General features: G+C 38.6%; 44 protein-coding genes. 24 read left to right on the forward strand and 20 right to left on the reverse strand.

What is annotated here, in order from left to right; translation table 11 throughout:
• Positions 1 to 187 precede the first annotated feature (187 nt).
• Positions 188 to 2,944 carry a hybrid sensor histidine kinase/response regulator gene (locus QL984_RS01360; RefSeq protein WP_290171909.1) on the forward strand — a complete coding sequence of 919 codons (2,757 nt, stop codon included), beginning with the start codon at positions 188 to 190 and terminating at the stop codon, positions 2,942 to 2,944.
• Between the two features lie 74 nt (positions 2,945 to 3,018).
• On the opposite strand, the gene QL984_RS01365 is transcribed toward QL984_RS01360, so the two are convergent.
• The 4 genes from QL984_RS01365 to QL984_RS01380 form a co-directional block, all read right to left on the reverse strand.
• The gene (locus QL984_RS01365; protein WP_013465390.1) at positions 3,019 to 3,420 is read right to left on the reverse strand and encodes a DUF6691 family protein; all 402 of its coding nucleotides are present in this window, start codon (positions 3,418 to 3,420) and stop codon (positions 3,019 to 3,021) included.
• A gap of 3 nt (positions 3,421 to 3,423) precedes the next feature.
• Positions 3,424 to 3,837: a YeeE/YedE thiosulfate transporter family protein gene (locus QL984_RS01370; RefSeq protein WP_033103778.1), complete on the reverse strand. Its 414-nt coding sequence runs from the start codon at positions 3,835 to 3,837 to the stop codon at positions 3,424 to 3,426.
• Positions 3,838 to 3,840: 3 nt separating this feature from the next.
• Positions 3,841 to 5,100: an outer membrane protein transport protein gene (locus QL984_RS01375; RefSeq protein ID WP_290171911.1), complete on the reverse strand. Its 1,260-nt coding sequence runs from the start codon at positions 5,098 to 5,100 to the stop codon at positions 3,841 to 3,843.
• A 202-nt stretch (positions 5,101 to 5,302) separates the two neighbouring features.
• Positions 5,303 to 6,727, reverse strand: a complete 1,425-nt coding sequence (locus QL984_RS01380) for a sugar porter family MFS transporter (RefSeq protein ID WP_058155001.1) — start codon at positions 6,725 to 6,727, stop codon at positions 5,303 to 5,305.
• Between the two features lie 486 nt (positions 6,728 to 7,213).
• Here QL984_RS01380 and QL984_RS01385 point away from each other — a divergent pair, with 486 nt between their 5' ends.
• Positions 7,214 to 9,385, forward strand: coding sequence for an exonuclease domain-containing protein (locus tag QL984_RS01385; RefSeq protein ID WP_290171912.1), 2,172 nt, complete (start codon positions 7,214 to 7,216; stop codon positions 9,383 to 9,385).
• Positions 9,386 to 9,399: 14 nt separating this feature from the next.
• Here the strand turns inward: QL984_RS01385 and QL984_RS01390 are convergent, their stop codons facing one another.
• From QL984_RS01390 to dinG, 6 genes are read right to left on the reverse strand one after another with little or no spacing between them, the layout of a single operon-like run.
• Positions 9,400 to 9,555, reverse strand: coding sequence for a YbaM family protein (locus tag QL984_RS01390; RefSeq protein WP_090494320.1), 156 nt, complete (start codon positions 9,553 to 9,555; stop codon positions 9,400 to 9,402).
• The gene (locus QL984_RS01395; protein ID WP_090494317.1) at positions 9,548 to 9,820 is read right to left on the reverse strand and encodes a late competence development ComFB family protein; all 273 of its coding nucleotides are present in this window, start codon (positions 9,818 to 9,820) and stop codon (positions 9,548 to 9,550) included. The genes QL984_RS01390 and QL984_RS01395 overlap by 8 nt, the downstream gene beginning before the upstream one ends.
• A gap of 50 nt (positions 9,821 to 9,870) precedes the next feature.
• A complete protein-coding gene (locus QL984_RS01400; protein WP_090494315.1) occupies positions 9,871 to 10,758 on the reverse strand; it encodes a histone deacetylase in 888 nt (295 codons plus the stop codon).
• Positions 10,758 to 11,366, reverse strand: a complete 609-nt coding sequence (locus QL984_RS01405) for a primosomal replication protein (RefSeq protein ID WP_090494313.1) — start codon at positions 11,364 to 11,366, stop codon at positions 10,758 to 10,760. The genes QL984_RS01400 and QL984_RS01405 overlap by 1 nt, the downstream gene beginning before the upstream one ends.
• 1 nt (position 11,367) lies before the next feature.
• Positions 11,368 to 12,144, reverse strand: a complete 777-nt coding sequence (locus tag QL984_RS01410) for a TSUP family transporter (RefSeq protein ID WP_138764511.1) — start codon at positions 12,142 to 12,144, stop codon at positions 11,368 to 11,370.
• A complete protein-coding gene (gene dinG, locus QL984_RS01415; protein WP_290171914.1) occupies positions 12,144 to 14,219 on the reverse strand; it encodes an ATP-dependent DNA helicase DinG in 2,076 nt (691 codons plus the stop codon). Before dinG ends, QL984_RS01410 begins: the two co-directional genes overlap by 1 nt.
• Positions 14,220 to 14,279: 60 nt before the next feature.
• Here dinG and QL984_RS01420 point away from each other — a divergent pair, with 60 nt between their 5' ends.
• The 4 genes from QL984_RS01420 to QL984_RS01435 all read left to right on the forward strand — a co-directional run bounded on the left by QL984_RS01420 (position 14,280) and on the right by QL984_RS01435 (position 22,723).
• Positions 14,280 to 16,625, forward strand: a complete 2,346-nt coding sequence (locus tag QL984_RS01420) for a DNA polymerase II (RefSeq protein WP_290171915.1) — start codon at positions 14,280 to 14,282, stop codon at positions 16,623 to 16,625.
• A gap of 416 nt (positions 16,626 to 17,041) precedes the next feature.
• Positions 17,042 to 19,813: a TonB-dependent receptor gene (locus tag QL984_RS01425; protein WP_290171916.1), complete on the forward strand. Its 2,772-nt coding sequence runs from the start codon at positions 17,042 to 17,044 to the stop codon at positions 19,811 to 19,813.
• 66 nt (positions 19,814 to 19,879) lie between these two features.
• Positions 19,880 to 20,575, forward strand: a complete 696-nt coding sequence (locus QL984_RS01430) for a 2OG-Fe(II) oxygenase family protein (RefSeq protein ID WP_036953878.1) — start codon at positions 19,880 to 19,882, stop codon at positions 20,573 to 20,575.
• Between the two features lie 396 nt (positions 20,576 to 20,971).
• The gene (locus tag QL984_RS01435; protein ID WP_036953881.1) at positions 20,972 to 22,723 is read left to right on the forward strand and encodes a DEAD/DEAH box helicase; all 1,752 of its coding nucleotides are present in this window, start codon (positions 20,972 to 20,974) and stop codon (positions 22,721 to 22,723) included.
• Positions 22,724 to 22,759: 36 nt separating this feature from the next.
• Here the strand turns inward: QL984_RS01435 and QL984_RS01440 are convergent, their stop codons facing one another.
• On the reverse strand, positions 22,760 to 23,092 hold the full coding sequence (locus tag QL984_RS01440) for a ribonuclease E inhibitor RraB (protein ID WP_138686877.1): 333 nt from the start codon (positions 23,090 to 23,092) through the stop codon (positions 22,760 to 22,762).
• A 192-nt stretch (positions 23,093 to 23,284) separates the two neighbouring features.
• Between QL984_RS01440 and QL984_RS01445 the strand changes: the two genes are divergently transcribed.
• Genes QL984_RS01445 through QL984_RS01455 form a run of 3 tightly spaced genes read left to right on the forward strand, consistent with a single transcriptional unit; the run spans position 23,285 to position 29,613 of the window.
• Positions 23,285 to 25,018 carry an autotransporter assembly complex family protein gene (locus tag QL984_RS01445; protein WP_138765246.1) on the forward strand — a complete coding sequence of 578 codons (1,734 nt, stop codon included), beginning with the start codon at positions 23,285 to 23,287 and terminating at the stop codon, positions 25,016 to 25,018.
• Positions 25,018 to 28,704, forward strand: coding sequence for a translocation/assembly module TamB domain-containing protein (locus QL984_RS01450; RefSeq protein ID WP_290171917.1), 3,687 nt, complete (start codon positions 25,018 to 25,020; stop codon positions 28,702 to 28,704). The genes QL984_RS01445 and QL984_RS01450 overlap by 1 nt, the downstream gene beginning before the upstream one ends.
• Positions 28,705 to 28,728: 24 nt before the next feature.
• Positions 28,729 to 29,613: a peptidylprolyl isomerase gene (locus QL984_RS01455; RefSeq protein WP_128583220.1), complete on the forward strand. Its 885-nt coding sequence runs from the start codon at positions 28,729 to 28,731 to the stop codon at positions 29,611 to 29,613.
• Between the two features lie 43 nt (positions 29,614 to 29,656).
• On the opposite strand, the gene queF is transcribed toward QL984_RS01455, so the two are convergent.
• A complete protein-coding gene (queF, locus tag QL984_RS01460; RefSeq protein ID WP_128583219.1) occupies positions 29,657 to 30,502 on the reverse strand; it encodes an NADPH-dependent 7-cyano-7-deazaguanine reductase QueF in 846 nt (281 codons plus the stop codon).
• 59 nt (positions 30,503 to 30,561) lie between these two features.
• Here queF and syd point away from each other — a divergent pair, with 59 nt between their 5' ends.
• On the forward strand, positions 30,562 to 31,101 hold the full coding sequence (gene syd / locus QL984_RS01465) for a SecY-interacting protein (RefSeq protein WP_036953897.1): 540 nt from the start codon (positions 30,562 to 30,564) through the stop codon (positions 31,099 to 31,101).
• Positions 31,102 to 31,157: 56 nt separating this feature from the next.
• Here the strand turns inward: syd and QL984_RS01470 are convergent, their stop codons facing one another.
• The 3 genes from QL984_RS01470 to QL984_RS01480 all read right to left on the reverse strand — a co-directional run bounded on the left by QL984_RS01470 (position 31,158) and on the right by QL984_RS01480 (position 32,545).
• Positions 31,158 to 31,931, reverse strand: coding sequence for a Zn-ribbon-containing protein (locus QL984_RS01470; protein ID WP_064662909.1), 774 nt, complete (start codon positions 31,929 to 31,931; stop codon positions 31,158 to 31,160).
• Positions 31,932 to 31,944: 13 nt separating this feature from the next.
• Entirely contained in the window at positions 31,945 to 32,211 is a 267-nt protein-coding gene (locus QL984_RS01475; protein WP_024601586.1) for a hypothetical protein, read from the reverse strand.
• Between the two features lie 97 nt (positions 32,212 to 32,308).
• Positions 32,309 to 32,545, reverse strand: coding sequence for a DUF2789 domain-containing protein (locus QL984_RS01480; protein WP_013465367.1), 237 nt, complete (start codon positions 32,543 to 32,545; stop codon positions 32,309 to 32,311).
• A gap of 295 nt (positions 32,546 to 32,840) precedes the next feature.
• Here QL984_RS01480 and QL984_RS01485 point away from each other — a divergent pair, with 295 nt between their 5' ends.
• The gene (locus QL984_RS01485; RefSeq protein WP_013465366.1) at positions 32,841 to 33,497 is read left to right on the forward strand and encodes a GNAT family N-acetyltransferase; all 657 of its coding nucleotides are present in this window, start codon (positions 32,841 to 32,843) and stop codon (positions 33,495 to 33,497) included.
• A gap of 597 nt (positions 33,498 to 34,094) precedes the next feature.
• Here QL984_RS01485 and QL984_RS01490 read toward each other — a convergent pair.
• Both QL984_RS01490 and QL984_RS01495 read right to left on the reverse strand, forming a co-directional pair.
• The gene (locus tag QL984_RS01490; protein WP_013465365.1) at positions 34,095 to 34,394 is read right to left on the reverse strand and encodes a DUF3301 domain-containing protein; all 300 of its coding nucleotides are present in this window, start codon (positions 34,392 to 34,394) and stop codon (positions 34,095 to 34,097) included.
• The gene (locus QL984_RS01495; RefSeq protein WP_013465364.1) at positions 34,395 to 35,423 is read right to left on the reverse strand and encodes a DUF3549 family protein; all 1,029 of its coding nucleotides are present in this window, start codon (positions 35,421 to 35,423) and stop codon (positions 34,395 to 34,397) included.
• Positions 35,424 to 35,526: 103 nt separating this feature from the next.
• On the opposite strand from QL984_RS01495, the gene QL984_RS01500 reads away from it, so the two are divergent.
• The 5 genes from QL984_RS01500 (at position 35,527) to QL984_RS01520 (ending at position 39,128) form a co-directional block, all read left to right on the forward strand.
• The gene (locus QL984_RS01500) at positions 35,527 to 35,847 is read left to right on the forward strand and encodes a YqcC family protein (RefSeq protein WP_013465363.1); all 321 of its coding nucleotides are present in this window, start codon (positions 35,527 to 35,529) and stop codon (positions 35,845 to 35,847) included.
• Complete coding sequence (truC, locus tag QL984_RS01505) at positions 35,840 to 36,604, forward strand: tRNA pseudouridine(65) synthase TruC (protein WP_013465362.1); 765 nt, start codon at positions 35,840 to 35,842, stop codon at positions 36,602 to 36,604. The genes QL984_RS01500 and truC overlap by 8 nt, the downstream gene beginning before the upstream one ends.
• The gene (locus QL984_RS01510; RefSeq protein WP_128583218.1) at positions 36,605 to 37,054 is read left to right on the forward strand and encodes a flavodoxin; all 450 of its coding nucleotides are present in this window, start codon (positions 36,605 to 36,607) and stop codon (positions 37,052 to 37,054) included.
• 15 nt (positions 37,055 to 37,069) lie between these two features.
• Positions 37,070 to 37,945 carry an NTP transferase domain-containing protein gene (locus QL984_RS01515; RefSeq protein ID WP_128583217.1) on the forward strand — a complete coding sequence of 292 codons (876 nt, stop codon included), beginning with the start codon at positions 37,070 to 37,072 and terminating at the stop codon, positions 37,943 to 37,945.
• Between the two features lie 109 nt (positions 37,946 to 38,054).
• Positions 38,055 to 39,128 (forward strand): aminoglycoside phosphotransferase family protein, encoded by a 1,074-nt coding sequence (locus QL984_RS01520; protein WP_128583216.1) that lies wholly within the window; start codon positions 38,055 to 38,057, stop codon positions 39,126 to 39,128.
• 104 nt (positions 39,129 to 39,232) lie between these two features.
• On the opposite strand, the gene QL984_RS01525 is transcribed toward QL984_RS01520, so the two are convergent.
• On the reverse strand, positions 39,233 to 39,472 hold the full coding sequence (locus QL984_RS01525) for a hypothetical protein (protein ID WP_008109433.1): 240 nt from the start codon (positions 39,470 to 39,472) through the stop codon (positions 39,233 to 39,235).
• A gap of 358 nt (positions 39,473 to 39,830) precedes the next feature.
• Here QL984_RS01525 and QL984_RS01530 point away from each other — a divergent pair, with 358 nt between their 5' ends.
• From QL984_RS01530 to QL984_RS01565, 8 genes are all read left to right on the forward strand, one after another.
• Positions 39,831 to 40,574, forward strand: coding sequence for a DUF2971 domain-containing protein (locus QL984_RS01530; RefSeq protein WP_288422512.1), 744 nt, complete (start codon positions 39,831 to 39,833; stop codon positions 40,572 to 40,574).
• Entirely contained in the window at positions 40,565 to 41,209 is a 645-nt protein-coding gene (locus tag QL984_RS01535; protein ID WP_290171919.1) for a heteromeric transposase endonuclease subunit TnsA, read from the forward strand. Before QL984_RS01530 ends, QL984_RS01535 begins: the two co-directional genes overlap by 10 nt.
• Positions 41,210 to 41,216: 7 nt before the next feature.
• Positions 41,217 to 43,082 carry a Mu transposase C-terminal domain-containing protein gene (locus QL984_RS01540; RefSeq protein ID WP_290171920.1) on the forward strand — a complete coding sequence of 622 codons (1,866 nt, stop codon included), beginning with the start codon at positions 41,217 to 41,219 and terminating at the stop codon, positions 43,080 to 43,082.
• Positions 43,079 to 43,972, forward strand: a complete 894-nt coding sequence (locus QL984_RS01545) for a TniB family NTP-binding protein (protein WP_290171922.1) — start codon at positions 43,079 to 43,081, stop codon at positions 43,970 to 43,972. Before QL984_RS01540 ends, QL984_RS01545 begins: the two co-directional genes overlap by 4 nt.
• Positions 43,973 to 44,947 carry a TniQ family protein gene (locus QL984_RS01550; RefSeq protein WP_290171923.1) on the forward strand — a complete coding sequence of 325 codons (975 nt, stop codon included), beginning with the start codon at positions 43,973 to 43,975 and terminating at the stop codon, positions 44,945 to 44,947.
• A 157-nt stretch (positions 44,948 to 45,104) separates the two neighbouring features.
• Complete coding sequence (locus tag QL984_RS01555; protein WP_290171924.1) at positions 45,105 to 45,398, forward strand: XRE family transcriptional regulator; 294 nt, start codon at positions 45,105 to 45,107, stop codon at positions 45,396 to 45,398.
• A gap of 15 nt (positions 45,399 to 45,413) precedes the next feature.
• Complete coding sequence (locus QL984_RS01560) at positions 45,414 to 47,492, forward strand: ATP-binding protein (protein WP_290171925.1); 2,079 nt, start codon at positions 45,414 to 45,416, stop codon at positions 47,490 to 47,492.
• A complete protein-coding gene (locus QL984_RS01565; protein WP_290171927.1) occupies positions 47,489 to 48,574 on the forward strand; it encodes a DNA cytosine methyltransferase in 1,086 nt (361 codons plus the stop codon). The genes QL984_RS01560 and QL984_RS01565 overlap by 4 nt, the downstream gene beginning before the upstream one ends.
• A gap of 80 nt (positions 48,575 to 48,654) precedes the next feature.
• Here the strand turns inward: QL984_RS01565 and QL984_RS01570 are convergent, their stop codons facing one another.
• Complete coding sequence (locus QL984_RS01570) at positions 48,655 to 50,556, reverse strand: ATP-binding protein (protein ID WP_290171928.1); 1,902 nt, start codon at positions 50,554 to 50,556, stop codon at positions 48,655 to 48,657.
• 140 nt (positions 50,557 to 50,696) lie between these two features.
• A complete protein-coding gene (locus QL984_RS01575; protein WP_290171929.1) occupies positions 50,697 to 51,011 on the reverse strand; it encodes an NUDIX domain-containing protein in 315 nt (104 codons plus the stop codon).
• Positions 51,012 to 51,058 lie beyond the last annotated feature (47 nt).

Consider the following 51,058-nt stretch of genomic DNA (forward strand, 5'->3'; position numbering starts at 1 on the left):
CAACATTGGGTGTATTAAAATTCCATTTTTCAATATTTCTTATTTATATTATTCGTACACTAATTCTAGATCATACCCACTTAGCTAAATTTTTACCTTTATAGACAATAGCTAATGAGTGAGCAATAATTAAAACTCGTGATTATACTTTACGCCGCAGGTGTTAAATAAGCTATTAAGGGTCAATATGACGTCTCAGAGGAATAAGTGGGCGCTTGCTATATTATTAGGGCTTTTAGGGGGATGCGCTAACCTTTTACCTCTGTATTTTTTTGATAGCTCTGAATTTTTATTTGGTCAGACGTTTGTAATACTCAGTTTAGTGTTTGCTGGGCTTCGTTATTCCCTCCTTAGTTTAACTATTGTCACTGGTTTTTTATTTTATCGCTGGGGGCATAGCTGGACCAGTATTGTTTATGTGCTTGAGCTGTTTTGGCTTTATACCTTTTGCTTAAAGCGTTCTAAGCCAATACTTCCTTTAGGCGCAGTGTTTTGGTTTTTAGTCGGCTTACCACTGGTGTGGGCTTTGGGTCACTTTGTTATAGGCTTGCCTTGGCTCACGCTTGTTGTGGCTGCCTCAAAATACTTTATCAATGCCATGATAGCGTTAGCTTTGGTCGACTTAGTGAGTGTGTTTGTTCCCCACGCAAGCCGGGCTTATCAAGGGCAGCCTCTGGCCCGTATATTAAGTTATGTTGTCAGTATCATTATTGTTTTGGTGGTTTTGATCACCAGTGTCTTTTTGGTTAATCAGCATTACTCGCGCTTAGAATACGAAGTAAATACGCAACTTAAAGAAAAATCACGCTCGATCAGTGCCCAGCTTAGTGACTATTTGTTGTTTCATAAAAATGCAATGGTAATAACCAGTGATGCAATGAGTGCCGGAGCACCAATACAGAAGCAGCTTGAGCGGCTAATGGCTTTATACCCTGGTTTTGCAACTAGTCTGTATGCGAACTCCGAAGGTTATGTTGAGAAAAGTATACCCAGTGAATTGCTCAGTGGTTTAAGTCAGAGTCAGCGTTATGTTAATGATCGTCTCTATTTCGCTGAGGCTCAGCAGTTCCCGTTAGGCTACAGCAGTGGCGTTTTTCAAGGCAGAGGATTAGGCGATCAACCTATTGTTGCGCTTTCGGCTCCCATTTATAAAAATGATGAGTTTTATGGTGTAGTTGAGGGGTCGCTCAAGCTAGATCAGTTAGAGCGGTTTATTCCCAATTTATTTGAGTATAAAGGGGATTTACTTCTTCTTGATGCCGATAAAAAAGTAGTATTTAGCTCGTTAACTCAGTTTGCTGCGCTGACTGATTTTAAGCAGCAGGATCTTAGTATCCAACGTTTTAGTGGTAATCAGCTTTTTCGCTCAAACGATAACGAGGTGTACCATACAAATCAGTATGTTGACGACACTACAGGGTGGCAGGTTATATCGCTCTATAATCGTAAATATTTAAGCTTGGTGGTAGTGGCTGCTTGGTTACCCACTATGTTGCTGGGGCTATTTTCTATTGCACTGGTGGTATTATTTATCTATAAATTTACCCATTTGCTGGTTAAACCCATCATAGAGTTAACTCATTTAATTAACAGCTTTAGTAAAACTAAAAAACACGTATTTAATACCGATTCTAGTTGGTACGAAGTACTGCAATTACAGCAACAATTTGAAATGTTGGGCAATGCACTTCTGCATTCAATCAAAAGTTTGCAAGCCTCTAATGTAAAAAATGAAGACCTTAATAAACAACTTAGCCAATTTAATCAGCAACTCGCAGATAAAGTAGCAGAACAAACAACTGAGCTAACACAAGCCGTTAAACTCGCTAATGAAGCAAATATCGCTAAGTCACAATTTTTAGCTAATATGAGTCACGAACTTCGCACACCTATGAATGGCATATTAGGTATGGGAGAGGTTTTGCTTCGAGATCAGTCTTTAAGTAATGAACAAAAAGAGTTGTTGCTCACGCAGCAAAAAAGCGCCAAAAACTTGCTTGATATTCTTAACGATATTTTAGATTTTTCTAAAATTGAAGCAAATGCCATGGAGCTAAATAGTAGACCCACGCAGCTAGCTCCATTTATCGAAAATATACGCTCTTTATTTACGCCGATTGTTAGTACTAAAGAGGTGGAATTTAGCATAATTCAAACCACAAATTTACCACTGTACATTAGTGTTGATGAATTACGCTTAAATCAGGTGATTATTAATTTACTCTCTAATGCGTATAAATTTACAGAGCAAGGCTTTGTGCGATTATCGTTCGATTATAACGATAATAAACTTCAGGTTAGCGTTGAAGATAGTGGTATTGGTATTGCAAAGGCACAGCAGTCATTATTATTTAGTGAGTTTACTCAAGCTGATGTGGGCGTTGCACGTAAGTATGGCGGAACAGGTCTGGGGCTGGCTATTTCTCAAAAGCTAATAAAAATGATGGACGGTGAAATTCATTTACACAGTGAAGAGGGTAAAGGTAGTACGTTCACCTTTAGTATTAGTGCGCCAGAATCAGCAGACGCTCCCTCAAAGTTACCTAAAAAAACAGCTTCGCAGCCAAACCTTTTGGATAAACGCATACTGTTGGTAGAGGATAATGCGATTAACCGACAGGTGATTGCAAAAATGCTTGAGCTTACTAAAGTGAGTTTAACAATGGCTGAAGATGGCTTAAAGGCGCTTGAAGTCTTGAAGAGTCAGTCGTTTGATTTGATTTTAATGGATTGCCAAATGCCGAACATGGATGGCTATGAATGCACTAGCGCGATTAGAACCACTGAAATTAAAACCGGCTTACGAGTACCTATAGTGGCGATCACTGCAAATGCTTATGAGGAAGATAAGCAGCGCTGTTTAATTGTTGGTATGGATGACTTTATAGCCAAACCCATTAATAGCGATGATTTATATACAGTGATTGGTAATATACTCAGCTGAGCAGCAGTACAAGAGCACACAACATAGATCACGGTTAGTATGCTAAGTGGCCGAGGCGTGCTCGGCAATTCATATTATACTTTTTTGGTCAGCCACATACCGCCAAGTACGGAAGCAAAAAATAGCCAAAACTCTGTTTTAAGTGATACCAGTTGTACAAGCCCGGGGCCCGGGCACACGCCGCTTAAGCCCCAACCTAAACCAAATAAAATAGAGCCAGTAATTAACCGCGTATCGACCTTTTTTAAATCGCTAAGGCTTAGTTTGTCGTTAAACACCGGCGTGCCTTTTTTAGTGAGCCAAAACCATGCGCCCATCATAATGGTCATTGCAACAGCCATAACAATAATTAAGCTACCGTCCCATTGCTGATTAAAAGTGAGAAAGTTAAGCACTTTATCTGGGTTGGTCATGCCACTAATAATTAGTCCCAAACCAAATACGAACCCTAAAATAAGCGTAATAATTGCGTGCATGATTTACCCTACTAAATTAGCGGTGATAATGGCGATTGCCATAAATGTACAGGTTGATACCCATGAACGGGCCGAAAAGCGAGACATACCACATACGCCGTGACCACTGGTGCAGCCATTCGCTAATGTGGTTCCCGCACCGACTAAAAGCCCTGCAATAATAATCATCCAAGGGGATAAGCTTAATTCACCTACTAACAGCTCAGGGGCAAATATTTGTATAAATACACCTGCTAGCAATAACCCCATCACAAAACACAGTTTCCAACGAGAAGCTGCTGCCAGTGGATTAAAGATTGATTTTATAAGCCCTGAAATTCCCGCTACTTTACCAAATAAAACCAGTAATAACGCGCAGGCTAGACCAATTAAACCACCGCCAATAGCCCCAGATAGTGGTGTGAATTCGGTTGTCATCGTTTAAATTCTCCAAGCAAGGGATACACCCAATCCTGATTGTTCCATTGAAATTGATAGTTGTTGATTAGGCGCTAAATAGTTTGCACCTGTTACATTTTTAGAGGGTGAATAAAAAGCCATTGCGTTAAATTGCACCGCGTCACTAAGCGCATGACTAATGCCTGCTGTAAAATGCCATTCTTGCACACCGGGCGCTAAAATATTAAATAAAATGTCAGATGATGGAATGGGTTGCTCGGTATAAGAAGCACCAAACCTAATTTTTTGTTGCTCAGTGCGTTGCCATTGATAACCCAGTTTATAAATACTCATATCGTGCCAACCAAAGCCTGCTCCGGCTTCAGCCCCTAGTGGCGCTGACATTAAATTAGTAATAGGGTTGGCGATACTTTTTACTTTACTGTAATTTATTTTTTGCCAATCAAACACCACTTGGTGCGATGGTAAAAACTGCCAAGCGGTACCGAGCTGAATAGAGCTTGGTAAATCAAACCCGCCTTGCTCTGCAAACAGGCCGCTGTAACGGTCAAATTCATCCATAGACACTGATGAACGGTAACTGGCGCCCCAGCTAAGTGACGAGTTAATAATGTGGCTGATCCCAAGTTGCATTCCAATGCCTGTGCTGGTATCAACGCCATTATTAGACAGCGCCTCTGGCTTTTGCGAAAAGGCGGCAAAATTTGCCAAACCTTGTGCTTCAAATTGTTGCACTACATAAATAGCAGAAACACCTAGGCGTATTTGCTCATTTAATTGATAGCTCATGGTTGGACTGACAAATAACTGTTTTAAGTCAACACCAGTGGTGCCGCCATAAAATGTGCCTTGAGGGGCAGAAGCAGCCACATATTCTGTGTTCATTCCGCCGTTACCGTAAACTAATAGGCCAATATTAATGCGCTCATTTAATTGATGGCCAATAGCAAATTCGGGAATTGCAAATAAGCTGTTATCACTTTTTTTGGTTGTTGCGTCCAAATACAGTGCATTGGGAAAGTATTCATCGACCTTTGCAGCGGTGTAGTTACGCTCAGGAGCAAATAATTCTATGCCTACCGACATTTGCGTGCCATTAGCTGAAAAAGTAGCCGGGTTATTTGCACCCGACATTAACTCTTCTGATAACGCTACACCAGCACCTGCCATGCCTTTGTGAGTCATACCGTAGCCATGAGTAAAATAGCCATTCGTTGCAAATACATTAAATGTGCTTAACGCAGAGGTGAAAATAAGGCCTGAGAGTAACTGTTTTTTCATTTAAATTGAGACTAAGTAGAGAAAGTTGGCGAACAATAGCTAACTTTTTATATTCCAAAAAAGAACTTTAAAAGATTATATATACTAAAAAAGCATATTGTTTGTGGATGAGGAACAGGTAAATGAAAGGGCTTACAAAGGAGGGTTAAATACACTGGAGTAAAACAGCATTATTAAGCGCTATTTTACTCCAGCCAAGTAATTACATTGACTCTAATTTCATACCGCGTGTCTCTTTAATGTATTTAACTACAAAAAACACACTAATAAACGCCGAGAGGGTATAAAAGCCATAGGCGCCTGCTAAACCAATACTACCTAGCATGATAGGGAAGGTCATAGTAATAGCAAAGTTAGCTATCCACTGCGCACTAGCAGCAACTGCAAGCGCGGCGCCGCGAATGCGGTTATTAAACATTTCACCAAGCAGTACCCACACAATTGGGCCCCAGCTTAAACCAAAAAATACCACAAACAGGTTAGCCATTATTAAAGCAAAGGTACCCATATTTTCGCTAAGTGCTAACTTGCCCGCTTCATCAAGGCCTGCACTGCCAAAGGTGTAGGTAAGTGCACTTAAACTAATAAACATACCTATACTACCTACCAGTAACAATGGCTTACGTCCCACTTTATCAACTAAAGCAATAGCAATAAAAGTAGACAAAATATTAGTGGTACCCGCAAGCACGTTTATAAACAGTGATTGTGATTCATCAAAACCAGCGGCTTGCCAAAGCTCTGAACCGTAATAAAATACCACGTTAATACCAACAAATTGTTGAAACACTGACAAGGCCACACCCACCCAAACAATAGGGTGTACCTTTTTACTGCCATCGATAAATAAATCGCGAATACTTGGTTTTTTATCGCTTTTCAGAGACTGCTTAACGTCATTGATTTGCGCATCAGCATCATCGTTTGAAATTTTATTAAATACAGTTTTAGCGTGTTTAAGCTTGCCTTGTGCGACTAAGTAACGCGGTGACTCAGGAATAAACAAGACCCCAATTAAAAATAAGCCTGCAGGAACCAGTTCAGCCCAAAACATCCAGCGCCATGCAGCTAAGTCTAACAGTAAAATACCCTCGGCACCGCCTGCGGCATTAGCAATTAGGTAGTTACTTAAAAAGGCAGCAAACAGACCCAGCACAATAGCAAGCTGCTGCAGTGTTGCTAAACGGCCGCGTAAGCTGGCAGGGGCTACTTCTGCAATATAAGCCGGCGCTAAAACAGATGCCGCACCTATACCTAATCCGCCAAATAAGCGGTAAAAAATAAACTCAGCTGAGCTATCAGCAATACCAGAGCCAAATGCACTGATAGCAAATATAAGTGCAGTGACAATCATAATAGCGCGACGGCCAAATTTGTCAGCTAATGGGCCTGCAGCTAAAGCCCCCAGTGCACAACCAAGTAAAACAGAGGCAACATTAAACCCTGTTGCTACACTGCTTGAGTTAAATGTATTACCTAATGCCGATACAGTGCCATTTATAACGCCTGAATCAAAACCAAATAAAAAGCCACCAATGGCGGCAACAGCCGATATAAAAATAACGTATAAAAGTGAGCACTTTGTCTGTGCGCTTTGCTCACCTTTAGTTGCATGCTGTGTTGTCATGTTGTTCAATCCTAATTTTTATTATGTGTAATGAAGTTAAAGTACCACTAATAATTTGCGGGCAACCTTAGCACAGAGTAATCACGCTAAAAAAGATATTTCAATAGTAATACGTATGCATAAATAAATTAATTGAGTTGCGCGAGGGTCTGTTTATCTTTTGAGATTGAAGTTTCAGCAGTGTGTTTGGTTTTTAAGCAAAATAGATCTTTTGCCATGTGAATGCCCGTAAATAGGTACTAACGCTTCGTTAATGTTAAACACGCACTGCTTGAAGGGTTCTGCTATCTACACAGGTGAAGATAAGGTGCAGGGTATAAAAAGGGTGCTCGGTTTTAACTTAGTTTATTAAGTAACAAACCTCGCTGAAATTAAAGCGCCCGAGATTGAATCAATTTAAATTCTAAAAGGCTATTAACTCCTAATTGGGTTGCTAAAAGCGCTCAAATAATTATACTGTTTTTATATACAGTATTGGCGGTTTTTATGAGAAAAGAGTTACCAGCAAAATATTATTTGGCACATTTTAAAGAGCTAATAGGCTTTGTGAGCGATAAATGTATGCATTTACTTGAGCAAAAGCACATTACATTTATTAATAAAATAAACACCCTCGACGAGCAAAGCCAATGCATGCTAGCACGTATTTATTCTCGTAAGCCTTATTTAGTGCAAACTCAGTCATTAAATTATGAAGAGATTATTTCGCCTTATCAGTCACTTTTTAATTTAAAAACAGCCGGATTAGTATATGAACCCTCACAAGCAGACGCTAAGCAACTGCTTAGTCATCTAACAAAGCCGGCCTTAATTGAGTTGTTATCTCAACAAGAGCAGCCACCATTATTTAAAAAAAGTGCAGCTAAAAGTTGTTTAGTTGAAGTCGCTATTTCATTTTTTGAATCTAAGCCAGAGCGTCTTTCGCATTTGTATAATCAGTATGTGATCAATAATAGAGATGAGTGTTACCAGTATTTTGAGTTTTTGTATATTGGCAGGCTCAGTGCCGGTGATGTTAATCATCAAAATCGGTTTGTACTAAGAGATTTAGGAGTAACTCCTGTTAGGCAAGGACATCATGAAAGTTTGTCTCGCTTTGACTCAATTGAGGAAGCGCAATCTAACTATGTGTTAAACCGTTTTCGGTTAGCCGTTAAAAACGCGAAAGATGACAATGAAAATGAGACGTTAGCAAAACAGTTAATAAATGAATTAGCAGTAGGGGTTGTAGCTCGAGAGCTAAAGAATAAGTTATTGGTCATACTTTATAAGCAACTAAAAACAACTAACCCTGTATTAGCGTTTGATGTACTTAATGCCTGCGAAGACGATGCGCACGCACTAGAAATTCAAATAAGAGAGCAATACCGTTTAGGTAATAAAGAATGGGTAAAGGCGCAACTTGAGAAAATTATAGAAAATCCGCTCACCGATGAGTTACTGTACTTTGCGGATGACTTTTTAATGCGCAAATTTAACAAGCAAACACGCTCACGGCTTAGTGAAATGTTAGCCAGTACACGCTGTATTATAGAAGTTGATGAACTTTACCGTGGCGATGTTGAGTTAGGTGTAAGTGATCACTACACTCGTCAAGGCAAGCAGGTTTTTTATACTGAGAATACCTTGTGGCAAAGCTTATTTGCGCTGGTTTTTTGGCAGGAACTTTTTATTGAAACCCCAACCCCCCCCTGCAACGAATTTGATATTTATCCGCAAGCCTTAAAAACAGATACATTTTATTTAAATCAATCCTCGCAATTAGAGGCGCGGCTGGCTGCGTGTAATAGTACCTCCAAATTGCTGCGTTTAGTGTGTAACCATGCAGCGAAGTATTATGAGCAACCAAATGGCTTATTTAGATGGCACAAAGATGTATTAAAGCCATTAGAGATGCTTATTTTAAACAGCCCGATAAATGCGCTATTAAGCCATTTAAAAAACATGGCAAAAAACTATCGACAATTAAAAGATGGTTACCCCGATTTAATGATTGTTGATAACAGCGCAGTTCATTTTGAAGAGGTAAAAGCGCCCGGAGACAAGCTTAAAAGAAACCAGCTAGTGAGCATCGATAATTTAAAAAACAGTGGTTTTAAAGTCAATATTGCAGCGGTGAAGTGGTATGTAGACCCTAACCGTGTTTATAGTGTAGTTGATATTGAAACTACAGGAGGCCTCAAAGGCGGTAACCGTATTACCGAAATTGGTATTGTTAAAATAAAGCAGGGCGAAATAGTTGATACATGGACCACATTGATAAACCCAGAGCGACCCATCCCGCGCTTTATTACCTCGCTTACAGGCATTAACGATGCCATGGTAAGCAATGCGCCTATATTTAGCGATATTGCAGCGCCGTTACTGAATCAATTATCAGGCAGTATTTTTGTGGCGCATAATGTTAATTTTGATTATGGCTTTATTAAAAAAGAGCTTGAGAGGATAGGAATTAATTTTAAAATGCCGAAACTGTGTACAGTCGTTGAATCACGCAAAGCATTTAAGGGATTAAAGTCGTATTCGCTGGGAAATTTATCTGCACACTTTAATTTAGACTTAACCAATCATCACCGTGCATTAGACGATGCCAAAGCTGCCACGCAGTTATTATTACTGGTTCAGCAATCTGCAGATGAAAATATAGTTGCTGTTTAAAAAAGCAAAAAGCGCTACGCGCGCTTTGTTACTTTTTTCTCAAAGTCACTTTTTACAATGTCGAGTGCTTTTAAAACCTCTTCGGGCTCTACGTCGTGTTGTTCTAATATCATAATTAAATCAACAGCCAGTTTTATGTGCGTAGGGGCTTCTTCTAGCGGGTTACTCATTAATATCTTTCTTTTTAGCAATCTGATCAATCGCAAAGTTAATGGCAAGTTCAACGCGTTGTTCCATGTCCATACGATCTGTTTGGGTTAAATAAAACGCCATGTCTACATCGTATCGAATATAGCGAGGTGGTAACTGATTGAGCACGGTACAGCAAAAGTCAGCCATTACATCGTCGTTGTAACGCTCATTAAGTTTACGTTTTTCTATTTCTTCTAGAACGATTTTTTCGTAAAAGTTGTGTATGTCGTCATCTAAGCGCATATTCCTGTCACTCTTTTTTATTGTCTTTGTTGAGTCTATACCAAGGATTGTTATAAATCGAGAGCCGCTTTAAATAGTTGTTTACGGACACTGACTAAATCATTGATGTTACGCTGATAACCACCACCTAAAGCGCACATAAGCGGGATGTTTCGCTGCTTACAAAAGTTAAGAACGGCAAAGTCACGCGCGTATACGCCAGCCAAAGAAACATCAAATAAGCCAAGTTCGTCTTTGGTATAAATATCGGCGCCCGCATTATATAAAATAATATCGGGCTGGTGGAGGCGAACACATAACTCAAGAGCTTGCTCTAGTGTTGTTAAATACTCTGCATCTGTGGTGTTTGCAGGTAAGCCAAAGTCGTAGTTTGAGTGCTGTTTTTGCCGAGGAAAGTTTTGTTCACAGTGAATTGAACAACTAATTATCTGCTCGTGCTGTTGGGTTATTTGTGCTGTGCCGTCACCTTGATGCACGTCACAATCAAATATTAATACGGTGTCGGCTTGCTCCGTTGCAATAAGGTGGGCTGCAGCAATGGCTAAATCATTAAAAATACAAAAGCCACTGCCGTAATTGCTGTAAGCATGATGATAACCGCCACTTAAATTAGCCGCTAAACCACTTTTAATTGCACTTTCAGCGGCTTGAATGCTGGCACCAACAGAGTAAAGTGTTCGCTCAACAAGTTCAGGAGAGTGAGGAAATCCCATTTTCTTAACCGCTTTGTCAGTTAACGAGCCATTTAAAAAATCAGCGATGTACTCTGAGCTATGACACAATTTCAATTGCGCTGTTGTTGCTGGCGAAGGTGATATAAATTGGGTGTAGCCTAAAAATTCAACTTCATGCTTGAGCTGCTGATACTTTTTAATTGGAAAGCGATGGCGTTCAGGTAACTCTAATTGCGAGTACAGATAGTGATAATAAAGCTGCATTAGCGTAGCTGTTGTTTTTCTACTTGTTGAATTTTGTCTTCGGTGGCAGAAATTGCTTTTCTGCAACGGCCGAGTCGTGCATGAGTGGTTAAAATTTCTTGATTAAGTTTTTGTGCTTGCGCAGGTGATGCTTTTTCCATTTGTAACTTACGCTCTTCAATCATCAGCACTAGGCGGCGTTCAAACTCATGGTTTTGTTTAAGCTCATCATATAACTCATGGGATGATTGCATGATTTTTTGCACTGCTTGTTTGTAAATAGGCTGTTTGGCACGAGGCTTATAATGACTTTTGTTTTCTTTCACCCAAATAGGGGTCGATTTAATTACATTAAAGACCGCTTGTACCTGACTAGCAATGCGCTCAAGTGCGTAAGTGTAGGCATGGCGGTGATCGCTCGGTGGTAGGCTGGCTATTTCATCTTCTATTTCTACTACGTAATCAACCAAGTTCATGCTTTTGGTGCTAAATACGGCTCTGTCAAATAAGCTTGGCTGTGCCTGCATATAACGGTTTTTAGCAAATAATTTTGCTTTATCAAATTGCTCAGCTTGTTGCTTAAGCGTAGCAACTTGTTGGCGTAGTTTGTCTAAAGCAGCAGATTGCATATTAAAAGTATGCCTCGTAAATTAGTTTTAACGCTAAAAGTATAACCATAGTATTAAATACTGGGCGAATAAATTTACTGCCAAAACGAATAGCTGAATGTGCGCCAAACCATGCACCAAGCATGATAAAGAAGCCCATTGTAATTCCCAGTAAAAAGTTAACATGGCCAAGTGCAACAAAGGTGATCAGAGAGATGAAGTTAGAAACAAAATTCATTGAACGCGCCAAACCACAATTGAGTAGCAAACTCATTTTATAAAGCATACCGTTTGAGGCAGTCCAAAAAGTTCCCGTTCCAGGCCCAGCTAAACCATCAAAAAAACCTAGGCTTAATCCTTGTAGCCACTGTTTTACTTTTATTGTGCGGGTTAATTTAGGCAGATCATCACTTTGTGTGGTACTTAAATTACCAAACAAGCTGTAGCAAGCCACTAAAATAATAATAATGGGTAAGAGCTTATTTAAAAACTCGATACTTAAATGATCAACAATAAGTGTGCCTAACAAAGCACCTATGGCGGTAGCCATAATAGAAGCAAACCAAAATCGTGGACTAAATAACTGTTTTTTATAATAGGTGATACTGGCCGTTAACGAGCCAAAACTGGCCGCCAATTTATTAGTGCCAAGCGTTAAATGAGGAGGTAATCCTGCCGTTAACAGTGCTGGTACAGTGAGTAATCCACCGCCGCCAGCAATAGCATCAATAAAGCCAGCTAAAAGTGCAACGCCACATAAAATAGCCCAAGTTGTTGGGTCGAGTGCAAGTTCAAACATCAGTAATCTATTTGTCTTTTAAAAGGTGGTAAGGTGTCAAGCATGGCTTTGCCATATCGTTTGGTGACTAGGCGTCTATCTAAAATAGTTATTGTGCCTGCATCACTTTCTTTTCGCAGCAGTCTACCACAGCTTTGTACCAATTTCTTTGCTGCGTCTGGCACGGTTATCGATAAAAACGGATTACCGCCTTTACTTTGCACAAACTCTGCTTGCGCTTCTTCGATAGGCGAGGTGGGCACCGCAAACGGAATTTTGGTAATAATCAGGTTTTCTAAATATTTCCCAGGTAAATCAAGCCCTTCAGAAAGACTTTGGGTACCAAATAAAATACTGCCTTTGCCTTCATCAATATTTTTAGTATGTAATTTGAGCAAAGCTTCTCGTGACATTTCACCTTGTACTAATAAGTTAAATCCTTTTGTTCTAAGAAACTTACTTACATGGTCCATTTGCCAGTAAGAGGCAAACAACACTAAATTGGCTTTTTTAGTGTTTAGGTATTCGGGTAATGTTTTAGCAATATGATCGCTAAATTCTTTATCTGTTGGCTCTATACTTGAGGCCGGAATGCGTAAAGTGGCTTGTTTTGGGTAGTCAAATGGAGAAGGGACTTTAATAAATTTCACCCCTTCCTCTTTGGCAAGGCCGCTTTCATAGGCAAAATGATCAAATGAACCGAGTGCGCTCAAGGTAGCTGAACATAACACGGCTCCAGCACATTCGTTCCACAGCTTATCTTTTAAATAGTAACCGACCTCAATGGGGCAGTCGCTAAGCAAGTGATCATGATGGCTTTTATATTCAAGTCGTTTTATCCATCGCGCATGCGGTGTGCCTTCGCCTTTAGTAGCGTAACTAAACCATAATTTATTAAGTTGTTCTAACCGGTTTATGTATTGCCCGCTTTCAGCCAGAATGGGGTCGGCAACATAAGGTTTAATATCACCGTCGCTTACATCTTGTGTGAGGGTATCGTGCATCTTATTTAAACACCGTAATGCATCAAGCGTGGCTTCGCTAATGTCTTTTGCTTTTGCGTGTAACGATTTAGGAATTTCACCATGTTCAAAGCGATAGGTATCGTCTTTTGAATATTCAAAATCGGCGTTGTCGAGTATATCGCGCACCACTTTTAAATCTTTGTTGGCATCGTTAACGCTATCGCATAACTTAAAGTTTTGCCCAATGCCTTTTTGACCCACTAACACTTTGGCCATTTTGCCACTGAATTTAGTAAGTTTGTCGAGCCAATCTATCGTGCCTTTTATCGTAGCTGCAGCAGATGAAAAGTCGCGGGTAATATGTGCAAGGTGGTGCGCTTCATCGATTACATAAATGGTGTTGTCGGGCTCGGGTAAAATTTTTCCGCCCCCTAAGTCTAAATCGGCTAACAGTAACGAATGGTTTATAACCAATACATCCATTTGCATTAACTGCTGGCGGGCGAGTTGAAAAGGACATGTTTGGTGTGCTTTCATCTGGCGTTGGCAAGCATGCTTATCGCAAGCAATGAGCCCCCATACTCTATCAGGAATGGTATCGGCCCAGCTGTCTCTATCACCTTGCCATTTTTTATTGATATAGGCATCGTAAAGTTGCTTTAAGCACTTAGTTTCCATATCGCTTAATGGCGATGTAAGGGTAGGCATAAACTCCATTTGAGTTTGGCTATCGCTGTTTAGTGCATTATGAAGTTTGTGTGCACAAATATAACGTTGGCGACCTTTGACTAAATCAAATTTAAAATCGAGTCCTGAGTGCTTTTTAAAAAACGGCAGTTCTTTAGCGATTAACTGCTCTTGCAAAGCCACAGTAGCCGTAGAAATAACCAGTTTCTTTTTTTGTGCTAATGCCAGTGGCAGAGCGCCTAGGCAGTAAGCTAATGACTTTCCGGTGCCTGTGCCTGCTTCAATAACACAAATACGTTGTTTTCTATGGTATTCACCGGCTAATGTTTTGGCGATTTCAGCAACTAAATAGTTTTGACTACTGCGAGGGCGGTAATCGGTTAGGTTATTTGCAACATGCTGGTGTACTTGTCTAATTGTTTTTTTAAGTGAGCTCGATAGCATGTGATGATTAACCTAAAATATGTATATAATTACAGTGTATATATTAAGTGGGATCGAACATTGACACAAGCAATCTATCAGGGCTTTATTTTATCAAGGCAACAATACAGCGCTAAAAATACGCAAGGTATTACTTTGTGTTATTGGCTAAGCTCTGATCATGGCCCACTTAAAGTTATTATTGAAAACCAGCAAGCAGTGTTTTTCATCCCATTGTCAGCGCAACATACTGCAAATACTTTACTCGCACAGGCAAATATAAAAGCGCAGTTTAATAAGGTTGAGTTGTGTCATTTTAGTGGCAACGAATGTGTTGCCTGTTACTTTAACGATATAAAAAGTTTATATACTGCACGCGCTCTTTTAGAGCAAGCAATGCCTATTTACGAAGCCGATGTACGCCACAGTGACCGTTTTTTAATGGAGCGCTTTATTAAAGGAGGTGTATGGGTAACCGGTAACGCCACAACTAAAAATGGCTTTATTGAAATTAGTGACGCAAAGTTAAAAGCAAACAAAGATTACACGCCAACGCTTACATCTATTTCTTTGGATATAGAATGTAATGGCGATGGGGTGTTATTTAGTGTAGCACTTGTGGGAAATGGCTTAGATTGTGTATTGATGATAGGGGAGCCGCAGCAAAGTGATTCGACATTTGAAATAGACTGGTGCTATGACGAAATTAACCTGCTTACCAAGTTGCAGCAGTACATTATAAATAACGATCCTGATGTTATTATTGGTTGGAATGTTATTGATTTTGACTTTAGTTTATTGCAAGAACGCGCAGAGGCGTTAGGGCTTACCCTTAACTTTGGCCGAGATAATCAACCTTTGTATATTAATAAAGGCCATTACACCCGATTAACGCTTCCTGGGCGGTGCGTCATTGATGGCATTGATACATTAAAAAATGCCACTTACCGATTTGACAGCTTTTCATTAGCCAATGTTGCAGAGCGGGTACTTAACGAATCTAAATTAATAAAAACCGATAACCGATTAACTGAAATTGTTCGTCAATTTAACGAAGATAAGCTTTCTCTAGCGGCTTATAACCGCCAAGATTGTATTTTGGTTAATCAAATTTTCGAAAAATTAAAGTTATTCGAATTTGCCATAGTCAGAACTCAAATCACTGGGCTCGAACTTGAGCGCATGGGTGGCTCGGTTGCTGCATTTACTAATTTATATTTACCGTTGTTACATCGCAGTGGTTATGTTGCCCCCAACTTAGGCGATCATGGGCTCTCATTTGAGAGCCCTGGTGGCTATGTGATGGAGTCGACCCCAGGGCTTTATAAAAACGTTTTGGTATTGGATTTTAAAAGCCTATACCCTTCAATTATGCGTACGTTTTGTATTGACCCGCTAGGTTTAATCGCAGGGTTAAATGCACCAGAGCATGCGGTTGAAGGATTTAATCAGGCGTTATTCTCAAGAACGCAGCACCATCTCCCCAAATTAATTGCACACCTCACCCAAACACGCCAAGAGGCAAAAGACACTAATCAACCTATGCTCTCGCAAGCGATTAAAATTATTATGAATAGTTTATATGGCGTACTCGGCTCTAAGGGTTGTCGGTTTTACGACCCGCGTTTATCGAGTTCCATTACTTTGCGTGGCCATGAGATAATGCAAACAACCCGTAAATGGATAGAAGCGCAAGGCTTTGAGGTGATATATGGTGATACCGACTCTACGTTTGTAAAACTTTGTGAAGATAAAAGCCCTCAGGAGTGTAACGAAATTGGCTGCCAACTTGTTCATCATATTAATGCGATGTGGCAAGCTGATTTAAAACAACGCTATGATTTACATAGTTATTTAGAAATTGAATTTGAAACTCATTACAGTCCGTTTTTTATGCCAACTATACGAGGTAAAAAAACAGGCTCTAAAAAGCGGTATGTAGGGCAAGTAACCAAAAATAATGAAAAAAAACTGGTATTTAAAGGTATGGAAACGGTACGTAGTGACTGGACTGAGTTTGCACAAGAGTTTCAAACACAATTATTTGAGACGTTATTTACTGACAACTTCGAAATACAGCAACTGCACGATATTATAAATAGCTACACTCAAAAACTTTATAATGGTGAGTTCGACCGTAAATTAGTATATAGAAAGCGGTTAGGGCAGCACCTTAACGATTACATCAAAAATATTCCTCCTCATGTTCAAGCTGTTAAAAAATACAAAGCGAATCATCCTGAGTTTGAAATAAAACGCGGGCAAGTGATTGAATATGTTTACGCAGTAACCGGCGCTGAGCTTTATAACGGTAAAAACACTCTGAACTACCCACTGTACATTCAAAGACAGCTCGACCCTGTTGCGCAAATGATATTAAGCGCATTAAACACAGCATCTGAATCTACACAAGCCTCGTTGTTTTAGCTTAACTATGAGCTTAAAAAGTCTTTTATAGTTAATTATTCGCCTATAAACTTCAAAGGTGAATAAAAAATTTAAAGGTAAATTAACAATTGTGGCCTTGGTTACAATTTTATCTAAAAAGAATACAAAGCGTAATTTAAAAAATCATTTATTCAAACTCATAAAAATCAATTGGTTACTATGATGTTGTTTCTAATTATCAAGTTTTTTTCTAAATCGTATTCATAAATTAATTTAAAAAACTAATAAAATACCGCCAAAAATGATAATGAAAAGTCATGCAAAGTGCTTTTAAAGTTAATTTAATGTTGACCGCCTTGTGTTTGAAGTATTATCATCTGAAGCGTGATCACAAATTAATTAACAAGGTGTGATCAAAAAAATACAAAAACAAATAGTATTCTAGGGAGAATCAAATGTTAAATAACAAAGTTTCAAAAGCAGTTCGCTTAGCGATCGCTTTTGGTGCAGCTTCTACTGCTGCTTTCTCAGCAAGTTCATTTGCTGCAGAAGAAGGCGCAGAAAAAGTTGAACGTATTCAGGTTACAGGTTCACGCATCAAGCGTACTGATTTAGAAAGTGCTAGCCCGGTTTTAGTTCTTAGCCGTGATGATTTAAATGTTAGTGGTCAATTAAGCATCGGTGACATTCTTCAACAAATTCCAGCTGCGGGTGCTGCACTTAATACTGCCTTTAATAACGGTGGTACTGGCGCAACAAACATGGATTTACGTAACTTAGGCGCACAACGTCTTCTTGTATTAGTAAATGGTAAGCGCTGGGTTTCATCTTTAGGTTCTACAGTTGATTTAAATACAATCCCATCGTCAGCGATTGAACGTGTTGAAGTTGTTAAAGACGGCGCTTCTGCTATCTACGGTTCTGATGCTATTGCTGGTGTTGTAAATATCATCACTCGTAAAGATTTTGAAGGTGTTGAGGTTTCTGTATACGGTGGTGAAAACTTAAAGTACAACGATGGTCGCCAGTATTCTGCAGACATCACTGTTGGTACTACTTCAGACCGCGGTGGCTTAATGTTTAATGCTAGCCATGTAACTCAACAAGAAATTTGGGCAGGTGATCGCGATATTTCTTCTATGGGTAACAGCTCTACAACTGAAAAAGGCCGTTTACGTCTTACTTCAAGTGCAATCAGCCCTGAACTTCGTGATAGCTTACTTGCTCAAGGTTACACTGAAAACAACGCTGGTAAGTCAAACGCTGGTTTTGATTTAGTTCCTAATGGTGCAGGTTCAGCTGTAGGTTTAGATTCATTCCGAGACCGAGCTGGTGATGTTTACAACTACGCGCCTGAAAACTACCTTGCAACGCCACAAGAGCGTAACAGTTTTTATGTTCAAGCTTTTTATGACTTAAGTGATGACGTTCGTTTCGTATCAGATTTCATGATGACTAACCGTAAATCTTCACAGCTACTTGCAGCGATGCCATTAACAATTGGTGCATCTTTTGGTGCAGCAGCTAGCCGAGTAGACATCCACGAAAATAATATCTACAACCCATTTGGTGAAACACTGTATGGTGATGCTTCTCGCTCAGGTGTAGAAGGTTATATCCCATTTGCTGGTCAACGTCGTTTTGTAGAAGCTGGTAACCGTATTTACAGACAAAATGATACTACTTACCGTGCAATGGTTGGTTTAGAGGGCGGTATTGGTGATACATCTTGGGTTTGGGATGCTTCTTACATTTATGGTAAGAATAGCCAAGACGTTTTAACAACAGGTCTACTTAACCTTACTCGTATAAACCAAGCGTTAGGTGACAACTGTAATGCATCTACTTCTTGTGTACCACTTAACCTATTTGGTGGTGCCGGCTCAATTACACAAGATATGGTTGATTTTGTAACATTTGACAGTGTTTCTCGTGAAGGTTTAGAACTTAAAGATTACACAGTAAACTTTGCTGGTGATGCATTTGAGTTACCGGCAGGTGTTGTAGGTATGGCCGTTGGCTTTGAACGTCGTGAAGAGTCAGGTTACGATACGCCTGATCCACTAACTCAAAGTGGTGAAACTTCAGGTAACCAACGTGATGCAACTTCAGGTGGTTTCCGCTTAGATGAAGCTTATGTAGAACTTTCAATTCCAGTATTTGATGGTTTAACTATTGCACCAGCAATTAGATTCTCTGACCACAGCGCATATGGTAGCAACTCTACAGCTAAAGTTGGTGTTGAATACCGTCCAATGGATGATTTACTTCTTCGTGGTACTTGGGCTGAAGGTTACCGAGCTCCTTCAATCTCTGACTTATATGCAGGTAATGCAGATGCATACCCTACATTAACAGACCCGTGTAACTCTGTAGAAGGTGTTGTTCCAAGCCTACCTGGTTGTGCTGGCGTACCAAATGGTTACACGCAAGCTAATACACAGATTCGTGAAACTCGCGTTTCTTCTCCAGATTTACAACCAGAAGAATCAGAATCTAAAACGTTTGGTATTGTTTATAACCCAAGCTATGTTGATGGTTTAGAATTCACAATCGATTACTACGATATCGAAGTTGAAAACTCAATTGGTCGTTACGGTTCTAATCGTATATTGAACGAGTGTACTTCAGGAAGTAATGCATCTTCTTGTGATTACATTGACCGTGATGCTAACGGTAATATCGTTGATTTACGCAACTTCCTACAAAACTCAGGTACCTACAATGTTGAAGGTATAGATTTTTATACTGCATACAAGTTTGATACTGAGTACGGTAGCTTCAGAACATCTCTTGATTTGTCTTATGTAATGACTAACGAGTTCGATGGCGAAGATCAAGTAGGCGTACAGTATGGTGATGCTGGTTATCCTGAATATAAAGGCACATTTGCTCTAGATTGGTCTCAAGGTGACTTTGATGCGCATTGGCAAACACGTTATGTTGACCGTATGCAAAACTACTATGACATAGCTTACGGCGCAGAAAATTACCCAGGTATGGCTGATTACATTGGTTCTTACTTTGTACATGATGTATCTGTAGGTTATGCGCTAGACTCTTACAACACTAAAATTAGTGTAGGTATTGAGAACTTATTCGCGAAAGAACCTTCTCGTGAATACACTAACAATGACTTTGCAATCTCAACTAACAACTTCTCTGTTACAGAGTACGACGTTAATATGGATCGCTTTGTATATGTACGAGCTACAATTAAGTTCTAATAACTTAGAAACTTAAACTTTATTTAAAAGCCACTTTTTAGTGGCTTTTTTATTTTTGGAATATTTATGATTCAACTAAATAAAAATATTGATGTAGTTAATTTACATAGGGAATACTCTAAAAATAAGAGAATTATGGTTGATAGTGTTTTAGAGTTTGATGGTTTTTCTAAAATTACAGAAAAATTAAAACACAATATTCCTTATTTGAATGCATATTCTTTAAATGGCCAATACATTCAATCATCAGATGATGAATTAAAAAATATGTCTCCCAATAAAATGAGAGCGCTTCAGCAGACTATTTATGAAAATGCGAGTAAAGGGGTTGGCTTTTTTTATGGGCGATATGAAATAACTCAGAATGAAAAAGATGAGTTACTAAAGGAGCTATTTAATTATCTTAATGGCCAAGAAGTTTTAAAATTGATTAGTGATGTTACAGGTGTAAAGGGTTTAAAAAGTGCAAGTGTGCAATTAACACGCTATGTACCAGGAAATTTTTTGACACGACATAATGATGTACTCCCTACAAAGCAAAGAGCAATCGCTTTTGTTTTTGGTTTTACACCACAGTGGCACCCGGACTGGGGTGGTTTGTTACATTTTTATGAAATGGATGGAAAGCTGACAGAGACGTTTATGCCCAAAAGTAATGTTTTATCCCTTTTTGATGTGCAATTACCACATTCTGTTTCTTATGTAACTCCATTTGCTCGTGCTGCAAGATACTCAATTACTGGCTGGTTTAACTTAAAATAATATTATTTAAGCGGTGCTAAGTTAGGTGTTGATAACTTATTCAATCGTGGATTACCGGGCTCAACAACCGGTACGGGTGCAGGCTCAGCGATTTACGATAATATTGGTCGATTTGCCTACCTACAAGCTACTTACAAATTTTAAAGCTATTACCTATTAATATAATATTTTTATACTAATAGAGTTTCTTAGAATTGCAGATAAGTTAAGTATGTAATTAAATACCCTTAATCATTTTGATTAAGGGTATTTTTTTATATTTATACATAATATAGTTCTCTAAATTTATAAACAGTTTGAATATCAGTTTATGAATATAAATTATTTAAACAAATGTGAAATAAAGCTGTCTTCCTAAAACATAACCATTAATTAGATTAAGAATTCTTACCTTTGATGACCTACACCCTTAGACCCTACCAGAGCGAGGCGGTTGAACGCACCGTTTTACACTTTAGAAAAACCAATGATCCTGCTGTCATTGTGCTGCCTACAGGTGCGGGTAAAAGTTTAGTGATTGCTGAACTTGCGCGTATTGCTAAACAAAAAATATTGGTGTTGGCGCACGTAAAAGAATTAGTTGAGCAAAATGCTCAAAAGTATAAAAGCTTTGGTCTTGAGGCGAGTATATTTTCCGCAGGATTAAAAGAAAAGTCGTTAACCCATCAGGTCACTTTTGCGAGTGTGCAGTCGTTATCGCGTAATTTAGACAAACTTAATGAGCACTATTCATTACTCATTATTGATGAGTGCCACAGAGTGAATGGCGAAAAGAAAAGCCAATATGGTAAGGTTATTAATGCACTTAAATCTCACAACCCTGAATTAAAAGTATTAGGCTTAACAGCAACGCCTTACCGCCTTGGGTTAGGCTGGATCTATCATCATCATTACCATGGGTTTGTAAGAGGCAATAAAGAGAGTCCATTCAAACACTGTATTTTTGAATTACCTTTGCGCTATATGATTAAGCATAACTACTTAACTCCCCCTAAAGAGGTTGATGCTGCGATTAGCCATTATGACTTTTCATCTTTAACTAGCAATGCATTTGGGCAATATAGCAATGAGGATATGAATGCGCTGTTAAAAAAATCGACCCGTGCAACTCAAACAATTTTACAACAGGTTATACAATACAGTGAAAATCGTTACGGCGTGATGATTTTTGCAGCTACGGTTATGCATGCACAAGAGATAATGACTTATCTACCAGAGGATCACAGTGCGCTGATCACGGGGGATACGCCAAATAGCGAACGCGATAAAATAATAAAGCAGTTTAAAGCTAAACAGTTAAAATATTTAGTAAATATATCAGTACTGACGACGGGTTTTGATGCCCCTCATGTTGATTTTATAGCTATTTTACGCCCCACGGAGTCGGTAAGTTTATACCAGCAAATTGTCGGTCGAGGCTTGAGGTTGGCAGAAGGTAAAAACGATTGTTTAGTGATTGACTATGCGGGTAATGGCTTTGACTTATTCTACCCAGAGGTGGGAGATAAAAAAGGCGATAGCGATAATGAACCCGTGCAAGTGCTGTGTCCTGGGTGTGGCTTTGCCAATATATTTTGGGGAAAAACAGATGCTGATGGCAAAGTAATCGAGCACTTCGGCAGGCGTTGTAAAGGCTTGCTAGAAGATGATAACGGTTTAAGCGATCAATGCGATTACCGCTTTCGTTTTAAAGAGTGTGAGCAGTGCGGCGCACAAAATGATATTGCTGCTCGAAAATGCCATGATTGTGACGCTGTGATGGCCGACCCTGATGATAAGCTGCGCAATGCGTTAAACCTTAAAGATGCATTAGTCCTACGTTGTAGCGGCTTGAGTGTGGTAAAACTTAAAGAGCAATTGTTAAAAATTACTTATTTTGATGAAGACGGAGCCAGTTGTGATGAAATTTTTGATTTATCAAACAAAGGTGCTCGGTATTACTTTAATCAGCAGTTTGGTAAGCGTGTAAGTCAGGGCCAATCCCCGATTGAATTTGTCAGTGCAGAGCAAGCTATGAAAGCGCAGTTTGATTTAATACCACCGGATTTTGTGATTGCGCGAAAAAGTAAAAAATATGGCTGGAAAGTAGCAGATAAACTTTTTGATTATAAAGGCAGCTTCAGAAAAGCAAACCAGCTAAGTCGATAGACTAAGCTGGATATCATTCATCATTTAAATTAGGGATTATGCCTCTTCTGCGTCTAATCCCCAACCATCACCATAGCCATTAAAGCTGTTCGCTATGCTTTCAATGTATTGTTCTGCTTGGCCTAACAGTGCATGTTCAGGCACCATTTGTACATGGGCAATTACTTCCCAAACGCCGGTATCGTTGCATTTTTCAACATCAGCAGTTTGCACTAATGCATCGTTTACAATCTCAGTTGCAAATTTTTCGGCATCAACCTGTTGTTCAAATAAAATGTAAAAATCAATTTGTTGCATTTTACTTAAATCTACACCAGCGGCGGAAATTTCAGCAAGTAGCTGGCCATTGTCATCATCAGGGAATTGCATTAAAAAACTCATTAATTTTATTTTGTACTCGTTATAGCTATTGTAACCAAAATAAACCGTTAACGCGTACTAAATTTTGACTGCATTTTTGAGTGTTAATTGCGATTAAGTTAATGTTAGGCTCATTGTGGCTATGGTAGTATATCTCTGTCTAGCGGTTTATTTTATGGATACCACAGTAAGGATATTTACTTGTTCAATCAGCTTTTAAAGTTTTTTTGTTTTTTTTGCTTATTAGTAAGCCTGTCTTCTATTGCCTCTGAAAATATAATTGAAGATTATGAAATTAAAGGGATCAGTGGCGACTTAGACTTAGAAAATAACGTTGCACTTTATTTAAAACAACTTGTTGGTGAAAAACCAACCCGTACACTTCGTCGGTATGCAAAAACGCAAGTTGAGAACAGTATCAAAGCCTTAGGTTATTACAGTCCAGTAGTAAATATTGATTTTGATAAAGACGAGCGCGAACTTGTTGTAAATATAGAGCGAGGCCCAGCCACACGTATTGAGTCACTTAATATAACTATTAATGGTGAAGCAAAACAGGATCCGTTCGTTCAAAAAACGATTGAAGATCTTAATTTAAAACAAGGTGATATTTTAAATCATGGGGTTTATAGCAGCGCGCATAAAAAAATAGAGTCAGTGTTGCTAGAGTATGGATATTTCGATGCAAAATGGCCTGTTAGAAAATTTGAAGTATCACTCAAAAAACACAGCGCAACCATTACTTTTACTATTGATAGCGGTGTTCGTTATCAATTTGGTGATATTTTAATTGCCAGAAATACTCCAGCCGAAAAATATATCCGCTCTTTGGCGCCATTTAAAATGGGTCAGTCGTACAAAGCATCCTATATTGCCGATTATAATCTTGATTTATCAAGTACCCCTTATTTTAAGAGCGTGCGTGTTTACGCCGATATTACAGCGAGAAAAAACAAGCAAGTTCCTATAAAAGTCGATGTGTTACATAAACCAGAAAATAGTTATGAAATTGGTGGTGGCTTTAGTACAGATTTAGGGCCGAAAGTACGTTTTAAATGGAGTAAACCATGGATCACCGATAACGGGCACTATCTTGAAAGCAATTTAAATGTTTCTCAAAAACAGCAAGATATTTCCATGGCTTACACCGTGCCGGTGAATGATCCGAACGATGATTTATGGCGCTTTTCTGTCGGTTATAAGTTGGAAGATGAATTAACCAATGAAACCTACAGTGAAATACTAACAGGTCAGTTACAGCGCCAGTGGTTAACTGAGCATAAATGGGTACGAACGGCTTTTTTAAGGCGTGAGCAAGAAACCTACCGCATAGGGGATGACGAAGAAAAAACAAGTGAAATGTTAATGCCTGGGATCAGTTATGCGCGTAAACAATCAAAGGGTGGCACCACACCTTATTGGGGGGAGCAGTGGTCTATTTCAGCTGAGTTTGGACTCGATAGCGTACTCTCAAGTACCAATTTGGTTAGAGTTCAATTACAGCATGCTTGGTTACGTACTTACCTTGACCGCCATCTGATCTTTTTAAAAGCAAACGTGGGCGCAATGATTGTTAATGATATAAATAACGTGCCATTTTCTTTGCGATTTTATGCCGGTGGCGATCAAAGTGTCAGGGGTTTTGCTTATCAGTCGATTTCTCCGCAAAACGAGCAGGGTGAGCGTATTGGTGGTAAATATTTATTAGCGAGTACCGTTGAATACAACTACCAATTTGCTAAAAATTGGCGAGCTGCGCTGTTTGTTGATGGGGGGACCGCAACCAATGATTTTTCAGAACAATTTGAAGTAGGTGCAGGATTTGGTTTTCGTTATTTAACACCGGTTGGTCCGATAAGAGTTGATCACGCGTGGGGGCTCACAAAAGAAAGTAAAAGTACCCGTTTAAGTATTACCATAGGGCCTGAAATTTAATGTCAGTATTTAAAAAAGTAACGGCGATAGTTAGCGCCGTTTTAGCAACGCTGTTAGTTACACTGTTTTGCGTTTTGTTTACCGCCCCTGGTAATCAATTGCTTGCTTATACAGCGAATAAATTGGTTGATGGCTTAACCATTGAAATAAAAAATGGCCGATTTTTATACAATGACGCATTTAACTTACAGTTTGACCAAAATGGCGTAAGCGTTAATGCACAGCAACTAAAGATAGATTTATTTTGGTGGCAATGTGATGGTATTTGTATTGATAATTTAAGCGCTAAGTCGATTAAATTAACCTTGCCAAAAAGCGCTGAGAATAAAGACGATACGCCAACCGAAGCATTAGAAAAAATAACCTTACCCTTTAATATTGCATTAAAAAATCTAGCTATTGATGAATTTATTTTAAATCATTCAAGTGCAAATGTAACACTTAACACTCTGCAATTGTCGGCAAAGGCTGAAGGGTCTGATGTTACAATTAAACGCTTGACCATTCCTCGTATTAATGTGGTATTAAAAGAGCAAACCGCAGCTCAACAAGCAGCGGCTAATCAACAAACAACAACGGCTATTAAGAAATTACCAGCTTTACCCAATATCGATTTTATCTCGCCACTTAACATCAATGTTGAGCAGTTCAATATCACCAACGTGACAATAAATCAGGGCGAGCAACACTATTCAATTGATGATATTGCCCTGCAAATGAGCGTAGAAGATGCCACTATTAAGGTACAGTCACTATCGGCAGGTTATCAGCAGTGGCAGTTAAATACTCAGCTTGATGCAACACTGGAAGGGGCTATGCCTATTAACGGCAACATTAGCTTAAAAGGGAATGAACACGGAGCTACTCTTGATATAAATGGTGATCTAGCCAAGCTTAACATTGCGCTTGATACCACAGGATTATTTCCTTTAAATTTGAGAGCAACAGCCAACCTCAAACAGAAAAATTATCCCTTTAGTGTTAATGGCAAAATTAATCAATGGCTTATTAATACACAAAATAATGAGCTAAAGGTTAAAAAGATCAATTTAAGTGCCCAAGGTAATGCTAACGACTATCAATTAAGTTTAACGGGTAATACTCAGCTAGATGCTTATCCAAGTGTAGATTTAAATGCTCAGCTAAAAGGCACACTAACCAACGCGACGCTTGAAACGCTTGCTTTAAAAACTAACGATAGCGCTGCGAATATTCAAGCACAGCTTGATTGGCAACAGGGAATTAAAGCGGACTTTACCGGCGTTTTATCAAATTTAAAAGCGCAATACTTAACCGATGCCCTAACCAGTGATGTTTCAGGGACGTTTAAAGGCGTATTTAACGCTCAAGCCGATACCTGGCAGCTACAAATGAACAATACTAAGCTAGCTGGCTTTTTAAACAACGTTCCCTTAGAGTTTGCTGCAAACTTTAAGTTAGATAATCAATTAAAAGCGGATATCGATAGTTTTTATTTAAGTAGTGGTGCTAACAAGTTAACTTTGAATGGGCAGGTAGATGATACATGGCAAGTTGACGGTGATATTACACTTAATAGTGATGAGCAGGCTAACCTTCCTTTTATTGCTAACGGTAAAGCGGATTTAAAAGTACGCGGCAATAGATTAACCCCTTCGGTTAACTTAGCCGTCATACTAGAGCGTTTTATTTTTAATGAGATAAACATTAATAAACTTGCTATAAAATCTCAACTAGATACGGCCGCTGATTGGCAAACTGATCTCAGTGTTAATGTTGCATCTGCACTGGTCGCTGGGCAGCAAATTAATAATATAAACATAGCTGCCAGTGGTGATAAAACAGATCATCAACTTAGCGCGTCGATTGATGCCGAAAAAGGCGCGGTGGAACTTGAGCTTAATGGCAAAATGAAAAATGCCATTTGGAATGGTGAGCTAAGTGACATAACCCTTAGTGATAAAAAGCTGAGTTTTAATAATACTAAAAAAATATCCGTTATGGTGAATACACAAAACGGGGATTTTGATGTGAGCGCTCATTGTTGGCAATCAGCTCAAAGTAAGTTGTGTATAGATACCTTGTCGCAAACAAAAGCGCTAGGGCAGTTTAATGCAAAGCTTGCTAACCTCTCACTTGCAGAGCTTAAGCACTTATTACCAGATAATATTCGCACACGCGGAGACTTAACAGGTGATTTTGCTGCTAATTGGCAGTCAGGTGCACTTAAAACACTCAGAGCCAATGTAAATTCTAATGGATTAAATGCAGTGCTAACCTCAGAAGAGGATCGATTTAAACTCCCAATAGAAACACTCAGTATTCGTGCTTTTTCAGATTCGCAGGTTGGTAAAATTGAAGCTAACTTGTCATCCAGTGTGTTAGGTAAAATAGCAACCGATATAAATATTGACGACATTCAAAATACACAAACACTCTCTGGTAACGTTAATATAGATAAAATTTTACTTTCAGACATTCAGCCATTTTTAGATACGCTTGAGCAACTTAAAGGGGCAATCAGCGGACAGGTTACATTAGCAGGAACGCTCAAAGATCCTCAGTTAGATGGTGAGCTTAATATAGCAGACATTAATTTAGAGGGAGAGCAATTACCCGTTGCACTTAAAGACTCTAATATACATATTTTATTTAATAAAACCACGGCAACGATTAAAGGTAACTTAAGTGATCCTCAAGGCGGGCAAGTTAAACTTACCGGTGATGTTGATTGGCAAGGTGAGCAACCCGCGGTTAATGTTGCAGTTGTTGGCAATGAGTTTTTTGTTAGAGCGCAGCAGGGTGTGATATTTAAAGTATCACCCGATCTAAAAATCGGCATAGCAGATAACGCGCTTAACCTTGTCGGTGAAGTGGTTGTGCCTTATGGACGTATAGAAATTGAAGAGCTGCCCGAGGGCGCAGTGCAAGTAAGTGATGATGAAATAATTATTGATCAAAAAACACAAGCGGCTAAAAAAGTCCCTTTTGATTACGATATAGACTTAAAAGTAACAGTAAAAAATGATGTAAAAGTCGAATCGTTTGGACTCAAGTCTAAAGTAACTGGTGATTTAGCGCTTAAAATGAGCCAAGGTACGCCAATTATTGCAACCGGAGAGCTTAATTTAATAGAAGGGACGTATTTAGCCTTCGGGCAAGACTTGATAATTAGAACAGGGCAAGTAGGTTTTAGTGGCGCAATCGACAAACCGTATCTCAACATTAAAGCGATTCGTAACCCAGATAATACCGCTGATGGTGTGATTGCCGGGGTGACTTTAACCGGCAGTGTTGAGCAACCTACGTTAAAAGTATTTTCTGAGCCTGCGATGGATCAAGCCCAAGCCTTAGCCTATTTACTCAATGGGCAACCATTAGGAGAGGGCGACAGCTCTACAGATGCTATGTTAACTCAGTTATTACTTTCTCAAGGTGTGAGTCGCAGTGAGGGAGTGGTTTCTAAGGTGGGTGAAACCTTTGGTTTATCTGATGTAAGCTTAAGCTCTAAAGGCAGTGGTGAGCAAACAAAAGTAGAGATATCAGGTTATATAGCCCCAAGCTTACAGGTTAAGTACAGTGTCGGGGTATTCGACTCACTCAGTGAAGTGGCTGTGCGCTACCAGTTACTCTCTAAACTATACATAGAAATAACCAGTGGCTTATACCAAAACGTAGACATACTGTATAAGTTTGATTGGGACTAATAGATAACAATAAAAAGGAAAGGTATGAAAAAGTGTGTAGTGACCCTTTTAGTGTCGGCTTTGTTAGGTGGATGTGCCCAGCAAAGTACTCAATCACCAGCCTCATCGGCTAAAAAACTAACAAGCAGTGAGATTATTGCGGCGGCTAAAGATGATGAATGGCGATGGGTCGAATCAGAGAATATTCTAAAGTTAACCCTGCCGACAGGCGCTGCATATATTGAGCTTAACCCCAAACTTGCGCCTAAACACACTGCGAACATTAAAAAACTGGCAAGACAAGGCTTTTATCAAGGTACTCACATTTACCGTTTTGTTGAAGGGTTTGTAGCTCAAGGTGGCGATAGTACGGGTAAAAAGTTAGCCAAAACTAAAGATAACACGGTGCCAGCGGAATTTTATTTAACCACCACTGAGCCACTTTCAATAACCGAGATGGGCAGTGATGGTTATGCACCCGTAACGGGGTTTTTAGGTGGCTTTGCGGTTGCACAAAACCAAGCGCATACACAAACGTGGCAAGTCCATTGTCATGGCATATTTGCAATGGCGCGCGATAACGATATAAACAGTGCCAGCAGTGAGTTTTTTGTCACCATAGGTCAAGGGCCGCGTTATTTAGACAAAAATATTACCGTGTTTGGTCGGGTGCTTAAAGGCATGGCACATTTTCATCAGTTAGCGCGAACGCCAACTGAGAATACCGAGTTTAACCCCATTACTGATCTACAAGTATTAGCGGATTTAGCAGACGATAGCAGCCGATTTAAAGTAATGAAAACAGACTCTGATTCATTCAAACAATTAATTATTGCTCGGGGTAACCGCAGCGAGGAATGGTTTGCGTACAGCCATAATTATATTGATGTGTGTGGCATGGCGGTGCCAACTAAGCAACTTAATGACTAAAAAAGGAGCCTCAGGCTCCTTTTTTGTTAAGGTAACGCGACACTTATTGACGGTTTATTTTTACCGAAAATGGGGTTTCGTTATAATGTGTTGAGCGATATGGGTTTATATCAAGCCCACCACGGCGCGTATAACGAGCGTATACTTCAAGTTCTTTAATATGGAGTTGAGTGGTTAAGTCGCTGTAAATACGTTCCACACATTGCTCATGAAACTCATTGTGAGTTCTAAATGAAATTAAATAGCGTAATAATGACTCACGACAAACTTGCTCACCGGTATAGCGAATAATAATACTCGCCCAATCCGGTTGTGAAGTAATTAAACAGTTAGACTTAAGCAAGTGGCTATGCAAAGTTTCGGTGACTATTTTATTGCTTTGTGATTTAAGTGAATGGGCATCAATATGGTAGTTATCTATCTCAATATCTAACTCATCTACACACTCACCTGGCAGTGGTGTGCAAGGAATACAATTGTAGTCATCAGCGCTGTATAAGGTTACCTTTACAGGGCTGTTTACCGCATTGGATAAGTCGTCAATTAAATGTTGTTTAACAATTTCAATACTCCCAAAACGGCTTTGATTAAAGCTGTTTAAATAAAGCTTAAACGACTTTGATTCAATAATATGACTACTTTGACATTCGAAAGTAAACAATGCCACCGCAACTTGAGGCTTACCTTTAGTATTTAACCAAGACAGTTCGTAACCTGTCCATATGTCTTGGCCTTTAAACGGCAGCGCAGTTTCATCAATACTTAATGAATCACGATTAAGCTTGCGAGCAATAGGAAAAAGCAAGCTGGGCGTGTATTGATCGACATACTCAGTAGATTGACCAAGTACGCTGCCTTTAAGATCGGGAGAATTGCTGTAATCTGTCATGTTTGCTCTTAAATAGTTACAATGGATGCATTATATATAAATTAAATGAGTTTCACAGTATGTCTGTTGCAATGCAATTAGCTCAACTTCACGAAAAATTTAGCGAACAAACGATTACTAATACACAAAAGCGCCCATTAATCGTCCACGATGAGCAATGGCCAAGCCCATGTGAAATAGGTAGCGCCGATGAACATGGCATGATCCAATGGCAAGCGATAGTTAGAGAGCCTACAGGTTCATTAACCGATCTCGCTAACGCATTGGAGCTTGAGTTTCCAGAGGCGTTGAGTCAATTTTATGGTCATATGTTTGCTGGCAGTGTTGTAGCCAATATTGACGGACATCAAGTGGAATTATTACAAGCATGGAATGAAGATGATTTTGACCTACTGCAACAAAATATCACCGGTCATGTTTTAATGAAACGTAAACTCAAACAAGCGCCAAGTGTATTTATTGGGTTAACCGACCAAGACGATTTGCTTGTTACCGTATTAGTAGAAACAGGTGAGGTGTGCTTAGAGTATGTAGGTAAAAAGCCACATCATGTACTTGCCAAAAACCTCAGTGAATTTATAGCATCGTTGACAGTATAATTATAAGGTAGTTTTAAGGTGTGATGTTTTTAGACATAGCACCTTGAGTGTGGGATTTATTGAAAATCCCACGAAATATTAGAGACTAAACCACACGGTTCACACCTAAAATCAAACAAGCCAAACCAAGGCTCGGGTAATTTCCATTCACCATGGCAACTCGGGCATTTACGCTCAAGTTCAGAGGCTTTATCAACCCCCCCTACACGGTATAAATAATAGTAAACAGGCTTTTTAGTTAAAAAACTAATCCGTTTAGTTATATCTTTACCACGGCGGTATAAATCACTTTGGGTGCTGGCTATTTCTTCAAGCGCTGGAAATTCACAGCGTGTTGCACCATTAATTTGAATTTGATCGCACGCTTGCCAATCTTCTTGCCATTTAATTAGTGTTTTATAGTCACCATTAGCAATCGCAGGAATATTAAATAGCGGCACGGGTAAAAAGTCATCGCCACAATACAGTGGGCTACATGTATGCACATAGGTAGTGTATAAAATATAGCTTGATGGCTCTTTACAGCCATCGGCACCATTGGAGTGAATATCTTGGCCGATGACCTTTACTTTGGGAGCAAGCAAACCAGCGCCATGAAGCTTTTCAACACTGTGTTTAACAAACGCACTGTTATTAAGTGGGTGCATGGCGTCTTCGGTCGGGCACATTACACGAGTAATAAAATAGCCATCTTTTAAAACCGTTGGAAATTCCTCTCCAATGATTTGGCCATTAAAGCGTAATGCATTCACTAAGCGGTTTATTGCCTGCTCGGCTTGCTCTAGGGTTGTGTCTTGGTAGCAATCAAATGTTAAATCAACAACAAACATCTATAGTCTCAAATTATTTTTGCTCTAGCAAAGCAAGTAATCGATCAAGTTTTTGCTCAATTCTATCTAACTGAGTGTTTTTAGGATCTGAGTTACTTGCTTGCTCGGGTGTTTTCATTAAATTATAAATTGAATCGGGATTATTTTTATATTGACTCACTGCCGCAATAATAACCGGCATAGGAAGTGGTTTTACTAAACGGCTTTTAGTTAGTGCAACAGTGGGGACTTTGCCTTCATCAAGAAGGACTTTAATAGCTTCAAATACAGCAGCATTCATTCGATTTATAACTCTTTAATAAAGTAAACTCGCAACATGGAAGTTGCGAGCAGGTATGGTAACAATAAAGTGGCTCAGACACATTAAAATGTGCGATTTAATTATTTTGACGAAGGCGAGAGTCGAGTTCGTCAATTACCTCACTCCAATCGCCATCAACCGCCAGCGATTCAGCAATAAAGTGTTGTTGGGCTTCATCCCAAAAGGGAGCATCTTGCAATAATGTGGTATCCGAAATGGCATGCGATGCAATAAATGCATCTATTTCTGCTTCTGTATTAGGTAACCCTAATTGTGCGAACAATGTATTTATGTCGTGCTTAGTCGTATCCATAATCGTGCTCCTTAATGAATTAATACTTAATACTTATTAACTCTAGGGGGGAATGATATATCTAGCCAGTTTAACCCTTACTGAATTTACGCTTTATTTACTCAGTAGTAAGTCGCTAAAGCATGATCTGACTCAATGCAGTGGGTGAGCGTACTAACTAAAATGTAAATTCGCTTATTTGTCCCACTTAGGTATATAGTTATATGAGCATTTGGTCATCGTTGTAGTTCAAAATTAATCCCAAACAAGTTACGCGGCGTAATGACAAAGGGTATAAAATAATAAAGGAAATAAAATGACAGCCACAGCAGAATCCACAGACACGTTTAGCGTGCAACATATTGCACCAGAAGATATCAGTACCGCTGCAAGCCTTATATATCAGGCCTACCAAAATGACCCTATTTTACAAACTCTGCTAGGGTATAACGAAAAAAGCCCTCTGGACTATGAAAAAAAACTCCGTGCGCTTATTCGCGAAGAGCTCAGTAGCTTTTGGCAAGAAAAACAGCCTTTAATTGGCCTTTACCGTAACGATAAGTTAAAAGCAGTTGCTTGTGTATTTGAGTCAAGTAGCCAACTTCAAGCAGAGCGTTATTGGCATTGGCGATTAAAGTTGATGTTAAGTGCCGGTTATTTGCAAACGAATCAATTAATTGAAAAAGAAAAAACTATTCGTGATGCACTAAAGCCACAAGGCAATTACTACTTTTTAGCGTTTATAGCCGTTGACCCACATTTTCATGGTCAAGGGTTTGGCCGCCAATTACTTAAAGGCTTAGATGGTTTATTACATGACAATCCTGAGTCCTCTGGTATAGCGGTATTTGTGACTCGTGACGAACATACGCAATTTTTTAAATCACAAGGCTTTGAGCACTTTAAGCAGCTCACATTTAACCGAGTTAAAGGTGAATTACTTTTTAAAGCTGCTCTATCTGTACAAGGCTAGGTGTTTAGAATTGTGATTATGTAAGCCAATGTTCCAAATAGGGCGCACTTACGTGAGATATATCTTACATTAACGTGCGCCTTGTCAGTTTAACTCCGTATTTTATCTTCTTAAAAACATCAAGCCATTGTTATTTATAGTTATTTTTATTTTTCAATTTTATGACCGTAATTTTTTTTGTTTTCCTCACTATCATACGAAGCCGTTTGCTTTAAACTTTACTTTGTCAAGACGACATAGCCCAATGATTGAGCTACTGCCACGGATAAGGAATCAGGCAACTAAGTAGTTACTAGCAGGAAGCACAAAGGACAAGTTAACACGGATGCAGGGATTAAACAGGAAGTACACGGAGTACTAAAATAGCTGGGAGCTATTTAAAGGACACCAAGGATGATGCGATAGGAAATTGCAGGAGCGTTAGTTTACGCAGGATAGCCAAGGCGGCAAGTGGATATTGCAGGATGCAATGGAGAGTAAACACGGTAGTTTGCTCGTTCAGAGGATGATAAACAGGGAATAGGTAAAGGATACCTTACAGGATGTTTGCAATTGGGGCGTAACTGAGGTTACGCCTTAGTTTTTTGTGCTAAGAAATTATATTCTATGTGGTGGCACAACCACACTTTTTAGTTTTTCATCTTCCATGATTAATACCCCTTGGTAGGCGTTTTCACCGTCACTTGAAAACTCAAAAATAAATTCGCTTTTCATGCCCGGTTTACCACTTTTTAAAATGCCAAATCGACGCTTGTTACAAGCTACACTCATAAGTTGCACTTGCAATTGCTCGCTTTGGCGTTTGGCATGAACGTTCGCTGCTTCGGCTATTTTACGATTTAGCCAAAAAAAATAAATTACAGCACCAATAAGTATGAACGTCCATAAACTAGCCATTTAAGAGAATAACCTTCCAATTGCGCGAGCTAATGTCTCGCTTCTGTTTTCTTCACGTAATAAAGCTAATAAGTGAGGGCGAATAGTCGCAATTGCAACTAAATCTGCAAAAACGCTAGGAAATAATTCAGCTATTTTCTCATGATGCGCACAGTTATCCATAAACACATGTAAACGCTGTGGCTGTTCTAACTGTTTGAAGCAGCGACCAGCAATGGTCAACAAAATATCAGAATCCTGCCCTAAAGGTGAGTTAAGCGCGCAGTCAACAAGTTGTGCGCTAAGCCCTGCTGCTTGCCCTGATGATATTGCACGCAGCGCGGCAGAGGCCGCAACAACATCATTATTACTAAGGGCGGTTTGCCCATAACTTAACAATAACTCACTTAACGAGGGCGGTATTTCGATGTGTTCAAGCATTGCACTTAATGGCTGTAATACTTCAACTGGTAATTTAGGCCACGCTGCTTGTAAGTGCTTTAAGTTATCAGCACTATGAAGACGATAAGCAAAATCGGCAATGCCTTGTAACGCGACATTTTGCCAATTATCAAAGCCAATTTGGCCACTAAAGTAGAGTTGGGCGTGCTCGTAGTATTGCGACGCTGGTTGCTTTAGCAACACTTTAACTTGTGCATTAAACGCCGCTAATTTATTCGCGTTCGGAGTAAATACATAAGGGTTGTTATCGAGTGTGCCATCGGCTTGCTCGCCGGTAATTTCTGTTCCTAGTGCCTGAATAACCATATCTGCAAAGTGATCACGGCTCGCGCTTACTAACTTACTTTGCTCATCAAGTGGGAATTTTAAGAACCACACATAGGGTTCTTTACTGGCTTTGCTATCCCAAAACTGAATCGCTAACCATGCATGACCTGCTAATGGGTAAGGGTAAGGAATTTGCGCTTGTTCAACGGCTAAAAATTGTTGTTTATCAAGCTTGGTAATGTGCCTGCCAATATCAAAAGCACGCCATTGAGTGCCTGCACCATCTAAAAGCTGGCCTAACGTAGCTATATGTTCACTCATGGATTTCCAACTGTTTTTACTACAAAATTACCTTAATTATACGCCATAGCGACTGTTGTGGGAACAGGGTATAATTGCATAATACACAGACCAAAGGGTGATTATGTACCAGCAAACCCACATATATTTACAGCAATTAGCGGCGCTACTTAAAAAGCATCAACTGTGGCAGGTTGAGCCACTGAATCCCGATTTATTAGATTCTAGCGTACCGTTTTGTCACGATACACTGGCATTTGAACAATGGTTGCAGTTTGTATTTATTGAAAAGTTACAGCGGCTAATTGACAACAAGCAGCCGTTACCGCGCAATTTTGCAGTCGCCCCGATGGCGCAAATGACACTCACTGATAAATCAGGCAGCGAAGACATTATCGCTTTACTGACCCAATTAGATTCATATTTAGGAGAGCCTAATGAGTGAGCGCCCAGAGCCTATTGAATACGGCGAACTGTCGATTCTTTATCAAGATGAAAATTATGTAGCAATAGATAAACCCTCTGGGCTACTTGTTCATCGCTCATTTTTAGATAAACATGAAACTCAATTTGCAATGCAAATGCTGCGCGATCAAATAGGGCAACATGTGTTTCCTGTTCACCGTCTTGATAGGCCTACTTCGGGTGTATTACTGTTTGCATTAAGCTCAGAGGCGGCGCGTGATATGAATCAATTATTTATTGAGGGCACAATAACAAAACGTTATTTAGCGTTGGTACGCGGGTTTGCGCCTGAATCTGTTTTTTTAGATAAACCGTTAAAAGAAGAACTCGACAAAATAGCCGATAAGTTTGCTGATCAAGACAAAGCCGCGCAAGAAGCACAAACACAATTTAATTGTTTGCATCAAGCTGCGCTGCCTATCCCAATAGGAAAATACCCAACGGTTCGTTATTCTTTGGTAGAGTGTTTTCCTAAAACGGGTCGCAAACATCAAATACGCCGGCATTTAAAGCACTTGTCTTTACCTATTATTGGTGATGTAAATCATGGCGATAACCAGCATAATCAGTTTTTTAGGGAGCATTTTTCGCTTCGCCGTCTAATGTTGTTTGCATCAGAGCTTAGCTTTGTGCACCCTTATAATAATGAACCCATAACAATTAAAGCGCCGCTGGGTGATGCAATGTTAAACATTTGCAAACAGCTGGGGTGGCCAGAACAAGAAGAGGATTATTAAATGGCACATATTAGTATTTTTGTTGGCAGCGTGTATGGCGGTGCAGAGCGATTAAGTGAGCAAGTTAGCGACACGCTAGAGCAAGCTGGTCATCAGGTTAGTGTCTTCGAGCAGCCTACTTTAGATGATATAAAAAATGCTTCGCATATTTTAATTGTTACCTCGACCACTGGGCAAGGCGATATTCCTGATAATTTAGCGGATCTTTATCATCAATTAAATAGTACTTTTCCAATGCTAACAGACAAGCCTTTTGGTATTGTTGCCATGGGTGATAGAAGTTACGGTGATACGTTTTGTGGGGCAGGGCGCAGCTTTGATGAGCTACTACGTGATTTACAAGCTAAACCTGTTGGTAACCGACTAGAAATCGATGCCTGTGAAGACTTTGAGCCATGGCCGGTAACTGAGCCTTGGTTGCAAGCTTGGCTTGGTAAATTATCCGCATAAATGCGCAGACTCTAAATGAAAAAACATAAACTGAGTTTGGTTGTGCTTGCCGGTGGCTTAGGTAGTCGCTTTGGTGGCAATAAACAAATAGCAGAAATACCTGGGCTAAATTGCACTATTATGGAGTTAAGCATTACTGATGCGTATCGCGCCGGTGTGACACAGGTTGTACTGATCATCAATCAAGCCGTTCGCAGTGAGATAGAACACACTATTTTACCTCGCTTACCTAAAGCCCTTGACGTGGTATTAGTAGAGCAACATAACGCGCTTGTTCCTGATGCATACAAAGCACTATCACAGCAACGTATAAAACCATGGGGCACAGGGCATGCGTTACTGTGTGCCAAAGCATATATTAACAACCCTGCAATTGTTATTACTGCAGATGACTATTATGGTGCGTCTTCATTTTTATTGCTTAGTGAGCATTTTAAAAATAGCCCCGAATGGGCAATGGTGGGGTACCCGATTATCAACACCCTCTCTGAGCGCGGTGGGGTTAATCGCGGGGTATGTAGCATTGCTGATGGAAAGCTTGTTGCAGTGACGGAATATTTAAATATTCAAAAAGAATCTGCACATATTGTTGGAAATAATCCGCAGGGTTTACGTGAGAAAATTAGCCCAAACTCCCTAGGCTCGATGAGTTTTTGGGGGATCACCCCTTGCTTTTTTGACTATTTGCAACAAGGCTTTGAAACGTTTTTACAGCAATATAACGTGAATACTCAGCAAGAGTACTACTTACCCGATCAAATCCAGAAAGCTATTAATGTAAAAGCACAGCCTGTATTTGTATACACCGCAAAAGAGCCTTGGTTTGGTGTTACCTATAAATCAGAACTGACAAGCATTGCGGCTACTTTGTGCGCATTACGTCAAGTATAAAGATGGTAGTACCAATTTTATTATAAATATGATCAATCTAGCATGTTAAATAACCCGCTACCTGCGTTAAAAATTATTATCGCCTTGGGCGAAAAGAGTGAAGTAGAAAATGAATTCAATTCCTATAGAAGTTTACTTATCTGAGAATTTTGGCCTTGACGATAAGCATGCGAGTATAAAACCCATTGGTAGTGGGCATATCAATACTACCATGTTATTGAGCACACCTAAGCGGTCATTGGTTGTACAAAAGCTCAATACGGTGGTATTCCCAAAACCACAGTTACTTGTTGATAATGCAAGATTAATAGAACGACACTTAAGCAAAAAGCAGCAAGTCGGTGAGTTCAACTTAGCAATTGTGCGGCATGTAGCAACAACTCAGCATGACTATTTAGTAAATAATAATAACGATACTTGGCGAGCCCTTGAGTTTATTGGTGGCAGTTACAGCGAAGATGTGGTTAATACTGTTAGCCAAGCGCAAACCGCGGCTAATGCATTTGGCCAATTTGCTGCGGCATTAGAGGATTTTGACGCTAACAAATTACATGCAGTTATCCCTAACTTTCATAATTTAGCCATGCGTGCAGAGGTTTTTAAGCAAGTTATTAACGCCGATCCTCATAAACGTGTAGCTCATTGTCAGGAGGAGGTTGATTTTTGCTTGTCGCAGTTCTCACTCATTGATGAGCTCAATGCATTAGCTGGAAAAGTCCCTATTCGCGTGTGTCATAACGATACTAAAATAAACAACATGCTATTTTGTTCAGATTCAAATGATGCAAAAGCGGTGATTGATTTAGACACCTGTATGCCAGGTTATTGGCTTAATGACTTTGGCGATATGGTCAGAACATTCTGCTCTGCAGAACAAGAAGATTCAACAGCGCTTGAAAAAGTAGGTGTTCGTGAAGACATTTTTGCAGCAATTGTTAAAGGTTATGTTGAACCATTAAAGTCAGTATTAACGGCCGCGGAAAAACAAAGCTTTTGGTTAGGTGCTAAAGTAATGCCTTTTATGATTGGCTTACGCTTTTTAACCGACTATATAGACGGCGATAATTACTTTAGTGTTAAATATGAGAGACACAATTTAGATCGCGCAAAAAATCAATTTGCGTTGTACAGGGATATAGTAAGTAAGCAGCAGGTATTAAAGGCGATGCTAACTAAGATATAAGCCCAATTGGTTATATTGCTCAAAGTGTTAAAGCTAAGCTTTGAGCAATATAAAGCGAGGTTAAACGCTGAAAATACGTTAAACTTCCAACCCCTCAATCGTTATTAAGCATCGGCTAGTTTTACGCGGATTTTGCTTTTATCAACGGTCGTTTGATTAAGGGCTTTAATAGCGCCTTTAACTTCAATGTCGTTTGGCATTTCTACAAAAGCAAAACCTTTTGATTGGCCAGTTTCTTTATCGAGTACTAAGTTACAGGTGGTCACTTTACCGTGCGCTGTAAATAAAGTACGAAGCTCATGCTCAGTGGTAGCACGAGATAAGTTGCGAACTAATAGTTTCATAATGAACCTAATTAAGGGTATCAGCGGTAATTATCTCAAGTAACCCCGCTTTAGCCTAACTTTATTTTACATTTGCTGAAAATAACGACCATAAACAAAAAAAGCTGCTCGTTGGCAGCTTTTTGTTTATCAGCAGGCTTATTTACCAGCCGGTTGTTCAGCAAGGCTTATTTTACTGTGAACTACAATGCTCTGTTGTACTATACTCTTTCAAATATCTATTTTTTATAAAGCTATAGACTACTCGATTGGTAATTAGCTTTACACCGCAATTAGATTACATATTTATTTTGTACTGAATTTTTTGTTAATTAGATATGTAATAATTTATAAATGCTAATTATCAAGGTATAAGAGATTGGAAAATACATTATTTAGGTACTATAGCCCTTCGAGTGAACACTACTTGTCTACGTTCACAAAGAAAGAGTTATATTTTTCTCACCCTTCAGATTTTAATGATCCTTTTGATTGCCAAATCGAATATGAAAGAGCACTAGAAGATGCGTTAACTGAAAATGAGCTTAATGACCATTACTCTTTGGAATCATTAAAAAATAAGCTTGACGATGCTTTGAAGAAAATTGGCGTTTGTTGTTTTTGCAGAGCAAAAAAGAATCAACTAATGTGGTCTCATTATGCGGCTAGTCATAAAGGGATATGCATTGGATTTAATAAAAGGGAGCTATTGAAAGGATTAGCTGTAGCAGGCATAGAAAATGTTATTTATCAGTCTAAACACCCTTTAGACAATATATCGGGGCAATTAGCCCTAGCGCCACATGATAATCCTCCCTCACTAAAAACACTATTAAATATATTTATATATCCATTATTGAAAACGAAATATTCATACTGGAAATATGAGCGTGAGACCAGATTAATAGCGCATAACTTTGGCGTTCAACCTATCACTAATAAAGCTGTTCAATCGGTTACATTTGGTTTGAAAACATCTGAAGAAGATAAATTACAGATACTAAGTGAGCTGATGAAAGTTCAATGGGAACACGTGATGGTTTTTCAAGCTAGGAAGGCCGAAGGTCGATTTGCTATTGAGTTTGATAGGTTATCTAAAAATGGTGAGTTGATATGCCAATAAGAAAAATCCCCAAAAACTATAGAAACGTTACAGGTATTGCCGCCCACTCTAAATCACAAGGGCAAGCTATGTTCGAGTCTACTTTGGAGCGTGATTTTTTAATGCTCTTAGAGTTTGATAAAAATGTAGATGGTTTTGAAGTTCAGCCTATTAAACTAAAGTGGTTAAATGAGCAGGGTAAAAACCGTTCATATACGCCTGATGCGTTGGTTTTTTATAAGAAACAAGCTCAATGTCCTACATTATTTGAAGTGAAATATCGAAGTGACATTAAAGAAAATTGGAAAATATTAAAACCTAAATTTAAAGCCGCTATATGTTTTTGCCGTGAAAATGGTTGGAAGTTTAAATTAATAACTGAGGTAGAAATAAAAACTACTTACTTGGAGTCAGTGAAGTTTTTATTGCCATTTATTAGGCGTGGTGCAGAAAATGAAGACGATATGATGATTCTTGATGACAAGCTGTCACAACTTAAAGTAACAACACCTAAAAATCTAATATCATCTATTTACAGTGACGAAATAAACCAAGCTTCACTTTTGCCAACTCTATGGTATTTAATTGGAAGCAGGCAAATTCAAATAGACTTAGCATCCAAGATAACGATGTCTAGTAAGATTTGGAAGGGGTAACTTAAAGATGGACTCATCAACATTAATTAAAATTGAACTAGGTCAAAAAGTTTCATATGAGGGGCATAACTACAGAATTGCAGAGCTTATTGATTTGTCTCAGGTAATTATTGTGAATGAAACTACAGGTGTCTCATTTACTGTTCCTATCGCTAAATTAGATAATAAAAAACCGTTTACGCCAACGCAAGTTGAGGATCTCTTAAATATTACTGGTGAGTCTTGGAGTATTGCTAAGTCACGGCTAAAAATAATTAAACCGTTACTGGATTTACCTAGACGAAGTCGCTCAGATGTACAGCATGTCGCAGCTGATAATAATCTTCATACGAATACATTATATGGTTGGTTAAAGCATTATGAAACGTCAGGTCTATTATCGTCACTCTTGCCTAAAGTTAGGCGAGATCGCGGTTCTACTAAGTTTGATGATGAAATAGAAGAAGTTATTCAAAAAGCAATCGCTACTGAATATTTAACTAAACAAAGAAAATCTCAGCGAATGGTAATTGACGAGGTTAAAAAGCTATGTCGTCAACAAGGTTTAACACCACCTCATGACAATACTATTCGAAATAGAATAAAAGCATTACCTCTTGAGTTAGTTGCTTCGCGAAGACAAGGGCGGAAAGTTTCAGATAATACATTTCGTCCAATTAAAGGTAAGTTTCCTGGCGCAGACTGGCCGCTATCGGTCGTGCAAATTGACCACACAAAATTAGATATTATTTTAGTTGATGATCATTATCGAAAAGCAATAGGTAGGCCATGGATAACACTTGCTTTTGATGTATATAGTCGAATGATTACTGGATTTTATGTTTCTTTTGATCCTCCAAGTGCAATGACCACTGGGCTATGTTTAATTCACTCAATTCTGCCTAAAGAGCAGTGGCTAGCTAAGTACGATTTAAATGGGGAGTGGCCTCTTTGGGGCCTGCCTGCAAAAATACATGTTGATAACGCTAAAGAGTTTCGCGGTAACATGCTTCAAAAAGCATGTGAGCAATATAATATTGATATTGAATGGAGGCCTGTTGCAAGGCCAAATTTTGGAGCGCATGTTGAACGTGTACTCGGAACTTTTTCAAAAGAAATTCATGCTTTACCAGGCTCTACTTTTTCTAATACGGCAGAGAAAGGAGACTATGACTCAGAATCCAAAGCATCAATGACACTAACAGAGTTCGAGCATTGGCTAGCAAATTATGTTGTTAACGTTTATCACCAAAAAATACACTCTATGATAGGCATGACACCTATCGCCCAGTATAAGCAAGGTATTTTAGGTGACGAACATAACCCTGGATGTGGTTTGCCTGCAAGAATTAAAGATGAAGATCGCTTAAAGTTTGATTTTATGCCGTATGAACTTCGTTCAGTACTCGACTATGGTGTTGTTATCGATAAAGTTCATTATTACCATGATGTTTTACGTCCTTGGATCAATGCGCCTGATGAAAATGAACCTAAAAGAAAGCGTAAGTTCATTTTTAGACGAGATCCTAGAGATATTAGTCAAATTTGGTTTTATGACCCCGAGTTACACTCTCACTTTGCTATACCATATAGAGACACTTCGCACCCAGCAATAAGCATATGGGAACTTCGAGAGGCCGTTTCTAGAGCTGAGGCTCAAGGCCGAGAAACGCTCAATGAACATGCCATTTTTGAAGCTTATGAAAAAATGAGAGAAATTGAACTCGAAGCCGTTCATAAAACCAAAGCCGCGCGGCGCTCAGTACAGCGAAGAAAAATACATGCACAAACTGAAAACCCAACACCCAAGAATGATCGAATATCAGATGTGGATTTTGATGATATTACTGAAATAGAAATAGAGCCGTTCGATGAAATGGATGACTGGTCATGAGCTATAAGCATTTAAGTGAGCAAGCCATTGGGCAATTAACGCTTGATGATGAACTACGAATTGAAAAAATTCGTTCGGATCGTTGGATTGGCTATCCTAAAGCAAAGTCTGTACTGACAAAGTTGGATGACCTAATGTCGTACCCACGAATTGAGCGAATGCCCAATATGCTGATTGTTGGTGATACCAACAATGGTAAAACGATGCTTACCAAACGATTTTTGAAACAATACCCAGCTAAAGATAACCCCAATGGTGATGGAGTGCTTGCACCCGTATTATTAGTGCAAGCGCCTCCTGTTCCCGATGAGGGGCGTTTTTATAATGCAATACTGGAGTTACTATTTGCGCCATATAGGCCAAGTGAACGAGTTGATAAAAAGCAATTTCAAGTGATCAAATTATTGCGCTACATTGGTACAAAAATGTTGGTCATAGATGAAATTCATCATATTTTGGCGGGTAATTTAAATCGACAACGTGCATTCTTGAATGTACTTAAATACCTTGGTAATGAGCTACAAATATCAATCGTTGGGGTTGGGACTAAAGACGCGTTTAGAGCGCTGCAGTCAGACCCTCAATTAGCTAACCGTTTTGAGCCAGTATTGTTACCTCGATGGGAGTTTAATCAGGATTTTTTAAGGTTACTAGTGAGTTTTGAACGTATGTTGCCATTAAGAAAGCCCTCAAATTTACATGCTAAAAGCTTAGCTATGCAACTATTCTCAATGTGTGAGGGCTATATTGGAGAGCTTTCACGATTACTTAATGATGCAGCCGTTTATGCGGTTAAAAATAATATAGAAGCAATCACACCAATAGTATTAGATAAAATAAATTGGGTAACACCCTCACAAAGAAAGCGTCAGTTAGACAAGGCAATTTAAATGTTGTCTGGAAAATTATGGCCAGCTCATCCGCACCCATTACCAGGGGAGTGTTTATCTTCATGGATGGTGCGAACTGCACATCACAATGGCCTTAAAGTACAAAGCTTTGGTCATTTTGCTTTTGATAAGCGTTATGAACTTTGGAATAGGGATATAGATAGGCTAGCGCCTGAAAGCTTGTTAGAGCAGATGTCAGTAAAAACGGGGATACCACTTAAGGAAACAAAGAAAACAACGCTAAGTCTATTTGAAGGGCGTTTATTTGAATCTACAAGCCTGTCAGGTCAGCTACGCTGGATAACACCGCTTAAATTATACCATCGTAAGCATACAGGTTATGGCATGCAGTATTGTCCCTTATGCTTAGCTGAAAGTACAGACGCTTATTATCGAATTGCTTGGCGAGTGGCTTTTTATACTTTTTGCCCAAAACACTTAATACTCATGGAAGATAGATGTAGACATTGTGGAATGGCAGTTGCCTTTCACCGAATAGAGCTTGGCAAATATCACCAGTTAGATGCTCCAGATCTAGCTGTGTGTTGGAAATGCGGGCTAAGCTTAACTGATTTCACTCCTACTCCTGTTAATATTTGGCACCAGAACGTACATCGAAGGTGGAAATGGAAGTTAGCGGTATTAGACCGTGGTTTTGTTAATTCAGGTCAAATAAAGACCCAAAGGCTTAATTTACTGCATCAGCTTTGTAGAATTATTGCCTCATACTCATTGGCTCCCGATTTGCAGCATTACTTATGTGAAAAAACAGATATGCCGTTTCAGTATATAAGTGATGTAAAAGTAGCATTTGAGCAACGCTCTTTATCTGAGCGGCATTATATTTTAGAGCTCGCATGGTGGTTAATCGAAAAATATCCTAGGAAGATTAATGAAGCCATAAAGCACAAAAAACTGCGCCACCATCACCTCTATAAAGATTTTATTGGACTTAGATTATTAAGGAGGCTGTAAATCCATTTATAAGTAACTGTTTATTCAATATGAGCCATCGAAGCTAATCATCCCGAAAGGTCTATTTTTTAGTTCAAAAGAGTTTATTTTGTTGATTTAAACTCCTATCTATGATACATATATTAATGTGTTGGTAGAATTAATTTATGTATATAATATGACTTATGTTGAGTTTATTAGAAATTTAGGAAAAGCTGGTATAACAGCAAAAGAATTTGCTATTCTGCTGAAAAAAAACCCTAACTCTATAACTAATAATGCGAGTAGAGGTAAAGTGCCAAATGAGTTGGGCATTATTGCTGTTCTAATTGGTGAAATGGCAGATAATAAGCTCGAATATAAAGAGCTTATTAAAGCTATGAAATTAAGCTCCCAGAAAGTTAGAGGTGGAGCCGAAATTGGTAAATTTGGGGGAAATCCCCAGCAATCATTATTAAAAAAATTAAAATAACTAGAGGGAACTTAAATGAGTCTTGAACCTGAATTAAAACTTAGTTACAGCCATAATATAATTGAGCATCTTGGCTTAAAACTGTACCAGAATAGACCAACTAATGTTTTAGCTGAATTATTATCAAATTCATGGGATGCGGATGCAGAAAATGTTTGGGTTGATATTAATCAAGAGCACTTAGCTGTTTTTGACGATGGTTCCGGTATGAGTCGAAAGACTCTTGTTGAAAATTATTTGGTCATTGGTAAGCAAAAGCGAACTACAGGAAATTTAGATGAAAAAACAGGTAAAAATAGGAGTTTAATGGGGCGTAAAGGCATTGGAAAACTTGCACCATTTGGTATTGCGAAAAAGTTATCACTTTTAACTGTTTGTAAAGAAAACTCAAAATGTTATTGGATGGAAATAAATTTATCTGGATTACTAAGTCAATCAGGGGCGAAAAATATAGAAAATTCATCGTATAAACCTGATGTTATATGTGATGGAGTTTCAATTGATAAAGTTCCTAAAAATAAAGATCCTCATGGTTATGTTAGTAAGTTTTTAGGTAAAATAAAGACTGGCGGTACTCTAATAATAATGGATGATCTTTCATTAAAGCGTAAAATATCTAAAAAGTCGCTTATGGAATCAATTGGCCAGCGCTTTACTGTAACATTACTAAGGGACGATTTCTCAGTTTATGTCGATGACGATAAAGTTACAGAAAGTTTGGCATTACCTACCTTTGCTTACAGATTCCCTGAAAAGGGTTACCAAAGTGAAACAATATCATTTAATGGAGAAGATAGGGTAGTTAGGTATTGGGTTGGTTTCGTAAAACAAGCAGAGTGGTCTCAAGACCAAGCTGGGGTTGGAGTTTATGCGCATGGTAAAATAGCTCAAGATCGTCCTTTTGTTTTCGGAGCAAAAGGTGTTGAAATTTCAACGAGATACATGTACGGCGTTATTGAGGCTGATTGGCTCGATGAGTTGGATGAAGATGTAGTTTCAACAGACCGTACGAGTATTAACTGGAATAATGACGCAACAGAGCCAATGTACGAATGGGGGCAAGAGCTAGTTATTAAGTGGATTCGTGAATTTCGGAAAAAACAAAAAGAAGATAATGAAGTAAACATTCTTAATAAGTTTAAAACATTGCCGGATATTCCACAAGTAACATCCACAGAAAGAACTATACTAAAAGATATGGTATGTAAGATGAGTCCTAAAATATATAAGGATGAGCAACTACAAAACGAAGTTATAGGGCAACTAACTTCTGCATGGACTCACCGTCCGACTAGGAAAATCATTAATTCTCTTTGGGATAAAGTAAATACACTACAAGGTAGTGATAACCACTTTGTTGAGATGCTTAATGATATTAATGAATATTTAGTTCCTGAATCACTGTCTTTATCAGTTACCGTATCTCAGAAAATTTACGCCCTGACAAAGCTAAATGAATTAAGCACGAATGGAACAGAAAATCAATTACAAGCTTTATTAGAGAGGTTTCCTTGGATATTAGGGTCTGATAAAGGGAAAGTTTATGCAAATATTTCAATAAAAGAGATGGCTAAACAGGCAGCTTTAGAAGGTTTACTGCCTGCTCACGGTAATACGGAGAAAGAGTTAAAGGCAATGCAGCCGAATTCAGGTACTCGACCTGACTTTGCTTTTTTTAGCAATGATGACAAATCTACTATTATTATAGTGGAGCTAAAGAGTCCTTTAATTCCACTCACATATGATCATTTGATGCAACTTAAAACTTATTATTATTGGTTAAAAGGAATTCATCCTAATGCAAAAATAACAGGCTATTTGGTTGGTAAAAATACTGGTGGTGCAATTCAGTGTGGCGACCCCGATTTTCATATACTTACGTGGCATGACATCTGTCTTCAATCTAGAAAAGATTATCTAGAGTTGCTTTCTTCAATGCTGAATGGTGTTGGCGAAGATTGTGATGATTCTCGAATACAGGATGTAATTGATTTTGGTGGTGAGCCAACTAGAGAGTTACTAAAACGGATGGCAAGTTCTGATCACCCTCTAGGTGATTTCTTTGATAGACTAGATAATAGATTGGATTCATGATGAACTTTAATTCAATAGATTTATTTGCAGGTGGCGGAGGCCTTTCTGAGGGCTTGAAACAAGCTGGATTTAATGTGATATCAGCTGTTGAAAATAACAATGTTGCCGCAGAAACTTTTCGTCACAACAATAAAGAAGCTGTACTTTTTGATCAGGATATCAGATTTGTTTCTGGAAAAGAGATTTTAAAACAATGTAATTTGAAAAAAGGGGAATTAGAACTACTAGCAGGTTGCCCGCCATGCCAAGGGTTTTCTTCACTTACATTAAAGTATAATAAAGATGATGAAAGAAATTCATTAATTTCTGAGGTATCTAGACTTATTAGTGAACTAGAACCCAAAACTGTGATGGTTGAAAATGTTCCTGGAATTATTGATAAAGGTTCCCCATTTTTATGTGCATTTATCAAAACAATTGAAAGGTTAGGTTATATTGTAAATTATGATGTTCTTCAGGTTGCTGATTATGGTATTCCTCAAGATAGACGTCGATTTGTTTTACTTGCAGGAAAAGGGTTTGAGATAAAAATACCGAAGCCCACACATTCAAAGCTTGGAAAAGACGACTTACCAAAATGGAAAACAGTTCAAGATGCCTTTAAAGGTCTAGATGAACCTATATCTTTAAAGAAAAGCGCTAGTTATGGTGGCCCTAGACAATTTAATTGGCATGTAACAAGAGATACTGCCCCAATCAATATTGAACGTTTGAAATATTTAAAGCCAGGGGGACAAAGATTTGACATTCCAGATCATTTAAGACCTAAATGCCATCAAGGTAAAAATACAGGCTTTGGTAATGTTTATAGCCGCATGTCTTGGGATGAAGCATCACCGACGATTACAGGTGGTTGTACAACTCTAAGTAAAGGTCGCTTTGGTCATCCGGAACAGTTAAGAACTATTTCAGTCAGAGAAGCGGCGAGGCTGCAAACCTTCCCTGATGAATTTGAGTTCGCTACGGACTTAGTTGATCATGCTTGCCAAATTATCGGAAATGCGTTGCCTTGTGAATTTGCTAAGAAAATGAGTGAAGCTTGCTATCAGGCCATAAAAGAAAACAATCAACTAAAAGGTTGATATATCGTAAAAAATTTATTCTGTACCTTGTCGAAAATTCTCCAATAATTCTTAGACATATTATTGGAGAAAGGGCTTCTCTAGCTTTCGATTAACTCTATGCGCTTGCATATTTCTTGTTTGATATCCTCCTTGGAGGCCGGTTGGTAATCTAGTTCTTTACATATATATATGAGTTTATTCACTACGACATTCAAATTTGATTCGTCAAGTTTGATAGTTTTTTCTTGAATATCGAATTCAATATTGCCCCATGTCTCATTTGTATTTAATGGTTTTTCAGGAGTGAAACCATTGATAGTGAATATGTCATGTTCACTCTTTGTGATCCATCCTGCCCCTATTTCCGATAACACCGCCCATCGATCTTTCATTTGTTCACTGGTTACATAAACTACATATATTTTTTGAGTGGAATAACTTTCTACAAAAAAGTCTCTGAGGTAATCGAAAATATCTACTTTAATGGGAAGGCTAGATTGATCATTACTAGAGTTACTGTACAGAATATCCTCAGCAGGAATACCAGCAAAGACTAATAAGTCATAAATTAGGTCTGCTACATGTTTATCTTTTTTAGTTTGACTTATTAATAATTTTTTCTTGTTTCTTTCAACTGTAGTTTTTAGTTTCAAATTTGGCATGGATTGATTAACAGCCTTACTTGCTACTTTTACTATTTCTTCAGGATTACTTAACTTTATGTTTTTAAGATTTCTCTCAAGAGTGCTTGCAATATTTCCTTTAAAAGTATCGATTTGCTCTCTGAGTTGTTCTTCTTTTATTTTCTTTTTCTCGTTATCTTTTTCTTGTTCTCTAGATTTTTTAAGTTTACCGTACTTCAGTCTCAGTCTATTTAAATGGGGTAACAAGTCGTGTTTTATATAATTCATTACTGTCACGAAACGTTTATCATCGTCTTTGTATCCTTGCCTATTACTTAAAGCCATATCTGACAGGGATGTTTCTTCAAATAGATCGACATGTAGTTGCCCAACATAATAAACACTCAATGTTTCGTGACTATCTAATGTTTGTAATATGTTGAATTCACCTAATTTTTTGTTCGACAGTAATGATATGTAATTGTCGGAAAATTCGGCTCTATAATGTTGTGGTCTTGATACATTCCTTCTAGCACCAATCCAACCACGAATTTCTAATTTGTATTCACACTCATCACCTGCTTTATTTTTTAATAAGAGAGGAACACAAAATGAATCACGCTTTTCCTGTAACTGCTTTAAATTTAGCTTATTGTCAGGGTTAGGTATCTTAGAGTCGAAATAATTATGTAAGTGTTCAAAGTCTTCACCTAAAGTTATTAAAGTGCCCAACTCTTTGATAGTTTCGAATTCAGGACTTGAAATAGATTCTATTTCTTTGCCGAGAAGGATGTGAATTTTGAAATTGTCGTCAACTAGCGGAAATATTTTTAGTAAATTTCTTTTAGCAGCTTTAAGTGTTTTGTGTATGTCGTAACTCGGATTACGCATTAGAATGGATGTACCATGCTCTTGAATTTTATAAAATTGTATAGCATCTTCATTTATAGCTACTAGTTTCCTATCTTTACCAACATTTCTGGATAATATAAACCCTGATTTATCGCCGTCTTTGATAGTTTTTACTTCAACATTTTCTGATATTGATAATGCTGCTAATTTCCCGACCCCTTTTCTACCCATTTTTTTGCGTTGCTGATTAGAGCCATCTACAAATGAGTTTTCTTTATCCGTTCGGCTCTCTCTTGCTACATTAAGAAAGTCTTGGACTCCTTCGCGATACGACATTCCATGTCCATCATCTTCAACAATAATATTGCCTTCATCATCCTTTATGATATAAACATTTTTTGCATTGGCGTCATAAGCATTTGCAATTAATTCTGCAAGTATATAGTAGATGTTTGTATATAAATTAGGACCGAGTAATTCAAGAATTCTTGGGTCAATTGAGATTTGATATTCTTTTTTTGTCATAATAATCCTTTATTTATTGTTATCTTGACCTGAAGTGCTTCAGAGGGCTGACAGGCAAGTTTGCATCGAGATAAAATTCATCAAAGTGGCCCCCTAGACGATTAAGGACTCTAAGCACTTCTGTATAGTTAAATCTGCGGTTATTCTATATCATCTAACTTTTTTATCGCTGTATCAATGATTTTCATATGATCAAATGACAGTTTAGGTAGTGACTTAATTGGATACCACATCACTTCAGAAGCGTCATCAGCAGCTTTAATCTCTAAACTGTATCTGTTAAGCGTTGCCAAGAAAGCAAAAGAAATTGTGCGTTCTCTTGGATCTCTCATTACTTCATCAAAGTAACTAAAAAAAGAGAGTGAGTCTATATCTACATTTGTTTCTTCGAAAAGCTCCCTTTGAGCTGCTTCAGATACAGTTTCTGAATCGCCCCGTGTTTGCCAGAGACTCAATAACTTGAGAAACTGGAACTATGAAAAAATCAAATCGCTATACATCA

This window comes from Pseudoalteromonas sp. APC 3495 (assembly GCF_030407645.1).
Taxonomy (GTDB): Bacteria; Pseudomonadota; Gammaproteobacteria; order Enterobacterales; family Alteromonadaceae; genus Pseudoalteromonas; species Pseudoalteromonas tetraodonis.

Bases quoted from the DNA above. Each gene is read 5' to 3' on its own strand.
- QL984_RS01360 (WP_290171909.1), top strand. From the start codon at position 188: ATGACGTCTCAGAGGAATAAGTGGGCGCTTGCTATATTATTAGGGCTT.
- QL984_RS01365 (WP_013465390.1), bottom strand. From the start codon at position 3,420: ATGCACGCAATTATTACGCTTATTTTAGGGTTCGTATTTGGTTTGGGA.
- QL984_RS01370 (WP_033103778.1), bottom strand. From the start codon at position 3,837: ATGACAACCGAATTCACACCACTATCTGGGGCTATTGGCGGTGGTTTA.
- QL984_RS01375 (WP_290171911.1), bottom strand. From the start codon at position 5,100: ATGAAAAAACAGTTACTCTCAGGCCTTATTTTCACCTCTGCGTTAAGC.
- QL984_RS01380 (WP_058155001.1), bottom strand. From the start codon at position 6,727: ATGACAACACAGCATGCAACTAAAGGTGAGCAAAGCGCACAGACAAAG.
- QL984_RS01385 (WP_290171912.1), top strand. From the start codon at position 7,214: ATGAGAAAAGAGTTACCAGCAAAATATTATTTGGCACATTTTAAAGAG.
- QL984_RS01390 (WP_090494320.1), bottom strand. From the start codon at position 9,555: ATGAGTAACCCGCTAGAAGAAGCCCCTACGCACATAAAACTGGCTGTT.
- QL984_RS01395 (WP_090494317.1), bottom strand. From the start codon at position 9,820: ATGCGCTTAGATGACGACATACACAACTTTTACGAAAAAATCGTTCTA.
- QL984_RS01400 (WP_090494315.1), bottom strand. From the start codon at position 10,758: ATGCAGCTTTATTATCACTATCTGTACTCGCAATTAGAGTTACCTGAA.
- QL984_RS01405 (WP_090494313.1), bottom strand. From the start codon at position 11,366: ATGCAATCTGCTGCTTTAGACAAACTACGCCAACAAGTTGCTACGCTT.
- QL984_RS01410 (WP_138764511.1), bottom strand. From the start codon at position 12,144: ATGTTTGAACTTGCACTCGACCCAACAACTTGGGCTATTTTATGTGGC.
- dinG (WP_290171914.1), bottom strand. From the start codon at position 14,219: ATGCTATCGAGCTCACTTAAAAAAACAATTAGACAAGTACACCAGCAT.
- QL984_RS01425 (WP_290171916.1), top strand. From the start codon at position 17,042: ATGTTAAATAACAAAGTTTCAAAAGCAGTTCGCTTAGCGATCGCTTTT.
- QL984_RS01430 (WP_036953878.1), top strand. From the start codon at position 19,880: ATGATTCAACTAAATAAAAATATTGATGTAGTTAATTTACATAGGGAA.
- QL984_RS01435 (WP_036953881.1), top strand. From the start codon at position 20,972: ATGACCTACACCCTTAGACCCTACCAGAGCGAGGCGGTTGAACGCACC.
- QL984_RS01440 (WP_138686877.1), bottom strand. From the start codon at position 23,092: ATGCAATTCCCTGATGATGACAATGGCCAGCTACTTGCTGAAATTTCC.
- QL984_RS01450 (WP_290171917.1), top strand. From the start codon at position 25,018: ATGTCAGTATTTAAAAAAGTAACGGCGATAGTTAGCGCCGTTTTAGCA.
- QL984_RS01455 (WP_128583220.1), top strand. From the start codon at position 28,729: ATGAAAAAGTGTGTAGTGACCCTTTTAGTGTCGGCTTTGTTAGGTGGA.
- queF (WP_128583219.1), bottom strand. From the start codon at position 30,502: ATGACAGATTACAGCAATTCTCCCGATCTTAAAGGCAGCGTACTTGGT.
- syd (WP_036953897.1), top strand. From the start codon at position 30,562: ATGTCTGTTGCAATGCAATTAGCTCAACTTCACGAAAAATTTAGCGAA.
- QL984_RS01470 (WP_064662909.1), bottom strand. From the start codon at position 31,931: ATGTTTGTTGTTGATTTAACATTTGATTGCTACCAAGACACAACCCTA.
- QL984_RS01475 (WP_024601586.1), bottom strand. From the start codon at position 32,211: ATGAATGCTGCTGTATTTGAAGCTATTAAAGTCCTTCTTGATGAAGGC.
- QL984_RS01480 (WP_013465367.1), bottom strand. From the start codon at position 32,545: ATGGATACGACTAAGCACGACATAAATACATTGTTCGCACAATTAGGG.
- QL984_RS01485 (WP_013465366.1), top strand. From the start codon at position 32,841: ATGACAGCCACAGCAGAATCCACAGACACGTTTAGCGTGCAACATATT.
- QL984_RS01490 (WP_013465365.1), bottom strand. From the start codon at position 34,394: ATGGCTAGTTTATGGACGTTCATACTTATTGGTGCTGTAATTTATTTT.
- QL984_RS01495 (WP_013465364.1), bottom strand. From the start codon at position 35,423: ATGAGTGAACATATAGCTACGTTAGGCCAGCTTTTAGATGGTGCAGGC.
- QL984_RS01500 (WP_013465363.1), top strand. From the start codon at position 35,527: ATGTACCAGCAAACCCACATATATTTACAGCAATTAGCGGCGCTACTT.
- truC (WP_013465362.1), top strand. From the start codon at position 35,840: ATGAGTGAGCGCCCAGAGCCTATTGAATACGGCGAACTGTCGATTCTT.
- QL984_RS01510 (WP_128583218.1), top strand. From the start codon at position 36,605: ATGGCACATATTAGTATTTTTGTTGGCAGCGTGTATGGCGGTGCAGAG.
- QL984_RS01515 (WP_128583217.1), top strand. From the start codon at position 37,070: ATGAAAAAACATAAACTGAGTTTGGTTGTGCTTGCCGGTGGCTTAGGT.
- QL984_RS01520 (WP_128583216.1), top strand. From the start codon at position 38,055: ATGAATTCAATTCCTATAGAAGTTTACTTATCTGAGAATTTTGGCCTT.
- QL984_RS01525 (WP_008109433.1), bottom strand. From the start codon at position 39,472: ATGAAACTATTAGTTCGCAACTTATCTCGTGCTACCACTGAGCATGAG.
- QL984_RS01535 (WP_290171919.1), top strand. From the start codon at position 40,565: ATGCCAATAAGAAAAATCCCCAAAAACTATAGAAACGTTACAGGTATT.
- QL984_RS01540 (WP_290171920.1), top strand. From the start codon at position 41,217: ATGGACTCATCAACATTAATTAAAATTGAACTAGGTCAAAAAGTTTCA.
- QL984_RS01545 (WP_290171922.1), top strand. From the start codon at position 43,079: ATGAGCTATAAGCATTTAAGTGAGCAAGCCATTGGGCAATTAACGCTT.
- QL984_RS01550 (WP_290171923.1), top strand. From the start codon at position 43,973: ATGTTGTCTGGAAAATTATGGCCAGCTCATCCGCACCCATTACCAGGG.
- QL984_RS01555 (WP_290171924.1), top strand. From the start codon at position 45,105: ATGACTTATGTTGAGTTTATTAGAAATTTAGGAAAAGCTGGTATAACA.
- QL984_RS01560 (WP_290171925.1), top strand. From the start codon at position 45,414: ATGAGTCTTGAACCTGAATTAAAACTTAGTTACAGCCATAATATAATT.
- QL984_RS01565 (WP_290171927.1), top strand. From the start codon at position 47,489: ATGATGAACTTTAATTCAATAGATTTATTTGCAGGTGGCGGAGGCCTT.
- QL984_RS01570 (WP_290171928.1), bottom strand. From the start codon at position 50,556: ATGACAAAAAAAGAATATCAAATCTCAATTGACCCAAGAATTCTTGAA.